53 protein-coding genes (1 of these 53 only partly in view) are annotated in these 55,302 nt (G+C 62.1%); 30 read left to right on the top strand and 23 right to left on the bottom strand.

What is annotated here, in order from left to right:
• The first annotated feature begins 476 nt into the window (after positions 1-476).
• From LJ737_RS15370 to LJ737_RS15360, 3 genes are all read left to right on the top strand, one after another.
• On the top strand, positions 477-1,643 hold the full coding sequence (locus LJ737_RS15370) for a zinc-dependent alcohol dehydrogenase (RefSeq protein WP_227767266.1): 1,167 nt from the start codon (positions 477-479) through the stop codon (positions 1,641-1,643).
• Positions 1,644-1,655: 12 nt separating this feature from the next.
• The gene (locus tag LJ737_RS15365) at positions 1,656-2,216 is read left to right on the top strand and encodes a hypothetical protein (RefSeq protein ID WP_227767264.1); all 561 of its coding nucleotides are present in this window, start codon (positions 1,656-1,658) and stop codon (positions 2,214-2,216) included.
• A 104-nt stretch (positions 2,217-2,320) separates the two neighbouring features.
• Complete coding sequence (locus LJ737_RS15360) at positions 2,321-2,935, top strand: TMEM175 family protein (RefSeq protein ID WP_227767262.1); 615 nt, start codon at positions 2,321-2,323, stop codon at positions 2,933-2,935.
• A 397-nt stretch (positions 2,936-3,332) separates the two neighbouring features.
• On the opposite strand, the gene LJ737_RS15355 is transcribed toward LJ737_RS15360, so the two are convergent.
• From LJ737_RS15355 to LJ737_RS15345, 3 genes are all read right to left on the bottom strand, one after another.
• Entirely contained in the window at positions 3,333-4,019 is a 687-nt protein-coding gene (locus LJ737_RS15355) for a recombinase zinc ribbon domain-containing protein (RefSeq protein WP_227767260.1), read from the bottom strand.
• A gap of 208 nt (positions 4,020-4,227) precedes the next feature.
• Entirely contained in the window at positions 4,228-4,542 is a 315-nt protein-coding gene (locus LJ737_RS27265; protein ID WP_227767258.1) for a recombinase family protein, read from the bottom strand.
• 196 nt (positions 4,543-4,738) lie between these two features.
• Positions 4,739-5,497 (bottom strand): DUF72 domain-containing protein, encoded by a 759-nt coding sequence (locus tag LJ737_RS15345; protein ID WP_227767255.1) that lies wholly within the window; start codon positions 5,495-5,497, stop codon positions 4,739-4,741.
• A gap of 126 nt (positions 5,498-5,623) precedes the next feature.
• On the opposite strand from LJ737_RS15345, the gene LJ737_RS15340 reads away from it, so the two are divergent.
• The 4 genes from LJ737_RS15340 (at position 5,624) to LJ737_RS15325 (ending at position 8,782) form a co-directional block, all read left to right on the top strand.
• Positions 5,624-5,860 carry a hypothetical protein gene (locus LJ737_RS15340; RefSeq protein ID WP_227767252.1) on the top strand — a complete coding sequence of 79 codons (237 nt, stop codon included), beginning with the start codon at positions 5,624-5,626 and terminating at the stop codon, positions 5,858-5,860.
• Between the two features lie 23 nt (positions 5,861-5,883).
• The gene (locus LJ737_RS15335) at positions 5,884-6,768 is read left to right on the top strand and encodes a helix-turn-helix domain-containing protein (RefSeq protein WP_227767249.1); all 885 of its coding nucleotides are present in this window, start codon (positions 5,884-5,886) and stop codon (positions 6,766-6,768) included.
• 132 nt (positions 6,769-6,900) lie between these two features.
• Complete coding sequence (locus tag LJ737_RS15330) at positions 6,901-7,638, top strand: SDR family oxidoreductase (RefSeq protein WP_227767247.1); 738 nt, start codon at positions 6,901-6,903, stop codon at positions 7,636-7,638.
• A 187-nt stretch (positions 7,639-7,825) separates the two neighbouring features.
• Entirely contained in the window at positions 7,826-8,782 is a 957-nt protein-coding gene (locus LJ737_RS15325; RefSeq protein WP_227767245.1) for an alpha/beta hydrolase family protein, read from the top strand.
• 398 nt (positions 8,783-9,180) lie between these two features.
• On the opposite strand, the gene LJ737_RS15320 is transcribed toward LJ737_RS15325, so the two are convergent.
• The 8 genes from LJ737_RS15320 to LJ737_RS15285 form a co-directional block, all read right to left on the bottom strand.
• Positions 9,181-10,572 (bottom strand): MFS transporter, encoded by a 1,392-nt coding sequence (locus tag LJ737_RS15320; protein ID WP_227767243.1) that lies wholly within the window; start codon positions 10,570-10,572, stop codon positions 9,181-9,183.
• Positions 10,573-10,622: 50 nt separating this feature from the next.
• Positions 10,623-12,056, bottom strand: a complete 1,434-nt coding sequence (locus LJ737_RS15315; RefSeq protein WP_227767241.1) for an OprD family outer membrane porin — start codon at positions 12,054-12,056, stop codon at positions 10,623-10,625.
• A gap of 39 nt (positions 12,057-12,095) precedes the next feature.
• Positions 12,096-12,506 carry a DUF6691 family protein gene (locus tag LJ737_RS15310; protein WP_227767239.1) on the bottom strand — a complete coding sequence of 137 codons (411 nt, stop codon included), beginning with the start codon at positions 12,504-12,506 and terminating at the stop codon, positions 12,096-12,098.
• A gap of 12 nt (positions 12,507-12,518) precedes the next feature.
• Complete coding sequence (locus LJ737_RS15305) at positions 12,519-13,079, bottom strand: YeeE/YedE family protein (protein WP_410779954.1); 561 nt, start codon at positions 13,077-13,079, stop codon at positions 12,519-12,521.
• A 105-nt stretch (positions 13,080-13,184) separates the two neighbouring features.
• Positions 13,185-13,523, bottom strand: a complete 339-nt coding sequence (locus LJ737_RS15300; RefSeq protein ID WP_227767237.1) for a rhodanese-like domain-containing protein — start codon at positions 13,521-13,523, stop codon at positions 13,185-13,187.
• Positions 13,524-13,622: 99 nt separating this feature from the next.
• The gene (locus LJ737_RS15295) at positions 13,623-14,978 is read right to left on the bottom strand and encodes an MBL fold metallo-hydrolase (protein ID WP_227767234.1); all 1,356 of its coding nucleotides are present in this window, start codon (positions 14,976-14,978) and stop codon (positions 13,623-13,625) included.
• A gap of 54 nt (positions 14,979-15,032) precedes the next feature.
• Positions 15,033-15,857: a sulfite exporter TauE/SafE family protein gene (locus LJ737_RS15290; protein WP_227767232.1), complete on the bottom strand. Its 825-nt coding sequence runs from the start codon at positions 15,855-15,857 to the stop codon at positions 15,033-15,035.
• A gap of 61 nt (positions 15,858-15,918) precedes the next feature.
• On the bottom strand, positions 15,919-16,239 hold the full coding sequence (locus LJ737_RS15285) for an ArsR/SmtB family transcription factor (protein ID WP_227767230.1): 321 nt from the start codon (positions 16,237-16,239) through the stop codon (positions 15,919-15,921).
• A gap of 246 nt (positions 16,240-16,485) precedes the next feature.
• On the opposite strand from LJ737_RS15285, the gene chrA reads away from it, so the two are divergent.
• The 3 genes from chrA to LJ737_RS15270 all read left to right on the top strand — a co-directional run bounded on the left by chrA (position 16,486) and on the right by LJ737_RS15270 (position 18,939).
• On the top strand, positions 16,486-17,679 hold the full coding sequence (gene chrA / locus LJ737_RS15280; RefSeq protein ID WP_227767228.1) for a chromate efflux transporter: 1,194 nt from the start codon (positions 16,486-16,488) through the stop codon (positions 17,677-17,679).
• A 98-nt stretch (positions 17,680-17,777) separates the two neighbouring features.
• Positions 17,778-18,149 (top strand): hypothetical protein, encoded by a 372-nt coding sequence (locus tag LJ737_RS15275; RefSeq protein ID WP_227767226.1) that lies wholly within the window; start codon positions 17,778-17,780, stop codon positions 18,147-18,149.
• A gap of 241 nt (positions 18,150-18,390) precedes the next feature.
• Positions 18,391-18,939, top strand: coding sequence for a TolC family protein (locus LJ737_RS15270; protein ID WP_227767224.1), 549 nt, complete (start codon positions 18,391-18,393; stop codon positions 18,937-18,939).
• Here the strand turns inward: LJ737_RS15270 and LJ737_RS15265 are convergent.
• The gene (locus LJ737_RS15265; RefSeq protein WP_227767222.1) at positions 18,936-19,919 is read right to left on the bottom strand and encodes a hypothetical protein; all 984 of its coding nucleotides are present in this window, start codon (positions 19,917-19,919) and stop codon (positions 18,936-18,938) included. The genes LJ737_RS15270 and LJ737_RS15265 overlap by 4 nt on opposite strands.
• A 280-nt stretch (positions 19,920-20,199) precedes the next feature.
• On the opposite strand from LJ737_RS15265, the gene LJ737_RS15260 reads away from it, so the two are divergent.
• Genes LJ737_RS15260 through LJ737_RS15250 form a run of 3 tightly spaced genes read left to right on the top strand, consistent with a single transcriptional unit; the run spans position 20,200 to position 23,177 of the window.
• Complete coding sequence (locus tag LJ737_RS15260; protein WP_227767220.1) at positions 20,200-20,967, top strand: TssN family type VI secretion system protein; 768 nt, start codon at positions 20,200-20,202, stop codon at positions 20,965-20,967.
• A gap of 50 nt (positions 20,968-21,017) precedes the next feature.
• A complete protein-coding gene (locus LJ737_RS15255) occupies positions 21,018-22,232 on the top strand; it encodes a hypothetical protein (protein WP_227767218.1) in 1,215 nt (404 codons plus the stop codon).
• A gap of 39 nt (positions 22,233-22,271) precedes the next feature.
• Entirely contained in the window at positions 22,272-23,177 is a 906-nt protein-coding gene (locus tag LJ737_RS15250) for a hypothetical protein (RefSeq protein WP_227767217.1), read from the top strand.
• A gap of 356 nt (positions 23,178-23,533) precedes the next feature.
• Here the strand turns inward: LJ737_RS15250 and LJ737_RS15245 are convergent, their stop codons facing one another.
• The 3 genes from LJ737_RS15245 to LJ737_RS15235 form a co-directional block, all read right to left on the bottom strand.
• Complete coding sequence (locus LJ737_RS15245; protein WP_227767215.1) at positions 23,534-23,986, bottom strand: hypothetical protein; 453 nt, start codon at positions 23,984-23,986, stop codon at positions 23,534-23,536.
• A 126-nt stretch (positions 23,987-24,112) separates the two neighbouring features.
• On the bottom strand, positions 24,113-24,412 hold the full coding sequence (locus LJ737_RS15240; protein ID WP_227767213.1) for a PAAR domain-containing protein: 300 nt from the start codon (positions 24,410-24,412) through the stop codon (positions 24,113-24,115).
• An 8-nt stretch (positions 24,413-24,420) separates the two neighbouring features.
• A complete protein-coding gene (locus tag LJ737_RS15235; protein WP_227767211.1) occupies positions 24,421-26,247 on the bottom strand; it encodes a type VI secretion system Vgr family protein in 1,827 nt (608 codons plus the stop codon).
• Between the two features lie 127 nt (positions 26,248-26,374).
• Between LJ737_RS15235 and LJ737_RS15230 the strand changes: the two genes are divergently transcribed.
• Positions 26,375-27,169 (top strand): hypothetical protein, encoded by a 795-nt coding sequence (locus LJ737_RS15230; RefSeq protein WP_227767209.1) that lies wholly within the window; start codon positions 26,375-26,377, stop codon positions 27,167-27,169.
• A 188-nt stretch (positions 27,170-27,357) separates the two neighbouring features.
• Here LJ737_RS15230 and tssD (LJ737_RS15225) read toward each other — a convergent pair whose 3' ends face one another.
• Positions 27,358-27,762, bottom strand: coding sequence for a type VI secretion system tube protein TssD (gene tssD / locus LJ737_RS15225; RefSeq protein ID WP_227767207.1), 405 nt, complete (start codon positions 27,760-27,762; stop codon positions 27,358-27,360).
• Positions 27,763-27,794: 32 nt separating this feature from the next.
• Positions 27,795-28,190, bottom strand: coding sequence for a type VI secretion system tube protein TssD (gene tssD, locus LJ737_RS15220; protein ID WP_227767204.1), 396 nt, complete (start codon positions 28,188-28,190; stop codon positions 27,795-27,797).
• 210 nt (positions 28,191-28,400) lie between these two features.
• Between tssD (LJ737_RS15220) and LJ737_RS15215 the strand changes: the two genes are divergently transcribed.
• Complete coding sequence (locus LJ737_RS15215) at positions 28,401-28,826, top strand: GPW/gp25 family protein (RefSeq protein ID WP_227767203.1); 426 nt, start codon at positions 28,401-28,403, stop codon at positions 28,824-28,826.
• Between the two features lie 37 nt (positions 28,827-28,863).
• Positions 28,864-30,726: a type VI secretion system baseplate subunit TssF gene (locus tag LJ737_RS15210; protein WP_227767200.1), complete on the top strand. Its 1,863-nt coding sequence runs from the start codon at positions 28,864-28,866 to the stop codon at positions 30,724-30,726.
• Between the two features lie 176 nt (positions 30,727-30,902).
• Here the strand turns inward: LJ737_RS15210 and LJ737_RS15205 are convergent, their stop codons facing one another.
• Positions 30,903-33,464 (bottom strand): ATP-dependent Clp protease ATP-binding subunit, encoded by a 2,562-nt coding sequence (locus tag LJ737_RS15205; protein ID WP_227767198.1) that lies wholly within the window; start codon positions 33,462-33,464, stop codon positions 30,903-30,905.
• A 246-nt stretch (positions 33,465-33,710) separates the two neighbouring features.
• Between LJ737_RS15205 and LJ737_RS15200 the strand changes: the two genes are divergently transcribed.
• The 14 genes from LJ737_RS15200 to LJ737_RS15135 all read left to right on the top strand — a co-directional run bounded on the left by LJ737_RS15200 (position 33,711) and on the right by LJ737_RS15135 (position 49,685).
• Positions 33,711-34,151 (top strand): hypothetical protein, encoded by a 441-nt coding sequence (locus LJ737_RS15200; protein ID WP_227767197.1) that lies wholly within the window; start codon positions 33,711-33,713, stop codon positions 34,149-34,151.
• A gap of 48 nt (positions 34,152-34,199) precedes the next feature.
• Positions 34,200-35,573: a DUF5458 family protein gene (locus LJ737_RS15195; protein WP_227767195.1), complete on the top strand. Its 1,374-nt coding sequence runs from the start codon at positions 34,200-34,202 to the stop codon at positions 35,571-35,573.
• 121 nt (positions 35,574-35,694) lie between these two features.
• The gene (gene tssD / locus LJ737_RS15190) at positions 35,695-36,096 is read left to right on the top strand and encodes a type VI secretion system tube protein TssD (protein ID WP_227767193.1); all 402 of its coding nucleotides are present in this window, start codon (positions 35,695-35,697) and stop codon (positions 36,094-36,096) included.
• A 738-nt stretch (positions 36,097-36,834) separates the two neighbouring features.
• Entirely contained in the window at positions 36,835-37,941 is a 1,107-nt protein-coding gene (locus LJ737_RS15185; RefSeq protein ID WP_227767190.1) for a hypothetical protein, read from the top strand.
• Positions 37,942-38,209: 268 nt separating this feature from the next.
• On the top strand, positions 38,210-39,031 hold the full coding sequence (locus tag LJ737_RS15180; RefSeq protein WP_227767188.1) for a hypothetical protein: 822 nt from the start codon (positions 38,210-38,212) through the stop codon (positions 39,029-39,031).
• Between the two features lie 562 nt (positions 39,032-39,593).
• Positions 39,594-42,023: a tetratricopeptide repeat protein gene (locus LJ737_RS27150; protein ID WP_227767186.1), complete on the top strand. Its 2,430-nt coding sequence runs from the start codon at positions 39,594-39,596 to the stop codon at positions 42,021-42,023.
• A gap of 68 nt (positions 42,024-42,091) precedes the next feature.
• On the top strand, positions 42,092-43,096 hold the full coding sequence (locus tag LJ737_RS15170; protein ID WP_227767184.1) for an AAA family ATPase: 1,005 nt from the start codon (positions 42,092-42,094) through the stop codon (positions 43,094-43,096).
• Between the two features lie 33 nt (positions 43,097-43,129).
• Positions 43,130-43,996, top strand: coding sequence for a DUF58 domain-containing protein (locus tag LJ737_RS15165; RefSeq protein WP_227767183.1), 867 nt, complete (start codon positions 43,130-43,132; stop codon positions 43,994-43,996).
• Positions 43,993-44,817 (top strand): hypothetical protein, encoded by an 825-nt coding sequence (locus tag LJ737_RS15160; RefSeq protein WP_227767181.1) that lies wholly within the window; start codon positions 43,993-43,995, stop codon positions 44,815-44,817. The genes LJ737_RS15165 and LJ737_RS15160 overlap by 4 nt, the downstream gene beginning before the upstream one ends.
• A complete protein-coding gene (locus LJ737_RS15155; protein ID WP_227767179.1) occupies positions 44,814-45,812 on the top strand; it encodes a vWA domain-containing protein in 999 nt (332 codons plus the stop codon). Before LJ737_RS15160 ends, LJ737_RS15155 begins: the two co-directional genes overlap by 4 nt.
• Complete coding sequence (locus LJ737_RS15150) at positions 45,812-46,801, top strand: VWA domain-containing protein (RefSeq protein WP_227767356.1); 990 nt, start codon at positions 45,812-45,814, stop codon at positions 46,799-46,801. Before LJ737_RS15155 ends, LJ737_RS15150 begins: the two co-directional genes overlap by 1 nt.
• Positions 46,785-47,486 (top strand): tetratricopeptide repeat protein, encoded by a 702-nt coding sequence (locus LJ737_RS15145; protein WP_227767177.1) that lies wholly within the window; start codon positions 46,785-46,787, stop codon positions 47,484-47,486. The genes LJ737_RS15150 and LJ737_RS15145 overlap by 17 nt, the downstream gene beginning before the upstream one ends.
• Before the next feature lie 83 nt (positions 47,487-47,569).
• A complete protein-coding gene (locus LJ737_RS15140; RefSeq protein WP_227767175.1) occupies positions 47,570-48,982 on the top strand; it encodes a hypothetical protein in 1,413 nt (470 codons plus the stop codon).
• Positions 48,942-49,685 (top strand): SH3 domain-containing protein, encoded by a 744-nt coding sequence (locus tag LJ737_RS15135; protein ID WP_227767173.1) that lies wholly within the window; start codon positions 48,942-48,944, stop codon positions 49,683-49,685. The genes LJ737_RS15140 and LJ737_RS15135 overlap by 41 nt, the downstream gene beginning before the upstream one ends.
• Before the next feature lie 235 nt (positions 49,686-49,920).
• Here the strand turns inward: LJ737_RS15135 and LJ737_RS15130 are convergent, their stop codons facing one another.
• The 5 genes from LJ737_RS15130 to LJ737_RS15110 all read right to left on the bottom strand — a co-directional run.
• Complete coding sequence (locus tag LJ737_RS15130) at positions 49,921-51,144, bottom strand: 5-(carboxyamino)imidazole ribonucleotide synthase (RefSeq protein ID WP_227767171.1); 1,224 nt, start codon at positions 51,142-51,144, stop codon at positions 49,921-49,923.
• Between the two features lie 23 nt (positions 51,145-51,167).
• The gene (purE, locus tag LJ737_RS15125) at positions 51,168-51,689 is read right to left on the bottom strand and encodes a 5-(carboxyamino)imidazole ribonucleotide mutase (RefSeq protein WP_227767169.1); all 522 of its coding nucleotides are present in this window, start codon (positions 51,687-51,689) and stop codon (positions 51,168-51,170) included.
• A 159-nt stretch (positions 51,690-51,848) separates the two neighbouring features.
• Positions 51,849-53,126, bottom strand: a complete 1,278-nt coding sequence (locus tag LJ737_RS15120; protein WP_227767167.1) for a dihydroorotase — start codon at positions 53,124-53,126, stop codon at positions 51,849-51,851.
• A gap of 111 nt (positions 53,127-53,237) precedes the next feature.
• Positions 53,238-54,218, bottom strand: a complete 981-nt coding sequence (locus tag LJ737_RS15115) for an aspartate carbamoyltransferase catalytic subunit (protein WP_227767164.1) — start codon at positions 54,216-54,218, stop codon at positions 53,238-53,240.
• Positions 54,219-54,856: 638 nt separating this feature from the next.
• Positions 54,857-55,302, bottom strand: the 3' end of a protein-coding gene (locus LJ737_RS15110) for a quinone-dependent dihydroorotate dehydrogenase (protein WP_227767160.1). 589 nt of this gene lie beyond the right edge of the window; the window shows 446 of its 1,035 coding nt (coding positions 590-1,035); its start codon lies beyond the right edge, outside the window; the stop codon is at positions 54,857-54,859.

Genomic DNA, 55,302 nt, shown 5'->3' with positions numbered 1-55,302 from the left:
TGGAAACGGGGACTTTTGATTTGTGCCAACAGTTTCGCTACTGATAGGGGCGGTATGGTCGTCCTCAACTGCATCGAGTCCACCACGACCACTATTGCTATTACTGAGTCTGCTTAGAAGGGCACGGTTCGGCCGATGCAGCATCGTTGCCTGCTTCGTCCTGATGCCGCGGCATCAAGGCTTTTTTATTCAAGCGGCGGTGGGTGACAAGCTTTTTAATTCCACCGTGTCCATCTAGCGTCAAGACGGCCGCAGGTGCGCATCAGTCCAGGCGGGACGGACACTAGTGCGGACGCCGGATTGCGGCTTACACCTAGCGCGCTGGCCAAGCGGCGCACGAGGCGAAATCTACGCAGCCCGAATTACGTGTTTGTCTGGACACAAATCAGTAGTAACTGGATAAGCGTTGGCTGGGGGTAGGCGTACGCTAATTGTTCAAGAATATCCTTGAATGGTCCACCTTAAACCTTGCGCCTATGTTAGCCATGAATTTTCGGGGGCCCTTTCAGATAAGGGCAGACCGTAACCGGCCCGAGCCGGAAATCAAGCATCCCATGGATGCCATTGTCAGGGTCACCCGCTCCTTGATTTGCGGCTCCGACCTGCACCTGTATCATGGCATGGTGCCCGATACCCGGGTGGGCATGACCTTCGGCCACGAGTTTACCGGCGTCGTGGAGGCCGTGGGCTCCGAGGTGCAAAAACTCAAGGTGGGCGACCATGTACTGGTGCCGTTTAACATTGCCTGCGGCACCTGTCCGCATTGCAAGCAGGAACTCTACGGCAACTGCCACGAGGCCAATCCGGAAGCTACGGCCGTGGGTGGCTTTTTCGGCTACGCCCACACCGGCGGGGGCTACGACGGCGGGCAGGCCGAATACGTGCGCGTGCCCTACGCCGACGTGAGCCCCACCATTCTCCCGGAAGGCATGGACCTGGAAAATGCCGTGCTGCTGACCGACGTGGTGCCCACCGGCTACCAGGCGGCCGAGCAGGCCGGTATCCAAAAAGGCGACACCGTGGTGGTGTTCGGCGCCGGTCCGATCGGGCTGATGGCGGCCCGCTTTGCCTGGTTTTTCGGCGCCGGCCGCGTCATCGTGATTGATGAACTGGATTACCGTCTGGAGTTTGCCCGCAAATTCTCGTTTGCCGAGGCGTACAACTTCCGGGAAATGAACGACCCGGTGGTCTTCCTGAAAAAGGCCACCGATTATTTTGGCGCCGACGTGTGCATCGACGCGGTGGGCTGCGAAGCGTCGGGCCATGCCTGGCAAACGATTAGCGGGAAAAGCCTGTTGATGCAGGCCGGCACGGCCACGGCCTTTCACTGGGCCGTCAATTCCGTGAAAAAAGGCGGTATCGTATCCATCATCGGGGTATATGGTCCGCCCTGGAACCTCGCTCCCCTCGGCAGTATCATGAACAAGGGCTTGACTATCAGGGGTAATCAGGCCTCGGTGAAACGGCTGCTACCCAAACTGATTGATCACGTCATGAGCGGCCGGATCAACCCCAAGGAAATCATTACCCACCGGTTTCCGCTGGAAGAAATACCGGATGCCTACCGTATGTTCTCCAAAAAGCTGGACAACATCATCAAGCCCCTGCTGATTCCGTCACGCGCCAACGCTTCGTTCGCTTAACCCCTCATGCTCATGAAAAACGCATTGGAAGACCGCATTGCGGCGGGGCAGGACCGCATCATCGCCCAGCGCAACATGGTTCGCGCCGCCGAGATACCCGGCTGGGGTATGGATGCCGACCCGGACAACGACCCCACCTACCCCATGAAGCATAGCAACGGGGCGGACCACGAGCGGCTCGATTACGAAAAGGCCCCCCAGCAGCCGCTGGACATGGAAATTCTGCATTCCATCGAGCGGCCTGGTGTGACGCGGGTGTTCGGCACCTCGACGCCGCCCATCGGCCTGAGCGGGGCCATCCGCCGCTTTGCCTACAAGTACAGCGAAGCCACCGCCACGCACTGGATGACGCTCATTCTGGCCGACCGCGTCGACACCATTCAAGGCAAGTTGGATGATTTAGTGCACGGCATTCTGCCCAATCCTTGGATTGAGCGGGGCTGGCGCGCCGAATGGAAGTATAACCGCGCGGGCTTTATCCGGAATACCGCGACGACGGCGTTGCTCCTAACGGCCGGTATCATGCTGCTCAAACGGAAAAACCGGCGTAAGCGCCAGTTGAACCAGGAGTAGCCTAAAACGTCGACCCCAACGGGGGCGCCGTCAGCGCCCCCGTTGGGGTCGACGTTTTACTGGTTGCTTTTGGTTTTCAGGCTATTGCATGTTGAACAACGCGTATGCACAACCATCGACCAACGGATCGGCTCGAATATTTCAGCGACGCCGTTCTGGCTATTGCGGCCACCTTGCTGGCCACCGAGCTGCCGAAGCCCGAAACGAACTTGCTGCCGGAGCTGGTAAAACTCTGGCCCCATTACGCGGCCTTCGCGGCATCTTTCCTGTTCATCTGCATTGCCTGGTCCAACCACCACAACATGTTTGGATACCTCAAGCAGACGGATCAGTACCTGCTGATCCTGAATATTCTGTTTTTGATGTTTGTTACCCTGCAGTCTTTCACCACCGGCCTGCTAGCCCGTCATATCGGCAAACCAGACGAACGGACGGCCGCCCTGATTTACCACGGGACCTTGCTGATGATGACCTTGCTGTATAACTGTACCTGGTGGTACGCCACCAGCAGGGACGAGCTGGTGGAAGACGATACCGATAAACGGCTCATTCGGCTGCTGACAAAAGAATATGCTATTGCGCCGGCGTTGCACCTGGCGGCCTTGCTCGTTTGTTTGTGGAGCGTACCGTTCAGCATCATCCCCGTGGTGTTGTTATACGTCTATTTTGCCTTTCCCCGGTTTAGCGAAAAAAAGATAAAACAGCAGGATCAATCCTGATTCCTGACAGCTCCGGTCTTTGATCGGAACTGTCGGGGCACGGGCCTTGACGGCCGCAGCAGGGGCAAAGTTGGCGGCTTCATTACGTCACGCCCTGCTGCCACTAAGTGGTAAAATCGTCGAGATTGACGAGGCGGCTAAAGGCCGCAATTGCTTCTAAATCCTGGCGCCAACAGTGCGATAATTCACTTGTTGGGCCCACCAAATCGGATTTAGCACGGGTAATCGTGTTAGATCCGATTTTTTGTTTGCTGTTACTTGCTGTGAATGAAGACGTTGTTCTAAAGATTGTGTTAGCTCGCCCGGGTCGATAAAGACCAATTTTCGGAGCAAAGGCGATGCCGTTTGGATGGATCATTTGTTGGAGTAATTGTCGAGTGGGTAAATCAGCTTTCTTTCACATAATCGGTAAGTTAGTCGTCATATCGACAGCGAAATAGACATATGATTCGAGGTTCGATAAGTCAGAACCTAAACGAGCGTATCGAACCGCCAGCGGTTGCAGGTCGGAGGTTATTATTTTGCGGCTGAACTTCTCGTTAGTGGTTCGACCTAATTCTCCAATGGCGTACCGCTCCTCCATTTTTTCCAGCTTCTGTTGCACCTGCTTCAGTGCCGCTTGAATGGCTTTCCGCTCCTGGACGCTTTCGTGGTAGAGTTGCTGAAATACACCGACAGTTATAGCTTTCAGTGGGGCCACTAACTGTGGAGATAGGTCGTAGCTGCCGAGCAACTCATGATAAGGACTGTGCAGTTGGCGGGCGCTTACGTTAAGCTTACAACCAATGGTGTTGCACTTGTAATACCAAAGCTGTTTCTTCTTGGCTTGGTAACCTGTAAGTGGTTTGCCACAGCGGTGACACGTCACGTGGTGCTTCAGCGGAACAGGCGGTACTTCTTTCGCATGGGCGTGACTGTGCTCTTGCTGTTGTTGCATATTGTTGAGCTGCATAAACCGCTCAGGGCTGATCATGGCTTCGTGGCGTCCTGCTACTACCTGACCATCCTGCAAACTTGATGTGATTAGGCCACAGTAGAACGGATTTTGAAAAGTTTGCGTCAGAAGCTTTTCTGATAGTTTCACGCCACGCTTGCGAAGCCGCGTAACGAGCTGAGTGTTGTCGAGCTTTAGTAGAAATGCTTTGCGTAGCAGCTAGCCCTGTTCATTAATGGTAATTCTTGGCTCGTTGCCTTCGATAATCTTGGTATAACCTAAGGGTGTGTTGAACGTCCAATATCCTCGGCGAAGCCGCTCAGTTATGCCCATAACTGCTCGCTCTTTGCGCACTTGGTTATCTGCGTGGCTTATTAAGGAGCCAAAATTTTGAACCAACCGTCCCATCGTCACTGGTATCTGTCTGTTGAGTAACGAACTCAACAGCGACGCCTAGACTGCGGAGCTTTTCGTTTAGGGCTATGGCCTCACCATCCGTACGGGAGAATCGATCAGGGCTTAGGACGATGATGCAACTAATGTGGTTCGCTTTCTGCTGAACACACTTCAGCATGCGAGAAATTTTCTTGCGACCATCGCTTTTGGCGCTTTCATAAGTGCCGCCAAAGTGTTCTAAAACGTGTATCCACGAGCTTGGGCATACACCAAGCATTTCTTCTTTTGAAGATCCAAGCTCTGGTTAGTATCAGCTTGTTCTTTAGTGGAGAAGCGGGTGTAAATAACCGCCGTATCCGTTAACGGACGATACCGGCAAAAGCAGGGTTTACCCAGACGGATCCGCGCCGTGGCTCAACACGACCTGGCCCTGGAAACTAGCGCCACCTTGCCCCAGACGCGCGTCGTACAGCTCATGCCCGCTCAGCCACCAGCCGGTACAGGTCTTGGGCATTGTCAAACGCGGCGCCCATGGTGTTGTTGAAGTAGGCATACACGTCTTTCCCCTCGTGGAGGTAGTCGTGTATCTGCTCGGCTTGGTCGTACAGAAAGCCGCGCTCGTAGGACTCCCGGTAGTTTCCCTGCGGGCCATGGAAGCGCATATACACAAAGTCTGCTCCCTCGTTGAGCTGGGCGTTTCGGGCGGGCCCTTTGTCGTGCAGCACGAGGCTGGCGCCGTGGTGGTCCAGCATCTCAAACGCATCATCGGCATACCAGCTGGGGTGGCGAAACTCCACCGCTTTGCGCCACTCGTGGGCGGGGTCTGCCGCGGCCAGCGCAGTCAAGAGGGCATTGACCGCGTGCAGCTGGCGAATGGTGTTGCTGGGCGGAAACTGAATGAGCAGGCATCCTTTTTTGGTGCCCAACGCACGTGCTGCCTCTAGAAAGCGGACCACGCCGGAGAGGTTCTCCGCAAGCGCGGTGGTGTGCGTAATATCGCGCCACAGCTTGAGGGTAAAGTCAAACGCAGGGCCGGTTTCAGCGGCCCAGGCCGCAAACGTTTTGGGCTGGGGGATGCGGTAGAAGGTGCTGTTAATCTCCACCGAGTTAAACAGGGTGGCGTAGTAGGTGAGGCGGCTCGTCGCCTGGTAGGCCTCCGGAAAGGTGGCCTTCGGGCCGGGCACGACGATGCCGCTGGTGCCCGTGCGCAGGGTGCCAAGGAGGGCAGGCATAGGAGGGAGGTATACGGGAGTTTCGGGGTATAACGTGCCACGCTGCCCCGGCGTTTTACCCCAGGTGCATCTTCACGGGGGGCCAACGTATCATCTGCCTGGCCCAGCCTCGGGCAACGCCGAGCATTGGGAACAAACCGCGCCCAACAGCAGGAAGAACTGCGCGCGTTCACCGCCCTGGTTCGCTTCCTCTTCACCCGCCAGGGCGGCCAGATTCCGGTGCCCGCCGAGCGGCTGGCCCAGGCGGAATGCCGCCTGCTCGACTTGCCGGCTGGGCTGGCCCCGCCGCTTGGTCCCTTTCTGAGGAAGCTCGTCAGGCCGGCCTTGTGCGCGGAGGACAGCCTTCGCTCGGCTGTCTTTTAGGTTTGATTTTATTACTTTTGGACATGGAAATCAACCCGCCCACGCAAGCCGTCGAACCGTACACCCTGGACCTGCCGGCCACGGGGTTCAAGGTGTACGAAATTGCCGGGACCGTGGCGCCCCGACCCGCCCAGAGCCGCCGCGACTTCTACAAGATGGTGCTGGTGCCCGGGGACCTAACCATCCGCTACGGCGAGCAAACCCTCGACGGCCGGGGTCCCTTCTTGTTCCTGGCCAATCCCCACGTGCCCCACGCTGTGGCGGAAGGCACGACGGGCGGCACTCGCTTCGCCTGCCTGTTTACCGAGGCGTTTTTTTCGGGCCGGCCGCGGACCGACCTGCTGCACCACTCCCCGTTGTTTCGGATCGACGGCGCCCCCATCGTGCCGCTGACCAGCGAGCAGGCCGGGTTCATGACCGGCTTGTTTCGGCAGATGCTGGCGGTGTACCAGGGCGAATACGCGCACAAAAACGAGCTGCTCGGCACCTGCCTGGAGCTGCTGCTGCACGAGGCCCTGCGCATCCAGCCGGCCTCGCCCGCGGGGCTGCCGGCTAAAAACGCGGCCCTGCGCCTGACGCAGCTGTTTCTGGACCTGCTGGAGCGGCAATTTCCCATTGAAACCACCGCCAAGCCCTTGCGCGCCCGCTCGGCGCAGGACTTCGCCGAGCAGCTGGCCGTGCACGTGAACTACCTCAACCGCGCGGTCAAAGCCGTCACCGGCAAGCCCACGTCGGTGCACATCGCCGAGCGCGTGGCCGCCGAGGCCAAGGCCCTGCTGCAGTACACCAATTGGAGCGTGGCCGACATTGCCTATGGCCTGGGGTTTGACTATCCCACCTACTTCAATAATTTCTTCAAGCGCCTAACCGGCCGGAATCCGAAGGCCTTTCGAACCAGCGAGGTTTGATAATCATACTTTTTGGTTTGATTCCCTTTAACGCAGGCCCCGGGTAGCGCCGGAACTTTGTGGTGTACAAAAAGCGGATGCAAACGGTCACCAGGACCCGTCGGCACGCGGCACTTTTAACCCACAAAGCGTATGAAAACCGCCTTAATTACCGGGGCCAACAAAAGCATTGGCTTCGAGGCCGCCCGCCAGCTGCTGCGCCAGGGCTTCCACGTGTACATCGGCAGCCGCAGCTTGGCCAAGGGGCAGCAAGCCGTCGAACAACTCCGGGCCGAAGGGCTATCTGAGGCCGAAGCCGTGCAGCTTGATGTCACGGACGAGGAATCCGTCAACGCCGCCCGCGCCACCATCGGCCAGCGAACCGGCGTGCTCGACGTGCTCATCAACAACGCCGGCATCAACGGCGGGGCGCCGCAGTCGGCCACCGGCACCGCGGTCGGCGTGTTCGAGGACGTGTACGCCACCAACGTGTTCGGCGTGGTGCGCGTCACCCAAGCATTTCTGGACTTGCTGCAACAGTCGGCGCAGCCGCGCATCGTCAACGTCAGCTCGGGCATGGCCTCGCTCACGCGGCACAACGACCCGACCTGGAAGTACTACCCCAACAAAGCCGCGGTGTATCACACGTCCAAGGCGGCGCTGAACATGTACACCATCGTGCTGGCCTACGAACTGCGCGAGACGAAGGTGAAAGTCAATGCGGTGGACCCCGGCTTCACGGCCACCGACTTCAACCACCACCGCGGCACGGGCACCGTGGAAGAAGCCGCCGCCCGCCTGGTCAAGTACGCCCTGCTGGGCGAAGACGGCCCCACGGGCCGGTTTGTCAGCGAGGAAAACACGCCGGTAACGGGCGACATCCCCTGGTAGGGGCATGGGCGGGCTGCCTATAGCAAGCTACCGCCTAGCCCCGCCTCCCAACCGGCTTTTCCCTGGTTTTCCAGCTCAGGCAACGGCGGTCCGGCCGCGAAAAAGCCGCCGGAAACTTCGCTGTCAGTGGGGTGCAGCCGGTTATTTCTTTCATCAAATACCTGTCAATCAACCAACACCAAACGTCATGTCAACTCAATCCTCCATTGCCAATATCAACATCGCGCCCACTCCGGTGCTTACGTTTAGCCCGGTGGTATTGCCGGTGCCCGGCCGGCAAGTACCCCTGCAGCTGAAGGTGTCGGTGCCCGCCACGGGGAGCAACCTGCCGGTTCTCCTGTTTTCGCACGGGCACGGGCAATCCACGTTTCTGTCTTCGCTGCGGGGCTATGGCCCGCTCGTCGACTACTTTGCCGCGGAAGGCTTTGTTGTCGTGCAGCCAACCCACCAGGACTCCAAGGCCCTGGGCCTCGACCCGAACGGTCCGGAGGGTGCTCTGTTTTGGAGTTCCCGCGCCGACGATATGCGCGTCATCCTCGACCACCTCGACCAGGTAGAGGCCGCCGTCCCCGGCTTGGCCGGCCGCCTGGACCGCACCCGGATAGCCGCCATGGGGCACTCGATGGGTGGGCACACGGTGGGCCAATTGGCCGGGATGCGCGTCACCGACCCTGTGACTGGCACCACTACCGGCGGCCAAGTAGATTCCCGGCTCCGGGCCTGGGTGATGCTGGGCGCGCCCGGCAACGGCGCCGACCTGGCCCCGTTTGCCACCGCGCACTACCCGGTGCTGGGCGGCACCACCTTTGACTCGATGACGGCCCCGGTGCTGGTGGTGGCCGGCGACCAGGACCGGAGCGACCGGTTTTCGGCCCGGGCCGACTGGCGCACCGATGCCTACCACCGCAGCCCCGGCCCCAAGTGCTTGTTTACGGTGCTGGGCAGCGGCCACATGCTGGGCGGCATTTCGGGCTACGACGTAGCCGAAACCGACGACGAAAACCCGGCTCGCGTGGCCTTTGTGCGGGAAACCATTCTGGCCTACCTGCGCACGGCGCTCGACCCGGCCGATGCCAGCTGGGACCACACCCAAAAGTCACTGCAAGCCCAGGACCAGCCGCAAGGCCGCATCGAGTGCAAATAAAGCGGCGGGCCGTTGCGGGTCATTAGCCCGCCACGAGAGGAGGGAGGGCTAATGCGGGCGGGGTACGCTTACGGGTGGGTTCGCGGACAGACCAGCCATAAACGCACTCCACCCGTTAGGCACAAGCAGAACATAAATAGGCTAAGAGCGGAGAAAGGTTAAGTATGGCTGACGTTTAGGCTTGCGGCATGGCCTGCTACGGCGGGGGCGGAGTCAATGCCGGTAACTAGGGAGAGCATGCGCGGGTAGCGAAACGAGAACCGCACCAAGAGCATGGCCGTTACCATAACCGTCGTGATGTACACCCAAGTGGTAGGGTCGTGACGAAGCACGTGGGTGGCTGGACCTGTGGCTACTACAATCGACACGAAAAAGGCGTAGCTGATGTACATAGCACCTCAGCAGGAGCAGGGGTATGGCTCGTAGTACTGCTGGCACACTGAGGTAAGTGAAAAAGTTGAGTCAACTGGCGACGGCAGGGCCGTGACTCGGGCTGCCATCCTGCGTGAACGGGTTAACAAGTGGGTGGATGGCAGGAGTGGATCGGTGCGGCGTCCTGCTGTTCCATCCGAGCTTTCCACGGTCGACACGCAGTACATGCGCTGTTGAATAATTAGGGCCGACAGCAGCGTTAGCCCACCAATGGCAGCTACGGCCGCTTCCAGGCCTAGGGCGTCGGCCAGCACGCCGGTCAGCAGGGCGCCGACGGCGTAGCCCGCGTCGCGCCAGAGGCGGAAGATGCCCACGCTGCGGGCGCGTTGAGTTGCCGGGGCATCTTCCGCAATGGCAGCCAGGAAGGTGGGATACACCAGCGCCGTACCCGCCCCGAGCAGCGCGGCCAGCCCCAGAAACGCCGGGTACGAAGCCGCCCCCAGCATGGCCAGCAATACTGCGCCCTGCAGCAGCATACCGCCGAACAGCAGGTGCTTTTTGCAGACGTGGTCGGCCAGCGGACCGGTCACGAGTTGGCCCAGGCCCCACACGGCCGGGTATACCGCCGCCACCGTCCCGATCTGGGTCAGTGAAAAGCCCTTGCCGGCCAGCAGCAGCGGCAGCAGGCCCCACACCATGCCGTCGTTGAGGTTGTTGACCAGCCCGGCCTGCGTGACGGCACCCAGGTTGGGGCGGCGCCACGTCACGTCCCACAACGTCAGCCGCGTCCCGCCCGCCGATTCAGTGGGCATCTGGGCGGCTTCCAGCGCCACGTGGTGGCGGGTGTCGCGCACGAAGAAGGAGCTCAGTAGACCCATAATGGCCAGCCCGAGGCCGAGGTAAAACGGGGTAGGCCGCAGCCCGTACTCGGTGGCTAGCCAACCCGAGCCGAAGGCTGTGGCCGCTACGGCCAGGTAGCCGGCCGATTCGTTCAGGCCCATGGCCAGGCCGCGCTGCTTCGGGCCGACCAAGTCAATCTTCATCACCACCGTGCTCGACCAGGCCAGCCCCTGATTCAGGCCCAGCAGCACGTTGGCCGCAATAACCCAGCCCCAGCTCGGCGCCCAAAGCAGCAGCAGCGGCACGGGTAGCCCCAGCAGCCAGCCCAGCAGCAGCACGTTGCGGCGGCCCACGCGGCCGGCCCAAGCCCCGGCGTAATAGTTGGCGGCGGCCTTCGTCAGCCCGAAGACCACAATGAAGGACAGAATAGCCGAGCGGGCGGCCAGATGAAATTCCTGCTCGGCCAGCCGGGGCAGAATGGTGCGCTCCAGCCCCACCATACCACCCACGAAGGCGTTAACCACTACCAGCAGGCCGAACTGCCGCCAGTTAGCGCGTAATCCGAGCCGGGGAGTCATAGTGGGCTAGTTATTATGGCACGGCGTAGGACTCCGTGAGCCGGCTCGGGCTAGAAGCCATATTCCAATGCCACGGTCAGGTGGTGCAAGTCTACTTTATTAACCGCACGAGCCGGCAGGTAAGTGGCCCGGTTGGCGCCCCACTTGGCCGTGTATAGGGTGCGCAGCTGCAGCCCCTCGGCCGCGCCGGCGAAGCGGTGACTCATGCTGAGGTTGAGCTGGTGAAAGTCCGGCAGGCTGTATTTGTTGAGCCAGGCCGCCGGGGGCAGGTTGTAGTACCCATAACCCGCTTCCAGCCGGGGCGCGTGGGGGCGCAGCCAAGCCACAGTAGCCCCGAGGGCATGTACGTCGCCAGCTCCTTCGATACGCTCCCGGGGCAGGGTGGTGTAAAACGGCTCCCGGCCCCACTCCCGGGGAAACAGGTAGCGGCCGTGGGCCGTGAGGCGCGTGTAGTGCCCAGCCAGCTGCCAGGCCCGGCGCTGGTAGGCCAGCCGCAAGCTCAGGGCGCGGGCTTGCTCACCCGGATCCAGGTAGCGTTGAGCGGCCGGCAACCCGCGCCCGGTGGCCAGCGCGTGCTGCCAGAGCAGCAGGCCGCTGGCCGTCCAGGTGCCGGCCGGGCGAGGCCGCGTTACCGTGCCTTCCAGCAGGCTGGTGGCCAGCAGGTGGTCGGCCCAGTACTGCCAGAGCTGCATCGTAGCCCGCGGGCCCAGCGTGCGGCGCACGCCCAGCACCGCCAGGCCGGGCGTCGGCACGTGGCCCTGGTAGTCGGCGCGGGCGCTGTCGGTGGCCACGCCCATGCCGTAGCGGCCCACCGCCGCGCCGAGGCGGTACCACCGGCCGACGGACCGCGGGGCCACGTGGGTCAACCAGCCACCCTGCACGGTGGTAGCGGCGTCCGGTTTGGCCGCCAGCCACAGGCCTTGCACCACGTTAGGCCGCAGCCGGGAATCCTGGGCGTTGAGCAATGGCGTGTCCAGGCGCTGCCGGCCGTAGGTGAGCTGCAGCTTCCCCGAACGCTGCTGCCAGCGCAGCCACAGCTCTTCGACCTGGGGCCGCAGGGCTTGCCGGCGCGGGTGCTCCAGGTCGAACAGGCTCAGCTCGTAGCGGCTTTCCGGCCGGCCGGGCACGGCGGCTAGCTCGTTGGCGTAAAGCCGTTGCTGAAAGGAGCTTTTCAGCCCTGCCTGCAGCCCGTGCCAGGGCTGGGTTTCGTAACCCAGGGCCGCTCCGACGCCCTGCGCAACGTAATCAGCCGCCGCGCCCTGGTTCAGCGTGGCCATAAATACCGTGCGGACCCGTACCCCCACTAGGCCCCGACGCAGGGCGTTGCCCAAGGTACGGCCGGCCGTGGAATCCGCCGGGGCTGCCTGCTCGGCAACGGGTGGCGTGCCAAGCCCGCGGCGCAGCGTGTCGGGCGCGGTGGATTGGGCAATACCGGGCCGGGCGCCGGCCAGCAGCGCGGCGCCCAGCAGAAACCAGCGGATCATCGAAAACGGGGACGGAAACCGGCAGTCAAGCAAAACAGCTTAGTGCGGCAGCTTTTCGCGCAGGGCGCTGTAGGTCCAGGTGCCGGCCAAGGCAGCCAGAATGAGCACCGCCGCCCCGGCTACGCCGCTGCCCAGCTGGGCAAACATGGGCCCCGGGCAGGCCCCCGTCAGGGCCCAGCCTAGGCCGAAGACGGTGCCGCCAATCCAGGTGCCGTGGTTGTATTTCTTGTCGGCTAGGGTGATGGTTTCGCCGTTGAGGCTTTTGAGGCGGTTGCGCTTGATGAGCTGAACGGACACCAAGCCCACCAGAATGGCCGAGCCGATGACGCCGTACATGTGGAAGCTTTGGAAGCGGAACATTTCCTGAATGCGCCACCAACTCACCACTTCGCTTTTCGTGAGGATGAGGCCGAACAGCCCGCCCAGCACCAGGTATGTGAGGTTTTTCATGGCAGGTACAGCTTAAAACAGCAGCGGGTAAAAGACCCAGGTCATCAGCAAGCCGCCCGCGAAGAAGCCCACGACGGCCACCAGCGACACCCATTGCAGGTTGGACAGGCCCGAAATGGCGTGGCCCGAAGTGCAGCCGCCGGCGTAGCGCGTGCCGAAGCCCACCAGAAAGCCGCCGAGCACCAGAAACACCCAGCCTTTCCAGTTCATCAGGTTTTCCGGGGCAAACAGTTCCCGGGGCAGCAGGCCCGAGAAGTCGGTCAGACCCATCTGGGCTTGCAGGTCGCGCACCGTCTCGGCCGATATGGCCACGGTATCGGGGTGGCCCAGCACCTGGTAGCCCAGGAAACCGCCCAGGCCGATGCCGAGCACGAAGAACAGGTTCCAGGCCTCGGAGCGCCAGTTGTAAGTCAGGAAGGGAATATTGGCCGGCACGCAGGCGGCGCACACGTGGCGCAGCGAGGAGCTGATGCCCAGGGCCTTGTTGCCGACGAGTAGCAGCGCGGGCACGGTCAGCCCAATCAGCGGCCCGGCCACGTACCAGGGCCAGGGCTGACGCAGTATTTCAAGCATGAGAGCGGTCAGAAACGAATGGGGAAGGGACAGAGGAGCCCGGCCCGCCCGCAGCAGCTGCCGGCCGGTACTCGTGAAAGGAGCAATTGGGAGGAAGAAAGAGGCCTACCGCACCAGCTTATCGGGCCAGTCGAGCACGCCGCCGAGCAGGTTGCTGACCTGGCCGAAGCCGGCTTTGGTGAGCTGGGTGGCGGCGTTGGCCGAGCGGGCCCCGCTGCGGCAGTACACGTAGGTGGGCCGGGTCTTGTCCAGCGCCGCCACGCGCCGGGCAAAGTCGGGGCTGGTCACGTCGATGTTCACGGCGCCGGGCAGATGGCCGGCGGCAAACTCGTCGGGGCGGCGCACGTCAAGCAGCACCGCGCCGGGCTGGCGCAGGGCCATGGCGAACTGGGCGGGGGTGAGGTTTTTATAGGCCGGGGCGGCGCTTTGAAACAAACCAAACATGGCAACAAGAGAAAGCAGCAGGGTGAAGGGATTTATAAAGCCGCTGGTGCCGGGCAGGCTGCCCCGCGCGTCGGCGCGGCCTGCCCGGCACCAGCGGCGTTAGTGGGCAGCCGGGGCCGACTGGAAGGTTTTCACGGCCTCGCTCAAGTCGAGCACCTCGGTGCCGGGCAGGGCGTCGGCCACGATGCTGCTGCCCGCCGCCGAGCGGTAGCCGCCGGCGCAGTGCACCACCACGGGCTTGCCGGTGGGAATTTCCTGGGCCCGCTCCCGCAGCTCGGGCAACGGAATGTTGAGCGAACCGGCAAACAGCGGCTCGTCGCGGTGCTCCGAGGCATTGCGGATGTCCACGATAGTGTACTGCGCCGGGTGCTGGCGGAACTGCGCCACGTCGAGCTGGGGCAGCGTTTCAGCCACGTTGGGCGTGCCCACCAGCGCGCCTTTGATCAGCGCCTCGTAGCCAATTTTGGCCGTTTTTCGGATCAGGTCTTCCAGCGTCGCCTCGTCGGCGGCCACCAGGTAGAACCGCTCCTCCGGCCCCACGATGGAGCCCAGCCAGGTTTCGAACTTGCCGCCCTGCTGGATGTTCAGCGCCCCGGCTACGTGCCCTTGTTTGAAGTCGGCTTCGGGGCGGGTGTCCACCACCAGCACGCCGGCTTCCAGCGCCGCGCCCGCGGCCAGGCGCGGCACCTGCTGCACGCTGGGAGCGTAGGCCGGGGCCCCGGCTTTGTTCAGGGCCACGTCGTAGCTGAAGTATTTGGGGATGAAGGGCTGATCCTGGAGCAACTCCTGCACGAAGTCCGCCTCGCTCAGGTGCCGCAGCATCGGGTTGCCGAATTTCTCGTCGGCGATGGTGCTGCTGTTGGCCCCGCTTAGGGCCTTGCCGCACAGGCTGCCCGCGCCGTGGGCCGGGTACACCAGCACCGTGCCAGCCAGGGGCATCAGCTTGTCGCGCAAGGAGTGGTACATCTGCCGGGCCAGCTCCTCGCGCTTGGCCGTCAGGTTGCCCGCGTTTTCGCGCAGGTCGGGCCGGCCCACGTCACCGATGAACAAGGTGTCGCCGGTGAATACGGCCTCGTCTTTATCCTCGCGGCTGAGCACGATGCTGATGGAGTCGGGCGAGTGGCCGGGCGTGTTCAGGGCGCGGAAAGTGAGCTTGCCCACCGCAAAGGATTGGCCCTCGTCGAAGGCTTCGTGGGCATAATCTGCGCCGAGCAGCTTGCTCACCCGAATGGTGGCCCCGGTGGTCTGGGCAATTTCCAGGTGCGAGGAGACGAAGTCGGCGTGCGGGTGCGTCTCGATGACAGCCACGATCTGGGCGTCGTGGGCCTGGGCGAAGTCGTAGTAGGGCTGCGGGTCGCGGGCCGGGTCGATGAGCACAATCTGGCGGGCGCACTCGCTGAGGATGGCGTAGGAGAAGTGGGCCAGGCCCTTGTCTTCAAACTGTTCGATTTTCATGATGGGAGGTCGTTGGGAAGTGAGGAAAGCAACAGGAGGGAGCCGGCGCGGGGCTTAGGGCGTAAAGACCAACTCACGCAGCAGGATGAAGGCGCCCATGGCCAGGGTAAACCAGCCGAAGGCCGGCTTGAGCTTGGCGCCGGGAATGAAACGGGCCAGATAGGTGCCCAGCACGATGCCCCCCAGGGCAAAGGCCAGGAAGCCAAGTAAAAAGCGCCAGGCAATGGGCGTGCCCGCGCTCAGGTCGCCGGTGAAGCCGATGAGCGAGTTCAGGGCGATGATAGCCAGCGAGGTGCCCACGGCCAGCTTCATAGGCAGGCGCGCCCCCAACACCAGGGCCGGAATGATCAGAAAACCGCCGCCCGCGCCCACAAAGCCCGTAAGCGTGCCAACTACCAGGCCAATGCCCAGAATCAGCGGGTAGTTGAACGCGTGCGAGTGGTGCAGCTCGTCGTCCAGCACCGCCTCGGCCTGCTTCACGCGAATCATTGATGCGGCGGCCCCGACCATCAGCACCGCGAAGGCCACCAGCACCAGCAGGTCTTTGGTCACAACCAGGCTGCCCACGGTAAACAGCTCGTGCGGAATGGCCGGCATGAGCAGCTTGCGCACCGCAAACACGGCCAGCAGCGAAGGCAGCAGAAACACCACGGCCGTGCGCAGCGACACCAGCCCCTTGCGGAAGTAGCCCGAGGCGCCTACTACCGAGGTGGAGCCCACCACGAACAGCGAGTAGGCCGTGCTCAGTACCGGGCTCACGCCCATCAGGTACACCAGCACCGGCACCGTCAGGATAGATCCGCCCCCGCCCATGATGCCCAGCGAGAGGCCAATAAAGATGGCCGCGAAGTAGCCAAAGACGGAAAACGTGGAAAACATCTGAACGTATGAATTTATGAAAAGTTGTTCATGTGTTAGGCCAAAAAAAAGGCCACGGTTCCTATAGGAAAGTGCAGGCGGCCAGGCACTGAATCACGTCGACTACCTCGCGCATTTTCAGGGCGTAGAAGATGTTCTTGCCGTCCCGGTGGGAGCTGAGGATACCCTTGAGCTTCATGCCCGACAGGTGGTGGGAAAGCAGGCTCTGCTCTACCCCCAGCTTCTCGCTGATATCCGTTACCGACAGGCTCTCATGATTGGACAGCAACTGCACGATTGCAATGCGGGTAGGGTGAGCCGTGGTCTTGAGGATAAACGCCACCTTCTCCATCTTCTCGGTGGTGAGGTTTAGTTCGGTGTCGGGGGCGTGGGTCGGGCTCATATGCTGATGCAAATGTATGATCATTTGTTCATGTATACAAATCGGCTCCTGGTTTTGGTTCCACCAGGTTGCCACCGCATAGGAGGGAAGTCTGAATCGGACGTTTATAGCGTCATTTAAGCCAGTTTCGCTGCCATGCGCAAGGCGGCCCCTACGAGACAGGTTATAGACCTGCCGGGGGCGTTGTGCCGCGGACCGGGATATTGGCTCCTGCCTTGTACTTCTCCTTACCACGCTAATCATCGGATGTCGCTGCCCTCCACGTCGCTGCCAGAGCTGGCGCTGCTGTTTCTGCGCCTGGGTTCCACGGCCTTTGGCGGACCCGCCGCCCACGTTGCCTTGATGGAAGAGGAAGTGGTGCGCCGGCGGGGTTGGCTTACCCAGCAGCAGTTTCTGGACTTGCTCAGCGCCGCCAATCTGGTGCCCGGCCCCAACTCCACCGAGTTGGCCATCCATATCGGCTACGCACGGCGCGGCTGGGCGGGGCTGCTGGTGGCCGGCACCTGCTTTATTCTGCCAGCCATGCTCATCGTCATGGCCTTTGCCTGGGCCTACGTGCGTTTCGGTACGCTGCCGGCCCTCACGGGCGTGCTCTACGGCGTGAAGCCCGTCATCGTGGCGGTGGTGGCGCAGGCGCTCTGGAGCCTGGGCCGCTCGGCGCTGACCACCTGGCCCCTGCGGGCTATGGCCGGGGCGGCACTGGGGCTGGGCCTGCTGGGCGTAAACGAGCTGGTGCTGCTCTTCGCGGCGGGCCTCGCAGCCGGGGCGCTGCGCTGGCCCACGCTGGCCCATAAGCAAGTGCCGCCAGCCCTGCTCAAGCTGGTGGGCGCGGTAGCGGCCCTGGCGCTGCTGCCGGTGGCGCTGGGCCTGGGGCCGGGCCCGGCCGCTACGCCGGGGGGAGCCGCGCCGCTGGGGCTGCTGCCACTGGGGCTGGCCTTCGTCAAGATTGGCTCGGTGCTCTACGGCAGCGGCTACGTGCTGCTGGCGTTTCTCGATGCCGACCTGGTGCAGCGTTTCCATTGGCTGACGCAGGCGCAGCTGCTGGATGCGGTGGTGGTGGGGCAGGTGACGCCGGGGCCGGTGTTTACCACGGCTACCTTCGTGGGCTTCGTGCTGCAAGGCTGGCGCGGGGCGCTAGTGGCCACGGTGGGCATTTTCCTGCCGGCCTTTGTCTTCGTGGGCATGAGCACCAAGCTCGTTGCCCAGCTGCGGCAGTCGCCGCTGGCCGGGGCCTTTCTCGACGGGCTCAACGCCGCCTCCTGGGCCCTGATGGCGGCCGTCTCGCTCACGCTGGCCCGTACGGCCCTTCTCGATCTACCGACGGTGGCGTTGGCCCTCGTCAGCGCCGGTCTGCTGCTGCGCTACAAGGTCAACTCGGCCTGGCTGGTGCTGGGCGGGGCCTTGCTGGGCTACGGTTTGCAGCAGGCGGGCTGGCTGTAAATCACCCGGTTTTCAGGCTCGCCACTCGGGCCAGCGGGCTTGGGGCCCGCGAGCGTTACGGCAGAAGTGTGCACATTTGTATTTCCAGCTCTACTGCCATGCCCCGTCTGTTGTCCCATTTGCTATTGCTGCTCTATGCGGGTATCTACCTGCATTGCCAGCCCCTGGCTATGCGGACGCCGGGAGCGGAGCCGGGCGCCGGGACGCGCCAGGAGCAGCCCCGCGCCGGCCTGTGCAAGAAGAAGCTGCAGACCGTGCAGGCCGATCCGCAGGCCGACCACGCCCCGGTCGTCAAGGCCAAGCTACCGCCGCTGGATTTGAGCCTCGGCGCCGACTTCGCGGTCGTGTACCGGGTCCTGCTGTTCCCGGCCGACGAGCCCACGCTCACCCCCGCCCGCGGCCCGAATGCCGGCCCCGAGCAGTCGTTTGCCAATCACCCCAACAAAGCTCCGCCCATCCGCTTTTCTTAGGAAAACGCGCAGCGAAGCCGGGTGTGTGCCCGGCGTATCGTACCCTTTCTTCGGGTCGATAGCCGGTTTTTTTGTGCCCTGACCGGCGACTAGCCCGGAGGATAAGTTCCGCTTTGCTTCCGGTCCTGGCAGGCCGACGAGCCCCGCTTTTTCCTGAGAGTTACCCCCAATCAGCTTATCAGCCGGCTGGCCATACTCCCGCGTGCCCGGCCCGGATTTCCGATCCTGATTCCTCTCAGTCATGCTTTCTTCTTGTCATCTGACCCGGCGCTTGACGGTGCCGGGCCGCTGGGTGCTGGCCGCCGCGCTGCTGTTTGCCGCGCGTGCCTCACAAGCCCAGCAACTGGCCGCACCGCCACCGGCCGGCCGCTCCCTTTCCCTGCCCGCCGCCCTGGAGCTGGCTTGTAACCAGGTGCCGCACCTACAGGCCAAAGCCCATCAAGTACAGGCCGCCGAAGCCGAAATTACCCAGACCAAAACCCAGCGCCTGCCTTCGGTGCGGCTCAGCGGGCAGGTGAGCTACGGCTCCACCAACGCCGTGGCCGGCACCATGCTGCCCGTGGGCACCATCATTCCCAGCAGCGGTTCGCTCAGCGGGGTCAATTCTTACAACGCCGTGTTCGGCAGCATGGGCACGGCCCTGGCCGAGTGGAGTCCGGTGACCTTCGGGCAGTACCCGGCTCAGCGGGCCCGCGCCGAAGCCGCCCGCAGCTACGTCCAGGCCGAAAACCTGCGCACGCAAGGTCTGCAAGAGGAATACCGCCAGCCGCAGTCGGTAGCTGTGCATTAGATGCCGCCAGTGGTAAACCCCAGCAACGCCGTCGTTTCGCCTTCGCCCAGGCGAAACTCCAGCTCCGCAACTGCCATTTCGTAGCGGATAGTTACGTCGGTTTCGAAAGCGACGAAATACTCGCAGAGCAAAGCCAGTACTTTGGCAGGCCAATCCTGATTCAGGTAGCCTTCCAGCTCGGCTACGGACAAGCCCTTCAAGCTGATTTCGAGGGCCGGCAGGGTTTCGCGGTAGTCGCCGCTGAGGACCATATCCTGGCCCAGCGCGGAAGCTCCCAGGGTGGGGTGCGCCGCCGTGGAGCGCTGCGACGAGGCGGCTTCGAAAAGCTGGTGACGCAGCGGAGCCACTACGCGCAGCTGCACCGGGTGGCCCAGCACGCTCTCGAAGCACAGTTGCGTGAGGGATAGGTTGCCCACTAGGCCGTGGGCCAGCGGCAACAGATACAACAGGTTGGTGAGTGGGCCGGGCGGCAGGCCGGTATCGGGAATGCCCCAGAAGCGCGCCAACGTTTGGTTGTATGAGCGGGCCGACTGATGGGCGAAGTAACGCCGTTCTTCTTGCTCGATGCACAGGCGGCTGCGAAAAAACTCCTGCTCGAAGGGCAGAAAAAACAGCCGGGTGGACTGTTCTTGCTGCCGCTGGCGGTGGATACCCTCCACCATGCCTGATACGCCCTGGGGGGCGCCCTCTCCGCCCGGAGGGTGAAATAGGTGCGGTGGGAGGGCATCGTACAGGCCTTCGCGGTTCACGTCGAGCACCGTGCGCTTGACGGGCCGGCCGGTACGCTCAAATTCCTCTTCGCGGACAGTGCCTAAGTCGCGCCGGTAGCGCCGGGCAAACATCCCAACCGGCCGAACCAATAGGCTATCGAAAGGGCAACCGGCGTCCAGAAGCTCGGCCATGACCACCTCCAGGCGCAAGTCGTAAGGCTGGCGCAGTAGGTAAGCCAGGGTAGCGAGCGGGTTTGGGGCAGCAGACATAAGAGGAGATTTAAAGGTTCGGGAATAGCGGCTCCAGCTAGAAGCTAGGGCTGCCGGGTTAGGTCGAATCAGGACTTTTCAAATTTATTCTAGACAAACATCGCAAAATATCAATAGAAATAATTACTTTAATCCCACATTTGGCGACGATATATTTCCTGCCATTTCGTCCCGTCTTGTCATTAGCACCATGTTGTCTTCACCCACATCCCAAGCCCAAGGGGCTGCTTCTGGCGCATTCACCAAACTCACCGCCCGCGCTGCGGGCAGCAAAGTCGTAATGCGGATTGGGCTCTACGTGCTGGGCACCGTAGCCGCTTTTGGGCTACTTGGGCTGGCCGCCGTGCTCAGTCCTTTGCCCTTCCCGCTGACGCTAATGTTGCTGCAGTGCGTGCTGCTGCTGCTGGGCTGGCTGTACGCGGCCCAGCTACCGGCTTGGCTGGGCTGGCCGGCGGCCGGGCAGCGCTGGCAGGGAGCAGGCATCCTCGCCCTAAGCGCCGGGTTGGGTGTGGCCGCCATGTTGGCCCTGCACTGGGTACCGCGGGTCGAGCCCCGGTTTCCGCCCAGCAGTTTTGTGCCCGCTGTCCTGCTGTTTCTGCTGCCGCACTTTTTTCTGGCGGCCTGGCAAGCCTGGCAGACCATCCCGCCCAAGCAGTACAAACTCTGGCAGGTGCAGCAGCTGGCGCCCGCGCCCAACCTGGGCGGCATCGACCTCAGCCACTTCATGGTAGTGCACTTCTGGATGGCGCGGCACCACCAAGACCCCGCCTACCACGATTTTACCTCGAAGGCACCCTACCAGATGCGCTTAGGTGACCTTTTCTCGATTTTCCTGACCGATTACAACCGCCTGAAGCCCGACCAGGCGCTGCAGTATGTGGATGCGCAAGGCACGCCCTACGGCTGGCTGTTTTACGCCAAGCGGGCCTGGTGGCGCCGCCGGCAGTATTACGACCCGGAAGTGACCTTTCAAAACAACCTGCTGCGTCAGGGCGACATCATCGTTGCCGAACGGGTCCCGCTGATCCGGCAGGCGGTGCCGGCCTAGTCCGCCGCCCCGACTGAAGCTCCATCTGCTTTCCGCTCATCCGTAGTTCTATGCTTCCGACCATTAGCCATTACCCGGTGAACTGGGTCGACGGGATGAAGATTTCCCGGCGGCATTTTGCCCAGGCCGACCAGTGCGTCACCGACCACCTGCGCGACGCCACCGCGCTGCACCTGCGCTCCTACAACTACGGCCTGCTGCCCACGGCCGATGAGCTGGGCAGCCCCACTTTCGAGCTGCTGCTGCACGTGGACGCCCAGAACGAAGTGCAGGCCCGGCTAACGCATTGCCGGGCCGTCACGGCCGGGGGCGCCCGCATCGAAATTACGCCCTCCAGCGCCCCCCTCACGGCCCGCACCAACCTGGTGCAGCTGCTCAATACCTACAACCTGCCGGCAACGGAAGGCATGCGCTTCGCCGTGCTGGTCACGGTGAATCCGTTCGAGCGGGTTCCCGTCGGCATCCCCGCTGCCGACGAGCTGCCGCCCCGGCACCCGCATACCATCCCGCAGTACGGCTTGAGCGTGGTGCCGGTGCAGCACCTGAACACGGCCGTTAGCGAAGCCTTTGCCCTCTCCGTCGGTGAATTGCAGCTCTCCAACGGGGAGCTGCGGGCGGTGAGCCATTTCGTGCCGCCCTGCGCGGCCCTGGCCAGCCACCCCGTCCTGCTACAGGCCCTGCACCAACTGGAGCTGCAGCTGAGCGAGCTGGAAGCGGATGCGTTCAAGATCATCCAGAAAGTGAAGCTGCGCACCGACAAAAGCAACGCCCTGGCCGACCTGGTGCGCGGCCTGGCTGAGCACACCGTGCTGGCCGTGGCCCAGCAGCTCACCACCCTGCGGCTGATGGCCGCCGAGCAGCCCCCCATTTACCTGCTCGACGCGCTGCTGCGGGTGGCCAAGCAAGTCAAGTCTTCCCTGGAAAGCCTCACCGAAGCCGAGCGTGAAGAGCTGCTCAAATACTTCGAGCAGTGGTCGGAAATTCTGCCGGCTACGCTGCTCGGGGCCCTGAATACGGCCGTCACGCTAACCTACAACCACCAGCAAGTGCACGAGCACCTGCGCCAGCAGCACTACTTGTGGGCCATGCTCGGGGCCATTTTCCGGCAGCTCCGTCAGCTGGAATACATCGGCAAGAACAAGGAAGGCTGGCAGAGCTTCATCAACGAAAACCCCCTCGCCGCTGAGGCGCCATCCCGGGCATCCGGGCTGGATGCCCGGGCGGTGGCCAGCCCCGTCACGGCCTGGTCGCCCTTTGCCCAATAATACGTCACTTCCACCGCTTGTTGCCCCACGCTTACCCCCATGTTAGCCCTCAATCAAACCGAACGACGCAGCCACATCTGGCAGTTTGCATTGCTGTATCTGCTGGCGCTGGCCTTGCCCTTAGGCGCCTCTTATTTCCTGTTCTCCAACTCCGGTCTGGTGGATGAAAATGCCCGCCTCCGGGCGCAGCTCAGCCAGGCCCAGCAGGAGCAAGGTCAGCTGGCGGTGGTCTTCGATACCCTCTCGCACCGACTGCAGCGCGTCGATGCCCTCGACCAACGGCTGCGCGTGGAGAGCAACGACATGGTGCAGGGCCAGCTAGTCACCGCCAACCAGGACAACCTGAACGCCATTGTGACCGGGCTGAACGAACTGCGCCGCGACTCGGCCGGCATGCAAGTGGCGGCCCACCGGCAGATTGCCCGCAACATACTGCGCGACTTTGATTTGTTCCGCGCCAACCGCGGCACCATCGACCTGCTGCGTCAGGAGTTGGGCAAAACCGGCGACGCGGCCAAGGGCAGCGAAAAACTGGCCATGGAGTTGAGCCAAGCCAAACAGCAGATTATCCTGCTGCAGACGGCGCTGCAGGCAGCTAGCCAGAGCCACGCGGCGGCGCCCGCCCCGGTAGTGGCCGCTGCGCCCGCGCCCAAGCCCAAGGCCGGCGGGGGAGCCGCGCCCATGCCCAGCGTGTCGGCGCTGATGGAAAACGCCATGCTGCGCGACCAGCTGGCCTTTGCCGAAGCCGACTGCTTGCGCCAGCGCGGCCTCGATTACAAGCCCAGCAGCCGGGAGCGGAAGCAACTGCTGGAACAGTCGCGCACGGCTTTCGTCAAGCTGCTGGAAAACCCGGCCACGGCCGATATGAAGCAGGACGTCGAGAAGACGCTCGAATCCATCAACACGGAGCTGGGCCGGCCGGCGCGGTTCTTCGGGTTGTTGTGAACGTGGCCTAAGCCGGCGCGGCTACTTACCTACCAGGAGCATGAGAAGTTATGGCAGATTGCCAAGCCAAGCGCTGCGCCCGTACCGCGGGCGTGCTAATGGCCCGGAGCCGGAGCAATGGTGGGGGCAATATGGGCACTGTTGCATTGCCAGGCCTTGGAACGGTGACCGGGCCAGTGGCCGTCGCGCTGGCGGGCCTTTTTGCCGGCACGGTTTCCTGCACGCTGTTGAATGTTTCCATGGGTCAGCAACTGCGCATGCCAGCGGATGGGCAGTAAGCAACCTACTAGATGGCGGCTCTGCTTAAGCCATTTAATATATAGTAATTATGAAAAATCAGGTATAGGGTCATGGCATTACCAAAACGGATAACACTCGCCTTCATCTACTATTGCTATAACTTCAGCATCCATTTTGCTAATTAACTTCCATTGCGGGACACCGCTACCAGGAGGGTATTGTTCGTCATTGCTCATGTATTCAGAGTGAGGAGTATTAGGTTTTATTTTAACGAGCCTGTCATTGCCTACTGTAGTGAATACATTCTGCCGAACCATTGCTTTGAGCTTGTTGATATCTAACCCATTCAGGGCATTAGCGCTGAAATTGTGCTCCGCTACCTGTGTGTACCCGAGCAATTCGAACTGGTCTATATCAGGCAACTGCAGCAAAGCAGCTACGATAATTCCTTTTTCTAATCTGCCTGCATGAAATCCTAACAGCCGTTCTAGTTCAGAAAGGGTCCGGCCCTTTATGAATTTTTCCTGGGTAATACACCCGCTGACGGAGATTGTTTGATTCAGAAACATTTTTGCCAATTTTTAAGAATTTACTTTAGAAGCAATTGTCCTGCATATATCCCCCAACTCTATTTAAAGTCATGAGTTGGAATAAGCTTAGTAAGCAGGGGTGTCTTCTTTGTTTTATCAGCATTTCTACCCAATAAGTACCGTCGGGCATCCGAGAGTAACGGCTCCGCCGTGCGCGCACTGGTCGCCCATACGCGCAGCAGGTTTTCCACCGATAAATACCCCAGTGGAGCCCAGCACAATCGTATCAGGCGGCCCCACGCAAGTGCACATATCACCCATGACGGCGGCGGGCATGCCCCCGATGAGCACGGTGGGGCAGCCGGGGCCGGTGATAGGGCCGCCCACGTGCGGGATGGGGGGCAGGCCCGGCGTCACCATCGGGCAGGTATGCATGTCGCCCACGCGGGCAGCTGGCTTTCCCATTGATTGGGCTAATTGATTTTCACCATAGCGCCTTTCACCGTCGTCATGGAGGAGCCGCTTAGCTCGGCGGTGAGACCTTCTACTTTAACGCCGGTTTGTCCGGCCAGCTTGGCGGTGGTCTGCGCACTCAGCTCCAATTTTTGCCCGCTGGCTTTCAGTGCGTTTATGGCCTGTACATCCACGGTGCCGGAGCTGTCGAGGACGATTTTCTTGGTGGCCTGCAGGGTGATTTTATCCTCGGCCTTCAGGCTGATTTCCTTAGAGGTGAGCGAAATTTTCGTCTTCGCGTCTAGGGTAATGTTGCCTTTGGTCTTCAGCAGGATATTGCCATCCTGGGCAAAGGACACTTCTAACAGGGTTTCGCGCTTGCCCGATTTGCCGTTGGAAATCAGGATGCGCTCCTTGCCGGCTTCGTCGTGAAACACCAGCTTATTGCCGCCCGCCGTCTGCAGGCTCTTGACCTTGTTCTTGTCGAAGGTGTAGGCCGCGTCCTGCTTGTTTTTGGGGTGGAAGAGGTTGCCAAGAACCACCGGGAAGTCGGCGCGGCCGTGCTCGTAGCTTACCAGCACCTGCGAGCCGATTTCGGGTGTGAATAGCTGCCCCTTCCCGTCGCCGCTGTAGGGCGTAGTGACGCGCAGCCAGCCCGATTCGGCATCCTTTTTCTTGGCCACGTCCCACTGAAAGCGCACCCGAACGCGGCCCAGCTTGCGCGGGTCTTCCAGGTCGATGACCTCGGCCAGTTCGGGGTGCGCGGCCGGCGCAGTGTAGTAGTCGTTGGCGGGCGGACTGTCTAGGGCGCCCGACATGGCCTTGAAGCGGTTCTGGTAATTTCCGTCGCCGTCGAGCTCGTGCTCCACGGCCAGCACCCGGAACCGCCCGTAGTCGGCCCCGGCAGCGTCGTGCACGTCGAGCAAGTGGCCGGGCCGGATGTCGAATACTTCGCCGTGGCCTTCCAGCGCCACTAGGCCGCTGGTTTGCTTGGCTACCAGCGCGTCGATGGTTTGCTGCAACTGGCTGCGGTCGGTTAGTACCGCATCCGCTAGCAGGCGGTGGGGCTGCTGGAATAATTCGTTGGAGCGCTGCACCGCGAACTTGCTGAAGGCGTCGCCACCCGGGGCCTTGGCCGTAGCTTGTAGAGGCTGGTGGTTACGGTAGTTGTAGTGGCTGCTCCGAAACTGACCGGGTTGCAGGTTCATCGAGAGCGTGAAGTTCTGCACCCCGCTGCTCTGAAACACGCAGGCTTTAGCGCTGGGCAAGCCGAGCTGCAGGGTGGTGCCGTCGTAGTACAGCCACTCGCCGTACTGGGCCGCCAGCCGGCTCAGGAAGTTGAAGTTGGTTTCGTCGTACTGCGCCACGTAGGGGAGCACAGCCTTGTTTTTGGGTTTGAGCTGCCGGGCAAACGCGTTGCTGGGGTAGTCGCCCAGCACCGCCGAAAAAATCTGCTGCACGGTCTGCTTCACGAACGCGCGGCTCTGGCTGCCGTCTTCCAGCAAGAAGGTGGGGCTGGTGCCACTGATGTGGTAGTAGTTGGTCAGGTCGGCGCTGGTCTGAATGCTGGTTTCGGTAATGAGGCCCTTGAACTCGAACTGGCGGCCCCGGTCAGCGTCTAGGGTACTGCTCCAGCTGATGGTTAGGTTCTTGCCGCTCAGCTTTTCGTGGCCCTGCTTGAAGAGCATGTCCGGCCGGATGCCCAAGGCCTTGCCCAGGGCTTCAAATGAAAAGTCAAGGCTGAAGGAATGGTGCGTGAACAGCTCCTGCGTGATGGACAGGCTCTTGAAGTCGGTCAGGGCCGGTCCGCCTTCCACTTGTACGGTCACTCGAACGGGGTACGACATATGATGAGCAATGTAATTATTACCATCTTTATTTTTACTATACTTATAAGAAATAAGTCTCTGCCTTCTGCTAGATTAGAAGTCGCACTGCTGACCTAACCAAACTTCGACCTAAGCTTGATTCTGCATGGCCCCTCCTGTTAATCGCCCAGGGCGCTACTCGTTTACCGCCAAAAGCAAGCCTCAGGTCCAGCCCCGTGGCCAACTCAAGCGCACTGCCTCACGCAGTGTGCATGACGCCGTGGTACGCTCTAAGGGTAGCAGTAGCAACCCGATTTTAAGTACTTTATCAAAACTGCCCAGAACGGGGGCAGATTTCGTGAAGTCAAAATTTGCCTTCAGCCAGCATGTAACTGAAGATTTGACAAGGTATTTTAAAGATATGTGGAGGAGCTTTGGGCAGCCTCACCGCGAGTTTAAAGTACGCATCAATTTCGCGCACAACGCCAAGCGCGGGGCACTTACGGCATATTCACAGAAAGTACTTACAGAAATAATGGCGGCCTCAGGCAATAGAAGTATAATGATAACTCGAACTCAGAGCTCTTTTATGGAGCAAGCCAGAATTATGTATGACAACCTCATTAGGCGTGGCATAGCTCATGAACTCAGAATGTACAGTTCGATAGGAGACCAAGTGGTAGAAGTAGCGGCATCAGGAATAAAGGACGGCCTATCTAAAAATGAAATAATTCAAAATATGGCAAGCAAAATCAGCGAGCTGGAAGACCAAGGTACCACCGTATCCAAGCATTTAGGTGACTACAACACGTTGAATGTAATTGACATTGACCCTATCTCGGTGGAATACCCTAGTGCATTTATTAGAGAAGTAAAGAGACGTGGCATTAAGCTTATACAGCCACCGATTGACCCTGCTTACCATCTGGAAATAAAGCAGACTCCCGTTAATTATGTATAACAGCACTCAGAATATGTTGAGAGGAATGGAATGCAATTAATACCGCTTTCCAGGTTCTCAGTCCAGATATTCAGAAAGTTGAATGGCCGAAACGTAGACTTAATTGCCCGGCACGAGCCCATTTCAAGAGCACCCATGTATTATAGACCAGCGGTCTGGTACTGCGGGGCAGGGAGTACGCCAACGGGTCAGCGCGTCCGCGTCCAGAGGCTGTCATTCTCCACGGTGCCCAGGGTCAGTTTGGCCGCCGAAATGCGCACCATGCACTGGTAGGCCCCGTTGCCGCCGTTGCCCGAGACGAACTGCTCCTCGTAGGCCACGCAGAACCCGTCCTCGAAAGCCAGCTTTTCGCGGGCGACAGGCCGGTTCGTTTCCTGAAACACCAGGTGGCCGCTGAGCTTCCGGTTCGAGTCCACCGCCCAGGCCACCAGCTCGTCGCTTTCCGGCACGTCGAGGTGCAGGGTAATCAGGCCGCTGCGTACCCGCGCGGCCACGCGGCCCCGCTCGTTGGTGGGCTGGCTGAATTCGTAGGTGCAGTGCGTGACCGGGTAGTCCTGGTCGTCGAGCGTGAGGGTGCAAGCAAAGGAAGCCATAAGAGAAGCCGGCTAGCCCGGCCGGTTAAGGGTTATAGTGGCCACTCGTTGTCCAGCTCGACTTCCCCGATGCTGAGCCGGTTGGCCGACAAGGTCAGGGTCATGGTCATGGCGTGGTCGGCGGCGGAGCCGTCGAAGCGCTTGCTCAGGCCCACGCAGTAGGCGTCTTCGAACTGAATGGTTTTGCGGCGCGAAAAGGCGTTGTCGGCCGAAAACACCACCACCTCGCCGTTCATGGTTTTGGCGTCGTCCAGGGCCCAGTGGTGCAGGGCGTCGTCGGGCTCCGAGTCCAGCTCCACCTGCAAATGGCCCCCCTGCACCCGGGCGTCGGGGCGGCCCACGGCGTCGGTGTTCTGCTGCACGCCCCAGACGAAACGGCGAATCGGGTACTGCTTGCTGTTGACGATGAGGGCGGCGCTAAACGACATAGTCAGGGCTAGGTGAGGATGAAAAAATGACGCGCTTCCAGGCAGAGCCCAGGACGCCGGTACCGTACGGCGCTTCGTCGCAGCGGCCGAAGACGTTTGGGAGGCCGAGCTGTGCGACTGCACCTGAATGTTGAAATTACTAGATAATTTTAAGCAAAAATAATAATTATTTTATATAATTCGCTGCCCTGGCTTACACTCACAGTTGTTATGAGCGAATCGTTTTACCGTCTGCCGCTGGATATGGCGGCGTTGCTGGAGCGGCAGCAGCTGCCGCGCTGCTCCGTGCAGGAGTCCATTGCCCAGCATTTGTACCTGATCCTGACCACGCAATTTGGGGAGTCGCGCTACGACCCGGGGTATGGCTGCCAGGTGTGGGAGCAAGACTTCGAGGCGCTGACCACCATGCGCTGGAAAGACAACGTGCAGCGCTCCGTGGAGCAGGCCATCCGGACGTACGAGCCGCGGCTGGTGCGCGCCCGGGCCCACGTTTCGGTTACCGATTTTGAAGTGCGCCACGTGGGGCAGCGCGTGCGCAAGCGGCTGGAAGTGAAAGTGAATGCCGTGCTGCACCGCACCAACGAGCCGTTCGCGTTTCAGGCCAGCCTGTTCGTGGCCCCGCTAGCGGTAGACTAGCCCGCAATTTCCGTTCATCCCGTTTTCCTGCTTCGCCATGTCGTCCCTGCTCCCCACTGATTTCAGCCGTGCCACCATCAAAAGCCGCCTCACGCGTCAGGCCGCCGAGCTGTGGGGCTACAGCGAAGCCGACCTCGACGGCTTCGACCCGCTGGTGCAGCTCCTGTTTGAAGCCTGCGCCGTGGAGCTGGAGAAAATAGGGCAGGAGCTACACCAGACCCAAAGCCGACTGGTGGAGCGCCTGACCGCCCTGCTTAATCCCGACGTGGTGGACGCACCGCAGCCGGCCCACGCCGTGGCGCAGGCGCAGATTCATGAATCGGTGGTAATGCTGCCGCCCGACGCGCAGTTTGGCTACGAGCTGCCCAGCGTGGGCCGGCAGGCGGCCGGGCAGGAGGTGTTTTTCTCGCCCCTGCAGGCCGCGCGACTAGTGCGCGGCGGTGTGCGTTGCCTGGCCACCGACGCGGCCGTGTGGCTGGTGGAGGCCGGTAGCCAGAAGCGCCTGGTGGCCCAGGCGGCGCACCGGGCCCCCGCCGAGCACCGGCGCCTCTGGATTGGGCTAGAACTGCCGGCCGAGGGCGTCGATTTCGCGGACTTGACGTTTTACTTCGACTGGCTCAACGAACCGCGCCGGGCCGAGTACACGGCTTTTTTGCCCGGTGAGCAGTGGCTGCTCGGCGGCGCCGAGGTGCACCCGCGCCAGGGCCTGCCCACTCCCCAGCCGGCAGCCGAGGCAGCCGGCGGCGCGCTGCAGCGGGAATACGACTTTTTGCCCCGGCTAGAACAGCGCATTCGGGAACTGTACACGCCGTATTTCGTGCAGCTCAGCGGGCCGGCCGGGGCTCTAAGCACCTACGCCCAGCGGCCGTACCCGGCCGAGTTGGCCGCTATTTTCGACCCCGCCACCGAGCTGCAAGCCCTTACCCAGCCACTGACCTGGCTGGAAGTGCGTTTTGCCCACGCCTTGCCCCCGGAGGCCTTCGACCAGCTGGTCTGCGCCCTGAACTGCTTTCCCGTGCTTAACCGGCGCCTGCACAAGGTGTTGTTTCGCCTGCAACCGGCCCTGAACTTGTTTCCTTTGGCCAGCGAGGAGCCCTTCCTGGCCATGCGCGACGTGTACAGCCTCGGCAACGTGGCCTACCGGCCCACCACCCTCGGCGACCTGAACGACGGCGCCACCGATACCTACACGCTCCGCACGCAAGGGGCTGGCCGCTTCGATACCCGCTCGGGCCGGGAAGCGCTGCGCGAATTGCTGGATTTACTGCGCGACGAAAGCCGGGCCTTCACCGCCGCCGGCACCGATTTCATCGGCTCTATTCTGCTGGAGCTGGAGCAAAACCTGGCCCGACTGGAGGAGCGCCTCGACCGCACCCGCACCCCCGAGCAGCCCGTGCCCTACTTGCTGCTGCGCCCCCAGGACGTGACCGATAGCGTGTTTCTGGAGTACTGGTCGTGCAACGGGGAAGGGGCCAACCGCCTGCCCGCCGGCAGCCCCTTGCGCATCCACGACGGCAACGACTTGGACAGCGTGCGGCTGCTGAGCAACACCAGCGGCGGCCGGGCCCGGCCCGGGGCCGAGGAACGGCTGCACGCGCTGCGCCGCAACCTGCTGGCCCGCAACCGGCTCGTCACCCTGGCCGATATCAAAGCCGCGTGCTGGGCCGAAATGGGGCCGCACTTGGCCGCGGTGCAGGTGAGCAAGGGGTTTCAAAGCGGAGCTACCGCATCGGTGGGCTTTGTGCGCTGCATTCAGGTGCAGCTGACCCCCGCCGAGCCCAGCCGCCTCACGGCCTGGGAGTGGCAGCGCGCCGCCCAGGAGCTGCAAACCGTGCTGGCCGGGCAGTCGGCCATGCATCTGCCCTACGAAGTGCTGGTGAAGCCTGGCAAAGTCTCGTAGCGCCGGCGGCCTGGCAATAGCATGTCGTGCCCCCGCGCCGGCGTACCAAGTGGCGGGCCGATAATTGGCTTGTGCGCAGCCGCCGCGGACTGCGCAGACCGAGCGTAAAGCAAGTACCAAAACGCGGCCGCCCCGGGCCAGCAGCTGGCCCGGGGCGGACGTGCTTATTAGGGAAATCAGGCCGGCTCCGACGCGGCAACGGCCGCCGGGGCTTCTTGCAGCGCCGCTTCGGGTTCCGGTGCGGCGTCCTCCGCGTGGGTGGTCGTCCACACGAGGGTGTCGCTGTCCGCGGGCTTGTCCAGCGCCAGGGTGGTGCCGGGCCGGGCCTCGCCGCTGATAATCAGGCGCGAGATGGGGCGGCGCAACTGCTGCCTGATAACCCCGGTGATGGGGCGGGCGCCGTACTTGGGCGTGAAGCCCGCCAGAGCCAGGTGTTGCCGGGCCGCCGGGCTGAGCTCCAGCGTGATGCCCTGCCGCCGCAGCTGCTCCACCAGCGGCCGCAGGTGAATGTCGAAGATGCGCGCCACGTTGGCTTCGGAAATGGGCGCAAACGGCACGATTTCCGTCAGGCGGGCCAGAAACTCGGGCCGGAAGTAGCGCGTCATGGTTTCCAGCAAGTCGGCGGACGCGGGCGGCTGTCCCTCGGCGAAGGCGGCGGCAATCTGCTCGGCCCCGATGTTGGAGGTGAACAGGATGACGGCGTTGCTGAAGTCACCTTCGCGGCCCAGCCGGTCGCTCAGGTGGCCTTCGTCCAGAATCTGCAGGAAGATGTCGAACACCGACGGGTGGGCCTTCTCGATTTCGTCGAAGAGGACCACGGAGTAGGGTTTCTCGCGAATTTTATTCACCAGTAGGCCGCCCTCCTCGTAGCCCACGTAGCCGGGAGGCGCCCCGTAGAGCAGCGCCGCTGAATGTTCTTCCTTGAACTCCGACATATCGAAGCGGATGAGGAAGGACTCGTCGTTGAACAGAAAGTCGGCCAGGGCCTTGGCCAGTTCGGTTTTGCCGGTGCCGGTGGGGCCCAGCAGGAAAAACGAGCCGATGGGCTGCCCGGCCTTGGTCAGGCCCGAGCGCGACTCCAGAATGGCCGCGCAGATGGCCGCCACGGCGTGGTTCTGGCCCACCACGCGCTTCTGCAGCACTTGGTCCATGCGCAGCAGTTTCTCCCGCTCGTTGCTTTGCAGCTTGCCCAGCGGGATGCCCGTTTTGCCCGATACGATGGCGGCCACGTCCTGCTTTTCCACCCGGTCCTTGCGGGTTTCGGCCAGGGCCAGCACGGTGCGCAGCACCTCGTGCAGGTAGCGCTGCAGCTCGGCGCTGGTTTCCAGGGCGTCGGGCTGCTGCTCGTTTTCCACCTGGTTCAGCCACAGCTGGCTGACCTGGTTCTGCAATTGGTAGAGAAACCAACGCAGCTCGCGCAGGTAGTCGGCCTCCTCCAGCTCGTCGCGCCGCGCCGTCAGGGCTTCAAAGTCGGCCTGCAACTGCCCCAGGCCCGCCACGGCCTGCTCGTCGAGCATGCGGATGGCCGCCATCGTGCGGTCGACCAAGTCAATGGCTGAATCCGGGAGCTGCCGGTCCTTCACGTAGCGCTTGGCCAGCCGCACCGCTTCCCCGATGGTGCCCTCGCCGATGACCAAGTTGTGGTGCACCGCGTACAGGGGCAGCACCCGCTCCAGCATGCGCTCGGCCACGGTGATGGTGGGCTCCTCCACGCGCACGACGTCGAAGCGGCGGTTGAAGGCCTCGTCCTTTTCGATGTACTGCCGGTACTCGTCCTGGGTGGTGGCGCCGATGACGGTCAGCTCGCCCCGGGCCAGCTCAGGCTTGAGCAGCTGGGCAATGCCACTGCCGGCGCTGCCTTTGGGGTCAACCAGCACGTGAATCTCGTCGATAAAGAGGATGGCGCGGGTGTACTGCTTGATTTCGCCCAGCACTTTCTTGATGCGGTCCTCCACCTCGCCTTTGTAGGAGGCGCCGGCCACCAGCGTGCCCATATCCAACTCAAACAGCGTCACCTCGCGCAGGTGCACCGGCACGAGCCCTTGCACAATCTGCTGCGCAAAGCCCTCCACCAGCGCCGACTTGCCCACGCCCGGCTCGCCCAGCAGCAGCACGTTGGGCTTGGTGCGCCGCCCCAGCACTTCGGCCATCAGCCGGATTTCCCGGTCGCGCCCCACGATGGGGTCCAGCTTGCCCGCCCGCGCCTGCGCCGTCTTATCGGTGCAGTACGTGGCCAACGCTCCGCCTTTAGGGGCCGGACTGCTGGGTGCGGCAGAGCCCGCATCGGCTGCAGGAGCTGCGGCCAACGCGGGCGTTTCCTGCAGGGCCGCGTCGAGCACTTCTTTTTGGCTAAGGGACAGTGACTTCAGCTGTTCGGTCGTGAAAGCCAGCTCCGGTTTCAGCAGGGCGGCCAGGGTGCTCAGCGGGTCCGTATTGTCTCTCGACAGCTGCAGAGCCACCAGTTCGGCCATTTCCAAGGCCTGCTGCACGCGCGCGTCGGGGCTGGGGGATTCGGCGGGGCGCGCGGCTTTGGGCTGCTCTTCGAGGCGCACTTCGGCCCACTCCCGCAGGTAATGGATGTCTTTGTCGAGCACGGCCACCAGCCAGGAGGCCAGCCCCACCTCGTTGTGGAGCAGGGCCAGCAGCAGATGCGGGGCCGAGTAATGCGGGTGGCGGTGTTCGTGGGCCACGGCCTGCGCAATGTGCAGGGCACGCTTCAGCGAGTCAGAGTATGACATGGAAACGGGAAGAAGATGAAATAGGATACAACAAAGCCATCGGTGAGGGCTGCTGGGTGAAGCTAGGAGAATAATTTTTCTTTGCAATCATTGCATAGTTAAAATAAATAGTACATTAACACAAATTTACTGCCTGCCGGGCCTGCGTGCTGCCTGCAGAGGTTAACAATGAGCACCTTTTCATTCATTGGTTGGCTACGGCGCCTGTTTGCGCCCTCTGCTACCGTTTCCCCTCCCATACCTACTATGTACTCCTACGGAATAGGCGGCCAGGAGCGCAAGCTCGACAATGCGTCCGAAGCCATTGCAGAAATCCCCCTCAACCGCACGCTGCTGGTGCAGAAGCTAACTACACATACGCCGGTTAAACCGGTGGTGGTGATGGGGTTGAAAACTCCGGAAGCTGTATTTGAGCACTTTAAGCCCGAAGTAGCCGTCGACTTTGAAAACGCGCAGGGCGTGACGGTGCCGGAGAAGCTGCACTTCGCCTCCCTTGGGGATTTTGGCACTAAAGGCATTATCAGTCAAAGCAGCTTTCTGCAGGGTTTAGCTTCCGAGACAGATGATTTGCAGAAGTTGCTGCGTCAGCTAAAATCCAATAAAATCCTTAAATCGGCCCTGGAAAAACCCGAAACCAAGGCAGCTTTTTTGGATGCCATCAAGGCCATGATGGACGAGCTGTCCTGATGGGAGTTGACTTGGTAATGAATTGTAATTTTTTAGGGATTCTGTATTATGTCCGCTGAACAGCAAATTGACCCCGTTGCCGATGTGATGGTCCGTGAAAGTGTGGCTGCTCCTTCGTTGGAGCAGGCTACGCAGGGCCTGCTCAAAGTCGGTGGTTTCGACCTGCTCGAAACCACCATCGACGGCACTTCCAACCTCAACCCCGAAAAGAAAGCCCGGAAGAAGATTTTCTTGTCCGAAGAAAACAAAAAGGCCGACCGGGACCAGCTCAAGCGGCGCCTGGCGCTGTGGCACTCCCTGCTCAGCGAAGTCGATACCGTGGGCGAAGCCATAGAACAGGGCAGCCAGCGCGTAGCGGCCAACGAGCAGCTGCTCACCACCAACCTGAAAACGGCGGTGGACGCGACCCTGGAGCTGGAGCAGGCGTACCGCTCCGTGACCTTGTTTTTCCGCAACACGGACCAGAACGAAGTCAAGAACATTTCCATCCTGAACGCCGACAAAGACCAGCTCAAGGACCTGGCCAACACCACGTTCATCGATGCTGTGTCCGACGAGCTGGAGCAGAACTACGACCGCCTCGACTTGCGCGACAACTACTCCCTGCTGGTAGTGCCGGGCTACCTCGGCTCCAATGCCGTGGTCGACAAATGGGCCAAAATTGCCTACAAGAATAAGGTGATGCTCGTCACCGATTTCGAGCATTTCGATGCCCCGGAAGACGTTATTGAACTGTTTGAGAAGGCCAATCTGACCGGGGCCGATGCTTACAAGTCCAACGTGGTAATGACGGCCAACTGGCTGGTCGGGCGCGGCAAAATCGAGGAAATCGGGGAGGAGGAAGACATGTTCGTGCCGCCTTCCTCGGCCCTGGCCGGGCGCATTTACGCCACGCTGGCCTCGCAGGTGACGGCCGGGCGCAAACACGGCACGCTCAACGAAGTGGAAGGCGTGAAGTTTCCGCTGCGCAAGAGCGAAATTTCCAACATGGAAAAGCTCGGCCTGGTGCCGATGGTCAACGAATACGGCCGGGTTATGGCGTTTTCGGCCAAGACCCTCTTCAACGGCGACAACGCGGGCCTGCAGACCTACTCCGTGGTGCGCGTGTTCGATTACGTGACCAAAGTGCTGATTGACTTTTTGAACCGGCGCGCCTTCGAAAACTGGGACCACAACATGCGCATGGACATCCAGAACCAGATTGTGCGCTTCCTCGATGGCATTGCCGGCCCGGGCAAATTGATTGAGAAGTTCACCATCAAGAAGTTCGAGCGCGACCCGGATCAGAAAGACCGGATCAACCTGGACATTCACATGGTGCCCTACTTCCCGGCCAAAACCTTCCTGGTTTCGCTCGACGGCACCAAGGGCGACGACCCGGACAACCCGCGCGACTGGAGTTCCCAGTACGCCCAGCAGTAACGCGCCGCCGCACCAGCGCCGCCAGCGACGCGGCTATAGCGCAAGTCGCCGCGGCCGCCAAGGTGCCCGGCCCCTGATTCAGTACCCTTTTCTTTCTTTTTCAACTAACACCAATTACACAATGGCCTCATTTAGTGCTGTTTTTGACGCTGCTGGCAGCGAGGAATGCGAAGTTGTAAGCTGCGGCTACTCCTTCAATCAAACCACCGACGACAAGGGCCGGCCTTCCTCGGTGGTGCAGGGTGGTACCATCAAAGTGACGGTCGTATCGACGGACAGCGTCAAGCTCATCAGCTGGATGCTGGATCCTTACAAGCGCGCCGACGGTAAAATCGTGTTTAAGCGCGGCGACCAGGATTCCAAAATGAAGGAAATTGCCTTCAAAGAAGCCTATTGTGTGGGGTACACGGAAAGCTTTGATGCCCGCGGCGGCGGTGCTCAGGCTTCCATGGTGCTGAGCATGGTTATTTCAGCCAACAAGATTGACGTCAACGGCGCCTCCCTGGACAACAAGTGGGTGTAAAACGACAGCCGGGCCCGAACCTCCTGCCGGTTGCCGCGGGAGGTCCGGGTCCGGTTTGCGTTTGAACCACAGGCCGGTTAGGCTCCGAATGTGGCCGACGCAACCAAACCAAGTGAGGCCCAGTGGTAGGTGTACGACGATAACAGACTGATCCACAAAGAAAGGCATAAGCCGCAGGTGGACGGCTTGTAATCCTGGCGCGTACTGGCTGCGCACATTTTACAAGATGATTGAGGCTATCTGCAGCAATCCGCTGGATTGGAACGCAGCGGCGTGTGGAACACCCGCTAACCGCCGCCGGCAGGGTGGTTTCCCCGGCTCGACATTACAGTGGCTACTCTTTCGGAGTAGCCTTTTTTTATGGGCGTTAGGCGCCGGTATGTCAGTGGAGGCGGCCCGGATTAACCGGCCAATTTCAGCTGACGAGTAGCCGGCAATTGCTGGTCAGTCGCCGACGATGGGCCATTGCCCCAACAGGTGACCGACAATGAAAAAGGCATTATTTTACTTGATTATTTTAATAAAAATCTGCACTTTAGTAGTGCGGCGCTTCGATTGTACTTGTCCTACTCGCTAGAACAGAAACCGGAGGCCTTTCATCGGGCAGGACGCCCTGGATGAGCTACAGCACACTCTCATAAGCGCCAACGGCCGCCCGACGCGGCCGCCGAAAGGGCGTGTTCACATCCCTACCAAAGTAGAACAAGCAAGATGAGATATTGGGGGCTACTATTACTGATGCTCGTCGTGCATCCGCTGGCCGGGCAATACCTAGTATACCTGGTGGATGGGACGAAGATGCCCGAGCGGATTACGGAAATCTCCGACCGCCAAAGCGTGGTGATGGACGTGAGTGACTTCAGTAAGCCTGTGGCGGTTCGCAGCAACAGCGACATCAGTTTCGCTTTCAATCAGAGCGGCAGCTACCTGGTTCTTGCCAACAACAAGTCGCTGACCAAAAGGCAACGAGAAGAGTTCATGAACCCGGACGTCAAGGCCAAGCAGTACGATGTCTTGGTGGATGCCAGCGGCAAAGCAATGGCCACCACCATCCTGAGCGAAACGGAAACGCAGGTGGTTTGCAATGCCCAGGGCAACAAACTGACGGTGCCCAAGGCAGGCCTGTGCTTTCTGATTCGGCGCAACGGCACCCATCAGGTGTTCATGGCCCCGGTCCAAGCGCAACCGGTGCTCCTGGCCAGCCAACGGTTCATCCAGGATTTGTTGACCGGCTCCAATTTATCGGCCAGTTCGTTGCTGTCGGCCGGGACAGACGCGGCCGCGCCGGCCGCCGCCAGAACCGCCAAAGAGACGAAGCCAGGGGCGGGGGTGGATAACCCGATGAATACCGAGGAGTTTCAGCGCAAGGGATTAGATAAAATTAAGGAATTCACGAATTATATTCAGACCATAACCGCCGTAAATTATGACCGTGAAAATGCAAATAAAGCAATTAATATGGCCTGTGACTTATTTGCGGATCAAAATTCAAGAGTAGAGGTTTCTGTTGCTAGTGGAATTGAAAATAAGAAATACAAAGTTCGTGATTATCTGACGCGATTAAAGCTCCGAAGCACGCAATTTGATAAGGTTAAAGTTGAATACGCAAACCTTAGTTACGTGTCTAATTTTGTTAAGGGTACAGACGGTAGTTATCATGGTGTCGTGACGTTTGTGCAAACGTTCAAGGGCACCGTTGATGGAAAAATTATTTATGGTGATATAACGAAACGTACCGTTGAGGTCGTGATAAGGCCTTATCAAAAAGCCCTGAACGGCGAGTCAATGCTGTCGTGGGAAGTGTACTTAGGAGATATCGGCGTGGTAGAAACCAAAAAAATATGATGTTGTCGGTAGCGCGGTTTGATTAACGCGTTTCCATTTCAATAGTTCAGGATGATGACTTGGTGCCAATGCCTAATAGGCGAGGTGGCACGCGATTTTATTCCTGGTAACTAGCAAACGTCAGGTTTGCTAAGTCCCTAGTGGGCTTCTGCACATACTACACTTGGCGTGACTGACAGGCACACCTATTCGGTAGGCTGGTAAACGAAGGAATTGCCTAATGGGATAAGGTTCTTAATGCGCTCAACACCCACAGCGAAATACTCTTATGAAGCTCAAAGCCACTCTTTTGCTGTTGCTCACGCTCGTGCCGATGTTGCTGTCAGCGCAGAGCTACGAGAAGGAATACGAAGTGTATTTTGCTTGGGAAGTAAAACAAGTTGATGAATTTATTGAACGATTCAACAACGAGGAGTCGGCTTTCATCAACGAATACTTAAAGAAAAAATATCCATCCTCTTCTCTAAGTAGGGAAAAGATGATAAAAAGTCTTTTTAATACGAAGAGCAGCAATTGGAATTTTGGGGACATAAATTCCTTTATCAAGCAAGTGTCCAGCGTTGACAACCCCCAATACCTGGATTTTAATTCCGGCAATTGGTTTGCGCGGGTCAACTGTCGAATCAGTTACTGCGGGAAGCCTTATTCGGCCATGCTGATTATGCAACGGAAGGCATACGCCGATGGCAGCGCCAAATGGGTGATTGTAGATGTAAAGTATGCTGACAGTAATATGCGGCAAACTATGGCTGTTGCAGCTCAGAATGGTATTATGGAATGCCCGCAGCCAGTTGACTCATTGACGTCGTTGAATCCGATGAGTCACGCTATCGGGTTTATGAATCTGGATTTGGCTACCCAGAAACCTGAAAATATCGGCAATTTTGTAATTGCTTCTGCTGGTCGTAGCCGCAATTTAAACTTGTTCATTGATGCTTGTTTGCGTAATAAATTAAAAATTATTCAGGCAACATCAACTACGTATAGCTTTTTGCAAATAAAAGGCTGGCGTATTGAAATCAAGCAGTTTAACCGACAGTCGCAGAACTCGGGTTGGCTAATAAGTAAACTCGTCAAAATACCTTCTTAAGTCATTGGCCATGTTTGGGTTTACGTTATCAATAGCCAGTACGGCAACAGCTCGCGGACTGTTCATTGCCCTGGTGGCACTTTGGGCTTGGCCGGCGCAACCTGGTTTTGCGCAGGAGAAGATTTCCTTGCGTGATGCCAAGGAAATGACTTACCAGGCCAAAACAATTGTGGGCGAGTACCGGGATTTACTGAACACGGTGGCATTCAACGATAACGTGCCAAGTGAGCTGGAAGGATATATTCAGAATAGTTATAAAGCCTCAAAGTTTCAATTGTTTCTTGACGGAGAAGCTATAATCGAGGACGACCTCGACCCGCAGCAGAGCCCGGTTAATGCTAGTGATACGCCGATTCGGAAATACTTAAATAATTTCGATCTGCAATACGAGAAAACTGCGGATTATAATATATCGATTGATAATGTCGTGGTTTCTAATATCAAGAAGAAGGATTATTTCTATGCAAAAGTAAAGTTTGATCAGAAATTTGGTGGTGTACACAAGCTAAGCGGCAAACCTTATCCGGTCAGGCAGCGCGTGGCGCTGGTGCGGTTCCTGAGTGTGAGCAGCAGCTGGAAGGCCTTTATTATCGGCATTAGCTACTACGACCCGGCCGCGCCCATTGAGTCGACGGAAAATAACGTGCAAATACTGTCTGCCAGTAACTCTTCGGAAGCAGAAAGCCTGGTGAGCCGGGAAGACTTTGAGCGGGAGCAGCAGGAATTTCAACTGGCCCGACAACTGGAGGAACGGCAGAAGCAGGAAGCCTTCGACGAGTACTTGGTGGAGGCCAACAAGTACCGTCTCAACAAGCAATACCAAGAGGCCTTGGAGTTCTACGGCAAAGCCAAGGAGCTGAAGCCGCTGACGCCGGCGCTTGATAAAAAAATACTGGATACCAAACGATTGGTGTCGGGGCACAACTTTGAAACGCTGAAGTCGCAGGCGGACCAGGCCCGCAACGAGCGGCGCTACAGCGACGCCCTGCAGTACTACAAAGAAGCGCTGACGATTAGGCCGGAGGCGCACACCGGGATTGATGCAGAAATTACCACTATTTCTAAAAAGCTAGAGGAAATCGAACTGCCCAAAAATCGATTAGAGGCCGGTAATTATGCGGCAGTGATTGAGGCCTGTGATAATATTTTGAAAAAGAATAAAAAAGACGAAAAAAGCTTTCCCGAGCTTTATTATTATAAAGGGAGGGCCAATCAGCTGGCGGCCGAAAAAAGAATGACGGGCTCATGGTCGCTCGACCACGCGCTGGAATTTTATAACAAGGCTATTGTGGCCTTTCCCAACTACGTGGATGCACGGCTGGCCCGGGCGAGCTTTTACGCCACGCACAAGCGGGACTACGCGCGGGCCATTACCGACTACGAAGTGGTGGCCAACAACACGCTGGACTCGGCCCCCGAAAAGCCCAGTTACCTGCTGGCCATGGCCCGGTGGCGGGATTTGTCGGATGTGGCCAACGGGCTGGACAACCACGACCGGGCGCTCAGCTATTACCAGCAGGCCATTACCCTGCTGCCCGACGCCGGAGCGGCGCGCATGGAAATGGGGACGGTGCTCTACCGCCTCAAACGCTACGCCGATGCGCTGAACACCTTCAACACGGTGGCAAAGCAGGACGCCAAGAACAGCGCGGCCTACTACATGCGGGGCAAGTGCTACCTGGCGCTCAAAGACGTAACCAACGCCGGCGTGGACTTCGCCATGGCCGAGGCCATTGGCATCACGCCCGCTCAGCTGCTGGAGGTCGAAAATGCCAGCAAGGAGTACGTTGACCAGGCGCTTAAGCTTTTCGCGGCCAAGCAGCTGGCCAAGGCCGACAGCGCGTACGACTGCGCTATTTCCATCCGGCGCTGCAATCAACTGGCTTGGTACGGCAAAGGCGAAATCAAATTGGCCCAGGCGCCGGCCGCGGGGGCATACGAGCAGGCGCTGGAGCGGTACCAGAAGGCGCTCGACTGCAATCCGAAGTACTCGGCGGCGCACCTGCGCCGCGGGGAAATCTACCAGCAGACGGGGCAGTACCCGCTGGCGCTGAGCAGCTACACGGCGGCCCTGGAATCGGATGCGAGCAACGTAAAGGCGCTGCTGGAGCGCGGCTCCACCAAGGTGGAAATGGCCCAGTACGCCGAAGCCAGCAAGGATTTGTCGCTGGCGGCGAAAGTGCTGGAACAGGTCATCGAGACGGCTAAGAAGAAAAACCAAGAGGCGCTGGTGGCGAGCAGTACCCAGGATTTGTCGCTGGCCTACCAGCTGCTGAGCCAGTCTTACTACCAGCAGAAGCAGTACGTCAACGCTAGCATGACGGCCGATAAGGCCCTGCAAAGCAACAAGAAGAACGCGGAAGCGCTGTACTGGCTGGGCCTGACCAGCGCCGCCCAAAATGACGCGCCCAAGGCCATTCGCAGCTACGAGCAGGCCATCAAGCTCGCCCCGCTCTTCAAGTACTACCACGCCAACGGAAAGGTATTGCTCAACAGCAAGAACTACGAGCAGGCCATCGGCAACTTCAGCGCGGCCCTGAAGGCGGACAGCGGCCGCGCAGCCCGCGAAACGTACTATCTGCGGGGCCTGAGCTATATGCGCAACAAGAACTACACCGCCGCCGCCAAGGACTTCCGGGTGTGCGCCCGGGCCACCGAGGGCCTCGACAGCCTGTTCTACCTGAATTACGGCGTGCTCGATCTGTACCTGAACAACAACGCGGACGCCATCGGGCACTTCAACCAGGTGCTGAGCCACCGGCCCGACAACCCGCAGGCCGTGTTCGGCTTGGGCTGCGCCTACGCCCGCGACAAACAGTACGACAAAGCCCTGCAGCAATTCGAAAAGGCCTACCAGCTGCAGCGGCTGCGGCTGCGCAAGGAGGACGTGGAAACCCAGGAAGATGCCTTTTTGATGGAATTCAACAAGATCAAGAACTACCGCACGCAGTACACGCAGCTGAAAAAGAACTACGCCTTCGCCCCGAACTAGCAAGGCCCGGACCGGGCGCGGCAGCCGCGGGCTCCGGGAAGCACAAGCGGATAAACGACAACTATCGGATGGAACAGGTATTGGAAACGCGGGTGTGGCACGAGCTGGAGCGGGACATCGAGCAGGCGGGCTCCTTCGTGGACGACCTGCGGGCCTGTCTGCGCCAAACCATCGTCGGCCAAGAGGATTTGCTGGAGAAACTGCTGGTGGGGCTGTTGGGCAACGGGCACATTCTGCTGGAGGGCGTGCCGGGGCTGGCCAAAACGCTGGCCGTCAAGGCTCTGTCGCAGGCCGTTGGGGCTGAGTTTGCCCGTATCCAGTTTACGCCCGACCTGCTGCCGGCCGACATCCTGGGCACGATGATTTTCAACCTGCACACCAACGAGTTCAGTGTGAAAAAGGGGCCGGTCTTCGCCAACCTGGTGCTGGCCGACGAAATCAACCGGGCGCCCGAAAAAGTGCAGAGCGCCCTGCTGGAAGTGATGCAGGAACAGCAGGTTAGCATCGGGGGCAGCAGTTACGCGCTGGAGTCGCCCTTCCTGGTGCTGGCCACCCAAAACCCCATCGAGCAGGGCGGCACCTACGAGCTGCCGGAAGCCCAGCTCGACCGGTTTATGCTCAAGGTGCTGATTTCGTATCCCTCGCTGGAGGAGGAGCGCACCATCGTGCGCCACCACCTGGAGCCCCGCCCCCAAGACCGACTGCCCGCGCTGCCGCTGGCCGAGGTGCTGCGGGCCCAGGAACTGGTGCGGCGCGTGTACGTGGACGAGAAAGTGGAAAGCTACATCCTGGATCTGGTGTTTTGCACCCGCTACCCGCAGCAGTACGGCTTGGCCCAGCTCCAGCCCCTGATTCGGTTCGGCTCCTCGCCGCGGGGCAGCATCAACCTGGCCCTGGCGGCCCGGGCTCAGGCCTTTTTGCAGAAGCGCTCCTTCGTGCTGCCCGAGGATGTGCGCCGGGTGTACTTCGACGTGCTGCGCCACCGCATTGGGCTGACCTACGCGGCCCGCGCCGAAAGCATGACGGCCGACGCCCTGCTGGCCACCATCTTGGCCACCATTCCCATGCCCTGACCCCGGCCGGCGGCCCCGATTTTTTCTCCACCCATGGAACTGCAGGAACTCATCCAAGCCGTCCGCCGCGCCCAGGTGCTGAGCCAGACGCTGACCCAGCAACAGCTGGCCGGGCTGTTTCAGAGCGCCAGCAAGGGCGCTGGGTGGCAGCTGGACCACTTGCGCAAGTACGAGGCCGGCGACAACGTGAAGGACATCGACTGGAACGTGACGGCCCGCTACCGCGACGCCTATGTGAAGACGTACGCGCAGGAGCGGGAGCGGCTGATCTGGCTGCTGGTGGACGTGAGCCGCTCGGTGACGCACACCAGCGCCGGGCGCAGCCGCTACCACGCCGCCCTGGTAGTGGCCGCCACGCTGGCCAGCAGCGGCCTCGACAACCAGGATAGGGTAGGGGTGCTGTGCTTCAGCGACAAAATCGAACGGCTGATTCCGCCGGGGCGGGGCAGCGTGCACTTCTGGCGCATTGCCCAGGAGCTGGTGGCGCTGCGGCCCATCAGCCGGGCTACCGATATGGCCGGGGCACTGTCGTATCTGGTGAACAGCCACGGCAAAAACGCCCTGGTTTTCCTGATTTCCGACTTTCTGACCCCCGACTACGCCCCGGCCCTGCGCCTGCTGGCCCAGCAGCACGAACTGGTGGCCATCCGCCTGACCGACGAGCGGCAGCACGCGGTGCCCGCCGTGGGCTGGCTGCAGCTGCAGGACACCGAAAGCGGCCGGAGCCGCTGGGTCAACACCTCGGGCGCCGCGTTTCGGGCCGGCTGCCAGCAAGAGCACGCGCAGCTGGAAGCCCGCTTTCAGGCCGCATTTGCCCAGTCGGGCGCCCGCCGCGTGAGCCTCGATGCCGCCGGCGACTACCTGCCCGACCTCATCCGCTTTTTGCAGCTGCGCCCATGAGCCGTCTGGTCGCCTTCGCGGGGGCAGTGCTGCTGGCCGCCGCCGGTTCCGGGGCCGAAGCGGCCGGGCCCGTGCACGTGCAGCTGGCGCCGCGGCCGGGCCGGGTGGGCCAGCCCGTCACGGCCACGTTTTGGCTGAGCCACCCCGGGCAGGTGCAGTGGCAGGTGCTCGACCAGCACCTGGCCCGGCTGCCTGGCGTGGTGCTGCTGCAGGCCGGGCCGGGGGCTGCCACGGGGCAGCACGCTGTGGTGTTTACGCTGGTGGAGGCCGGCCGGCACCGGCTAGGGCCGCTGCCGGTGGTGCTCAGCGGCGCCGTCGGCCCCGATACCCTCTACGCGCCACTTATCGACGTACAGTATGCCGCCGAGCCGCTGCGCACCGCCCTGCATCCTCTCCGGCCCGGCCCGACCGTCGGGCAAAGCCTGGCCGCCGGGCCCTGGGGCTGGGTGGCCGTGGGGGCCTTGCTGGTGGCAGGCGGGTTCGTGCTGGGGCGGTATTACCGGTCGCGGCCCGCGGCTACGCGGCACCGGCAGCTGCTGGCGCAGCTCACGCGGCTGGAGCAGCGCCTGGCCGCCGGGCAGGCGCTGGACGAGCCCGTGGCCGAGCAACTCACCGACCTGCTGCGCGCCCATTTGGGGACCGGGGCACCGGTGGCCGAACACGCCCGGCTGAGCGCGGCGCTCGGTGCCCTGAGCCAGGTACGTTTCGCGCCCCTACGCCCCGATGCGGCGGCGCAACGGCAACTGGTGGCCAGCGTCCGGCAGGCGGTGGCGGAGTTGCCGGATGATTCCCACGTTCTACTACAACAGCCCCAGTCATGATGCCACACGCCGCATTTCACGAGCCCGGGTGGCTGCTACTGCTGGCCGCGCTGCCGCTGCTGCTGGGGCTGCACCTGCGCTACTGGCGCCACCGGCAGCCGGCGTTTCTGCTGGCCGCGCTGCCCGAGCGCCTACAAGCGCGCCGGCAGCGGCTGACGCCGCCGGACGTGCTGTTTGCCCTGCGGCTGCTGGCCCTGGCCGCCCTCATCCTGGCCCTAGCCGACTTCCGGACGGCCGTGGTGCGGCGGCAGCCGCTGCCCGCCACCGGCATCGACATCGTGCTGGCGCTGGACATTTCAGCCAGCATGCTCATCGAAGACATCAAGCCCAACCGGCTGGAGGGCATCAAAACCGTTATTTCCCGCTTCGTGGCCGGGCGCGACGGGGACCGGGTGGGCTTGGTGGTGTACGCCGGGGAAAGCCTGAACTGGTGTCCGCTCACCCAGGACTACGCCTTTCTGCAAACCAAGCTCAACCAGCTCAACGAGCCGGTTTTGGCCGACGGCACGGCCATTGGGCTGGGGCTGGCGTCGGCAGTGAATGCCCTGCGCCTGAGCAAGGGCAAAAGCAAGGTGGTCATCCTGCTCACCGACGGAGAAAACAACGCCGGATTCGTGGCGCCGGCCACGGCGGCCCGGCTGGCCCGGCAACACGGCATCCGGGTGTACACCATCGGCATCGGCAGCACGGGCCTGGCGCCCATGCCGCGCTACACCCTAGCCGGCGAGAAAATCTACCACTACGTGCGCGTAAGCCTCGACGAGCCGGCGCTGCGGCGCGTGGCCGAGGGCACCGGCGGGCGGTTTTTTCGGGCCACCGACGCGGCCGCGCTCGGGCAGATTTACGCCGCCATCAGTGCCCTGGAGCAGGCGCCCACCGGCTACCGCAGCCGTTTGCAGTACCAGCACCACTACCGCTGGTTTGTGTGGGCGGCGCTGGGCTTCTTCCTCGGCGCCGAAGCGCTGCGGCTCACCCTGTTTCGCTCCCTGTCGTGATGATGACGTTTGAAGCGCCCCACTACCTGCGCTACGCCGGGCTGCTGCCGCTGCTGCTGGCGGCCTACGCCCTGAGCCGCTACTACACCGCCCGGACCGCCTGGCCCCCGGCCCCCGGGCGGCGGTGGCTGACGTACGCCCGCTGGGCCCTGCCGCTGCTGGTCGTGCTGGCTTTGGTGCTGGCCTTGGCCAATCCGCTGGGGGCGGGACGGGGCGGCTGGGTGCGCCGCGCCACGCAGCTGGTGCTGGTGGTCGACGTGTCGAATAGCATGCTGACCCGGGACGTGGTGCCCGACCGGCTGACGCAGGCCCGCTTGACGCTGGGCAGCATCGTGCGGCAGCTGCGCAGCGAGCAGGTGGGCGTGGTGGTATTTGCCGGCAACGCCCAGCGTTACCTGCCCCTGACCACCGACTACGCCACCGTGGGGCAAGCCTGCAGCAGCATCACGCCGGCGCTGCTTTCCCGGCAGGGCTCTTCCCTGGCCGAAGCGCTGACGCTGGCCGCGCTGGTCTTCAGCCCCGACCCGCCCGGCAACCGCGTCGTGTGCATCCTCTCCGACGGGGAAAGCCACGCCCGGCGCGACCAGCAGGTGGCGGATTCGCTGCTCCGGGCGGGCATTCACGTCTTTGCTATTGGGGTGGGCACGGCGCAGGGCGGGCCCGTCTGGGAAGGGGTGCCGGGCAGCGCGCGCCTGCGCCCCAAGCTCGACCCGCAGGGGCAACCCATTCGTTCCGCGCTGGACGCGGCCCGGCTGCGCCGCCTCGTGCACGAGCAGCCCGCCGGCTACCAGCAGCTGGATGATTACGAAGTGGTGGCTACCCGCTTCGTGCAGGCGGCGCAGCAACTGCCCCCACCGGCCGGCGCCCGGCGGTTGGCCGCGGGCCAGCCGCAGTTTCGGGTATGCCTGCTGGTAGCGCTGGTGCTGCTGCTCGTGGAGCTGGCCCTGCCTTCCATCCTCTATGCTCGCCCGTATGCGCAGCCTGATTAACACCAGCGCCCTGGCAGCCGGACTAGCTGTGGCGCTGCTACTCGGGGCGCGGCCGCTGCTGCGGGCCGGGCAGTACTGGCTGCAGTTCGGGCGCGGCCAGCGCGCCTATTATGCCGAGGCCCCCGGCGACGCCGAGGTGGCCTACCGCGCCGCCCTGCGCGCCGCGCCGGGCAGCCCGGCCATCAGCTTCAACCTGGCTAACGCCCTGTACCAGCAGGGCCGCTACGCCGAGGCCATCCGGCTGTACCGGCAGCTGCTGGCCACCGGCCCCGCGGCGCAACGGCCGCAGGTGTGGGCCAACTTGGGCAACGCCTACTACCAGCTCCACGATTTGCAGCGCAGCGAAGCCGCGTACCGGCAGGCGCTTCTCAGCGCCCGCACCGATGCCCGCATCCGCCAGGATTTTCTGCTGGTACACCACCAGGCCGCCGCGGCCGCTCGGCCCACCCCGCCGCCCCAGGCCCCCTCGGCTGACCGTCGGCGGGCCGAGCCAGAGCAGAACGCCTCCAGCAAATCCCCGCAAACGACCGGGCAGGACGGGGCCAGCGAGGAAATGGCGCTGTCGCATGAGCAGATGCGCGGCCTGCTGGGCATGGTGGCGGATAACGAAAGTGCCGTCAGGGCGAAAACCCTGGCCAAAAAGCAGCGCGAGGTGCGGGCCGTGTCGGATGAAAAAGCTTATTGAGCGGTCGGGCTATGATACCAAGAGCTAGTGTTCGGGCAATGATGAATTTCGGGTGGCTGGTAAGGCGCGCGCTGCTGAGCGGCTTGCTTCTGCTAGTAACCGCCGCGTCCGCCTGCGTGGCCGCTGCGCCGGACTCGGCCGCCGCGTTTTTCATCCGGCCGCAGGTCAGCCCCCAGCGCGTGTACGCCGGCCAGACCATCGTCATTCGTTACTTGCTCTACTACCGCACGGCGCTGATTGACCCGGAAAACGAGCTGGAAGTAACCTTTCCCAATTGCTTGGTGGAGGCTTATCCGCGCTCCGAGGTGGAAACCACCGAGCGGTGGCAGGGGGCCACATACCGGGTGCGCCAGCTCGGCAAATACGCCGTGACGCCCCAGGTGGCCGGTCCGCTGCCCCTACCCGTCGTCACGCTGCGCTACAAAATCAGCGCGCCACCCGACCCCGAGGACTTTTTCGGGGAGCCGCGCATTCTCACCCGCACGCTCCGCTCCCCGGCCCAGACGCTGCCGGTGCTGGCCCTGCCTCCGGTACCCGATTCCATTCCGTTTGCCCGGGCCGTGGGGCAGTTTCAGTTTGAGCCCCGGTTTGGGCCGGCCGTATCCGACGGCCGCCGCCTGGCCCTGCAGCTGAAAATTCGGGGTACGGGCAGTCTGCAGCTGTTTGCGCTGCCCGCACCCGCCTTGCCCGCCCACGTAGAGCTGTTCGGCGGGGCGGAGCAGCGCGGGCAGCGCTTGACGGAGGCGGGCCTGCGGGCGGAATACACGTATACCGGCGAGCTGTACGCCAAGTACCGCGGCACCTACACCGTGGCGGGGCTGCGCATCGGCTATTTCGACCCGGCTGCGGGCCAGTACCGCCTATACGTGGCGCCCGCCTACACGTGGCGGGTTACGTCGGGGCCGCCGGCCCCGGCGCCAGCGCGGGTTTCAGCCAAACGCCGGGCCGCCCAGCCCCGGCTGTTCGTGCAGGCCAGCTTGTACCAGGCCCACGACTACTACCGGTTCTACGGCTCCGGCCGCTTTTACCTGCTGCTGGGGCTGACGGGGCTGTTGCTAGGGCTGGGCGCCGGCCTCCACTATTACCGGCAGCTGCCGCCGCACACCCTGCCCGGGCGTGGCAAGGTGGCCCGGTACCGGGCGCTGTGGGCCCTGCGGCGTGTGGCCGCGCGCCCCGATGTATCCGCTGCCGAGGCGCGCTGCCTGGCGGCAGACGAAATCCTGATTACCTACCTGTGCCGCAAGCTAGCCTGGCCCCGGTCCGCCTTCACGCTCATCGATTTTGCCACTCACCCCGCGGTGCAGGCCCTGCCGGCACCGGTGCGGGCGCAAACTCTGCACGAACTGCAGCGGCATTACAAGCTCCGGTTTGCCGGCGCCGGCGCCGAGCAGTGCGCGTGGCCGCAGCAGCAAACGAAGCTGGCCGGCCTGATCCACCAACTAGATACCTACCTCCATGATCAAGCTCCTGACCAGCGGCTGGCTACTGCTCGTTAGCCTGGTGGCTCTGGCCGGTGGGCCCCGCGCTGCCGAGGTGGCGCGGGACTTCGAGCACGGCAACGCCTTGCTGGCGCGGCGCGAGTACGCCGGCGCCGTACGGGCGTACGAACAGCTGCGCCGGCGCGGGGTGGAGCGGGCGGAGCTGCACTGCAACGCCGGCATTGCCCGCTACCGGCTCGGCCAGCTGGGCTGGGCCTGGTACCACGCCGAAAAAGCCCTGCAACTAGCCCCCTGGGACGCGCAGCTCGTGCAAAACCGAAACCTGGTGCAGCAGGCCCTGCTTCGGCGGGGCCTGCTGCCTATCCCAGTCAGCTACCAGCGCGCCCGGGCAGCCGATGTGGCCGGGCAACTCGGGCTGTTCGGGCTGGTGGGAACCGGTGCGCTGCTACTGGCGGCCCTCAGCCTAGCTGCCCCCCGCCGGGCCCGGCTGCTGCAATGGAGCCGGTACGGGCTGCTGACCTGCGCAGCGCTACTGGCACTCGGAGCGACGATGCTGCTCCACCGGGCGCCGGCCGTGGTAGTCGATGCCCGCGTGGCCGGCCGGATCGGGCCCGGGCCCGCGGCGCGGCAACTATTCACCCTGCAGGAGGGAGAGACGGTGCGCCTACAAGCCTCCTATGCGGAATGGGTGAAGGTGCAGCGGACAAACGGGGAAGAAGGCTGGGTAATGAGCCGTGGCGTAGCGAGCCTGCAGCCCTAACCGGCACTTTGGCAGTTAGGATGTAGTCACAAGCCCGTTGCCTACGCCGGTGTTCGGTTGCGCGTGGTGCTCAATGCGCCGGTACGGTCCTGCACCCCATCCGCCCGCTCAGCGCGCATACTTTGGAAGCGCGCCAAGTCAAAATTCAACCATGGCGAGCAGCGCGGCCGCAATGAAAAAGAATGAAGGGACGGTCGTCGAGGGTGACGCACCGTCCCACTCCTTCACATGGTTTCTAAATGGCCTCCAGGCCCGGCAAGCCGAGCAGACCGGCGGCGCGGCGCGCCACAGTCTTGACGCTGGCCACGTCCGGGCCGGTGACGGTCAGGTGGCCCATCTTGCGGCCTGCGCGCGCGTGTTCCTTGCCGTACAGGTGCAGGTGCGTGCCCGCCAGGCTTAGCACGGCGTGCCAGTCCGGGGCCCGCCGTTGGCCGCCGGCATCGAACCACACCTCGCCCAGCAGGTTGAGCATGATGGCCGGGGAGTGCTGCCGCGGCTGGGGCAGGGGCAAGCCTGCCATGGCGTGGACCTGCAGGTCAAACTGCGACGCGTCGCAGGCGTCCAGGGTGTAGTGGCCGCTGTTGTGCGGGCGCGGGGCCATTTCGTTGACCACCAAGCCGCCGTGCTCACTGCCGTCGTCCACCACGAAGAACTCAACGCACAGCACCCCGACGTAGCTCAGATGCTGCGCGATGGAAACGGCCGCCTCGCGGGCCCTGTCGGCCAGGGCAGGCGGCAGATTGCCTTCGTAGGCGTGGGTCACGGCCAGAATGCCATCCACGTGTACGTTGCGCTGCGGGGCGAAACTGACCACCTGCCCGTCCCAACCACGCGCCACCAGCACCGAACACTCGGCGGTGAGCGGCAGCATCTTTTCCAGCACGCAGGCGACACCGCCTAGCTCCGTCCAGGCGGTGGCCAGTTCGGCGGCGGTTTTGACGCGAATCTGGCCTTTGCCATCGTAGCCCAGGCGCGCGGTTTTCAGGATGCCGGGCAGCAAATCCGTCCGGTCGGTCTGCGCGGCCTGCAGCTGAGCCGGCGTTTCAATCACCGCGTAGGGCCCGCAGCTCACCCCCGACACGGCCGCGCAGGCCGCAAAGTGGGCTTTTTCCTCGATGCGGTTTTGGGCAATGCCCACCACGGCCGCACCCGGCGCCACGGGGCGGGTCTGCGCCAGCGTCTGCAGGGCCTGGGCCGGCACGTTCTCAAACTCGGTGGTAATGGCCTGGCACAACTGGGCCAGTTGCGCCAGCCCGGCCGGGTCGTCGTAGCCGGTCCGGATGTGGTGGTGACTCACCAGCCCGGCCGGGCTTTGCGCGTCCGGGTCCAGCACGGCGGTGAAGTAGCCCAGGCGCTGGGCGGCGTGCACAAACATCCGGCCCAGCTGGCCGCCGCCCAGCACCCCCAGGGTGGCCCGCTGGCCCGCAGCGTCCACACTACCGGGGTAAATCGGGCTCATGGATGCAACGTGAAGGTGGTCGTTCATACCGGCAGCTTCATGGCGCGGGCGGCTTCGGTCTGTTCGGCGCGAAACACCAGCAGCTTGGCCGCTAGGTCCGCGTCGTGCAGGGCCAGCAGGCTGACGGCAAACAGCGCGGCATTGGCCGCGCCGGCGTTGCCAATAGCAAACGTGGCCACCGGCACCCCCTTGGGCATTTGCACGATGCTGTGCAGCGAATCCACGCCCTGCAAATGGCGGCTGGCCACCGGCACGCCCAGCACGGGCACCGTCGTTTTGGCGGCCATCATGCCCGGCAAGTGGGCGGCACCGCCCGCGCCGGCAATAATGGCTTGCAAGCCGCGCGGGCCGGCTTGTTCGGCGTAGGCAAACAAGTCGTCGGGCATGCGGTGGGCCGATACTACGCGCGCTTCGTGGGCTACGCCAAAGTCGGTGAGAATCTGCACGGCATACTGCATGGTGTCCCAGTCGCTGCTGGAACCCATGACCACGCCGACCAGGGGTTTATCCGGGGATGAGGCGTTGGGTAAGGAAGGGGTACTCATGGTGAGCCTGGTAAACGGGGCTGGGCATTGCCCTCTGATGAAACGGACATTCCGCTGGAATGCCCTTGGCCGATGCCGCAAAACTAATGCGGCAGCACTAGCGGCGGCCCGCAAGCGCAGAAGGAGCCTGAACAATACAGCTCCCAGCGCAACTATATGTTAGCGCTCCAGCAGGATTTCCGTGCCCAAAATCACCAGGTCTACCCGGCCTTTCAACGTCTGGTTGATAAAGGGCGTGTTCTGGGATTTGGACTTCATAAATTCCTTCGTGAAAGTCGTTTCCGCTTCGGTATCGAACAGCAGGCACTCGGCTTGCTGGCCGACTTCGATGGTGGGCACCGGCAGGCCCATCAGGCGGCGGGGCTCGGCCGAATAGCGCTTCACCACCAGGTCCCAGCCGAATTTCTCGGGCCGCACGAAGTAGTGGTAGAGCGACACCAGGGCCGTTTCCAGGCCGGTGATGCCGTTGGGCGCGCTGATGAAGTCCTGGGCTTTTTCGAACGGCGTGTGGGGGGCGTGGTCGGTGGCAATGAGGTCGAACACGCCTTCTTTGAGCCCCTCAAGCAGCGCGTCGCAGTCGGCCTGCGTGCGCAGCGGCGGGTTCATCTTGTAGTTCGTGTCGTAGTCGCCGATGTGCTCGTCGGTGAAGAGCAGGTGGTGCGGGGCCACTTCCGCCGTCACCTTCACGTCACCGCGGGATTTCCACCAGCGGATGGTTTCCATGCCCATCTTGCTGGACACGTGCTGGATGTGAATGTGCGCGCCCGCCGCCCGGGCCAGGCGAATGTCGCGGTCGATGATGATTTCCTCCGCGCAGGCCGGCGAGCCTTTGATGCCGAGCCGGTAGCTCATCACGCCTTCGTTGAGGGCGCGCGGCCCGGCCAGCTCCGGCACTTCGCAGTGGCTGGCAAAGAACATCCCGAACTCGGTGGCGTACTGCATGGCCCGCAGCAGCACCGCCGGGTCGTTGGTGGTGTCGCCGTCGTCGGTGAGCATTTTCACCCCGAGCATGCGCATGCCGTCGATTTCGGCCAGCTCCTTGCCCTCGCGGTTCTTGGTGACGCAGCCGGAGGTGTACACCGGAATGCGGGCCTTGCGCTGGGCGCTTTCCAGCACCGTCGACACCACCGCCGCCGAGTCGATGGCCGGGCGGGTGTTGGGCATCATCACCACGCCGGTGACGCCGCCGTTGATGGCCGCTTCGCTGCCGGTGGTGATGGTTTCCTTGTTTTCAAAGCCCGGGGCGCGGAAATGCACGTGGGCATCGAACATGGCCGGCATGAGCAGCCGGCCGCGCGCGTCGATGACGCGGGCGCCTTCGGGAACGGCGAGGTTGGGGCCGATTTCCCGGATTTTTCCTTCGACAATCAGGACGTCGCCCTCGAGAAGTGCAGGTGAATGTTCGGAGGCGATGCGGGCGTTTTGAAGAAGAAGCATGGAGGGTTGATTGCGGTAAACGGGCAAGAGAGGGTGGGAGGTCCGGGCTATCAGAGGGACAAATAAAGGGCGGAAGCCGCCGCTTGCGGCGTGCACGGCCGGGGCCGAGGGCTAGGCCGTCAGGTGCGGAAGCGGGGCAAACGACCGCTCAAACGTCGGCTCCGACTTCGGCGCTTCCCCGCCCGGCGTGAGCCAGTCGAGCACGGCCATGCGCACGGCAATGCCGTTTTCGACCTGGTTGTTGATCAGGCTGCGCTCGTAGTCCATCACGGCGTCGCACAGCTCGACGCCCCGGTTGACGGGGCCGGGGTGCATGAGGTAGAGGCCGCGCTGGCGGATTTCCTCCAGGCGCGTGTTGGTGATGCCGTAGAGGCGGTGGTATTCGCGCAGGCTGGGGAAAAACTGCACGTCCTGGCGTTCCATCTGCACGCGCAGCAGGTACACGAAGTCGGGTGCCCAGGCCATGGCCTCCTCGTAGTTGGTGAAGCGGCGGATGTTTTCCGGGCCGTACTTGGGCACCAAGGAGCCCGGGCCGAGGTAGGCCACGTCGATGCCCAGCTTTTTCAGCAGGGTGCTGGTGGAGCGTGCGACGCGGGAGTGGAGAATGTCCCCGATGATGAGGACTTTCTTGCCCACCGGGTTGGGGAATTTCTCCTTGATGGTGAAGGCGTCCAGCAGGGCCTGGGTCGGGTGCGCGTGCGCCCCGTCGCCGGCGTTGATGACCGAAGCCTTGGTGAGGCGGGCAATCATGCCGGGCAGGCCCGACCGCCCGTGGCGCACGACGATGTAGTCGGTGCGCATGGCCTGCAGCGTTTCCACCGTTTCGCGCACCGATTCGCCTTTGGTGATGGACGACTGGGCGATGTCGAAGTTCGTCACCTCGGCGGAGAGGCGCTTGGCCGCGACTTCAAAGGACGTGTGCGTGCGGGTGCTGGGCTCGTAGAACAGCATGAGCACGGACTTGCCCTCGAGGGCGGGGACTTTTTTCACCGATTGGGTGAACAGCTGCTTGAAAGACGTGGATTGGTCGAGCAGGAACTCGATTTCCTCACGGTGAAGGGATGCAATGTCGAGCAGGTCTTTACGTGCCATACCGAAGGCGAGGAAAAGTGAGGTCGTCTAGCTAAAACGGACGGTGTGAAGGCTGTTCTGCCGCTCCCCACGACGGCGCAACGAGCGGCCGGGGCGGGCCGAGGCGCTGGGGGCGCTGCCGCGGGTAGGAGCAAGGGTGACGGTGCCCAGAGGCGAGTTGCGTTTCGCGCTGTTGGTGCTGCGAATAGGCCGCAGGGCCGCCGCCGCCGAACCCATTGGGCACAAAAAAACCGTTTCGAAATCCGAAACGGCAGCGGGGCAACAACCAGAAAAAACAACGGAAACGCCGGAGGCAAAAGCGGGAAAACCGGCGGGGGCGAAGACCTTTTGGTCCTCTCGCGGTTCCTTGCCGAGCAAGGCCCCGCGCTTCATCAACGAGTCTTTTGGTTGAAGCACGGTGCAAAACTACGGCATTGTTACGCCCGGCACTTCATCGGTAACAGTAATTTTTTCGGGCGCCGAATTTTCAACCGTTCGGTTCGGGCATGCGGGCTAACTGGTGCTTGGCCGGCACAAACCATGCTAACACCAGCTCTTTATTCCGCCTAATTGGCAGACCGCCACGCGCTAGCGGCAAGCCGTCAAGCCCGTGAAGCACTTAGTACTTACGGGCTGTTTTGTCTTTGGCCGGCACCATGCTACCCCCGAATCAGCGCCTTGTTGATCCGACTCACCAGCGCCGGGCCTTCGTAGATAAAGCCCGTGTACAGCTGTACCAGCGAGGCGCCGGCGGCTAGTTTTTCCTGCGCATCGGCTGCTGAGTGAATGCCGCCGGCGCCGATAATCGGCAACTCGCCCCGGCTGCGCTGGTGCAGGTAGCGGATGACCTCGGTGGCCCGCGCCCGGAGCGGCCGCCCGCTCAGGCCGCCCGCCCCCAACGCGGCCACCTGCCCGGCATCCGTGACCAAGCCCTCCCGGCTGATGGTGGTGTTGGTCGAAACCAGCCCGCTGAGCTTGGTTTCGCGGGCAATGTCGAGAATGTCGTCCAGCTGCGAATCCGTCAAATCCGGGGCTATTTTCAGCAGCAGGGGGCGCGGCTGGGCGCGGCTCAGGTTGCGTTCCTGCACGCGTTGCAGCAAGTCTA

The sequence above is a fragment of the Hymenobacter sp. 15J16-1T3B genome, from assembly GCF_020711235.1.
GTDB lineage: Bacteria > Bacteroidota > Bacteroidia > Cytophagales > Hymenobacteraceae > Solirubrum.
The sequence above is the reverse complement of the archived record's forward strand: the minus strand, read 5'-3'. Positions and strand labels throughout refer to the sequence as shown.

What these genes read in the sequence shown, in the direction of transcription:
- LJ737_RS15360 (WP_227767262.1), top strand. Translation starts at nt 2,321, where the DNA reads ATGCACAACCATCGACCAACGGATCGGCTCGAATATTTCAGCGACGCC.
- LJ737_RS15365 (WP_227767264.1), top strand. Translation starts at nt 1,656, where the DNA reads ATGAAAAACGCATTGGAAGACCGCATTGCGGCGGGGCAGGACCGCATC.
- LJ737_RS15115 (WP_227767164.1), bottom strand. Translation starts at nt 54,218, where the DNA reads ATGGCACGTAAAGACCTGCTCGACATTGCATCCCTTCACCGTGAGGAA.
- LJ737_RS15160 (WP_227767181.1), top strand. Translation starts at nt 43,993, where the DNA reads ATGAGCCGTCTGGTCGCCTTCGCGGGGGCAGTGCTGCTGGCCGCCGCC.
- LJ737_RS15130 (WP_227767171.1), bottom strand. Translation starts at nt 51,144, where the DNA reads ATGAGCCCGATTTACCCCGGTAGTGTGGACGCTGCGGGCCAGCGGGCC.
- LJ737_RS15200 (WP_227767197.1), top strand. Translation starts at nt 33,711, where the DNA reads ATGTACTCCTACGGAATAGGCGGCCAGGAGCGCAAGCTCGACAATGCG.
- LJ737_RS15195 (WP_227767195.1), top strand. Translation starts at nt 34,200, where the DNA reads ATGTCCGCTGAACAGCAAATTGACCCCGTTGCCGATGTGATGGTCCGT.
- LJ737_RS15185 (WP_227767190.1), top strand. Translation starts at nt 36,835, where the DNA reads ATGCTCGTCGTGCATCCGCTGGCCGGGCAATACCTAGTATACCTGGTG.
- LJ737_RS15230 (WP_227767209.1), top strand. Translation starts at nt 26,375, where the DNA reads ATGGCCCCTCCTGTTAATCGCCCAGGGCGCTACTCGTTTACCGCCAAA.
- LJ737_RS15345 (WP_227767255.1), bottom strand. Translation starts at nt 5,497, where the DNA reads ATGCCTGCCCTCCTTGGCACCCTGCGCACGGGCACCAGCGGCATCGTC.
- chrA (WP_227767228.1), top strand. Translation starts at nt 16,486, where the DNA reads ATGTCGCTGCCCTCCACGTCGCTGCCAGAGCTGGCGCTGCTGTTTCTG.
- LJ737_RS15155 (WP_227767179.1), top strand. Translation starts at nt 44,814, where the DNA reads ATGATGCCACACGCCGCATTTCACGAGCCCGGGTGGCTGCTACTGCTG.
- LJ737_RS15165 (WP_227767183.1), top strand. Translation starts at nt 43,130, where the DNA reads ATGGAACTGCAGGAACTCATCCAAGCCGTCCGCCGCGCCCAGGTGCTG.
- LJ737_RS15320 (WP_227767243.1), bottom strand. Translation starts at nt 10,572, where the DNA reads ATGACTCCCCGGCTCGGATTACGCGCTAACTGGCGGCAGTTCGGCCTG.
- LJ737_RS15335 (WP_227767249.1), top strand. Translation starts at nt 5,884, where the DNA reads ATGGAAATCAACCCGCCCACGCAAGCCGTCGAACCGTACACCCTGGAC.
- LJ737_RS15210 (WP_227767200.1), top strand. Translation starts at nt 28,864, where the DNA reads ATGTCGTCCCTGCTCCCCACTGATTTCAGCCGTGCCACCATCAAAAGC.
- LJ737_RS15215 (WP_227767203.1), top strand. Translation starts at nt 28,401, where the DNA reads ATGAGCGAATCGTTTTACCGTCTGCCGCTGGATATGGCGGCGTTGCTG.
- LJ737_RS15145 (WP_227767177.1), top strand. Translation starts at nt 46,785, where the DNA reads ATGCGCAGCCTGATTAACACCAGCGCCCTGGCAGCCGGACTAGCTGTG.
- tssD (WP_227767204.1), bottom strand. Translation starts at nt 28,190, where the DNA reads ATGTCGTTTAGCGCCGCCCTCATCGTCAACAGCAAGCAGTACCCGATT.
- LJ737_RS15315 (WP_227767241.1), bottom strand. Translation starts at nt 12,056, where the DNA reads ATGATCCGCTGGTTTCTGCTGGGCGCCGCGCTGCTGGCCGGCGCCCGG.
- LJ737_RS15135 (WP_227767173.1), top strand. Translation starts at nt 48,942, where the DNA reads ATGATCAAGCTCCTGACCAGCGGCTGGCTACTGCTCGTTAGCCTGGTG.
- purE (WP_227767169.1), bottom strand. Translation starts at nt 51,689, where the DNA reads ATGAGTACCCCTTCCTTACCCAACGCCTCATCCCCGGATAAACCCCTG.
- LJ737_RS15370 (WP_227767266.1), top strand. Translation starts at nt 477, where the DNA reads ATGTTAGCCATGAATTTTCGGGGGCCCTTTCAGATAAGGGCAGACCGT.
- LJ737_RS15260 (WP_227767220.1), top strand. Translation starts at nt 20,200, where the DNA reads ATGCGGATTGGGCTCTACGTGCTGGGCACCGTAGCCGCTTTTGGGCTA.
- LJ737_RS15245 (WP_227767215.1), bottom strand. Translation starts at nt 23,986, where the DNA reads ATGTTTCTGAATCAAACAATCTCCGTCAGCGGGTGTATTACCCAGGAA.
- LJ737_RS15285 (WP_227767230.1), bottom strand. Translation starts at nt 16,239, where the DNA reads ATGAGCCCGACCCACGCCCCCGACACCGAACTAAACCTCACCACCGAG.
- LJ737_RS15305 (WP_410779954.1), bottom strand. Translation starts at nt 13,079, where the DNA reads ATGCTTGAAATACTGCGTCAGCCCTGGCCCTGGTACGTGGCCGGGCCG.
- LJ737_RS15240 (WP_227767213.1), bottom strand. Translation starts at nt 24,412, where the DNA reads ATGGGAAAGCCAGCTGCCCGCGTGGGCGACATGCATACCTGCCCGATG.
- LJ737_RS15270 (WP_227767224.1), top strand. Translation starts at nt 18,391, where the DNA reads ATGCTTTCTTCTTGTCATCTGACCCGGCGCTTGACGGTGCCGGGCCGC.
- LJ737_RS15290 (WP_227767232.1), bottom strand. Translation starts at nt 15,857, where the DNA reads ATGTTTTCCACGTTTTCCGTCTTTGGCTACTTCGCGGCCATCTTTATT.
- LJ737_RS15310 (WP_227767239.1), bottom strand. Translation starts at nt 12,506, where the DNA reads ATGAAAAACCTCACATACCTGGTGCTGGGCGGGCTGTTCGGCCTCATC.
- LJ737_RS15330 (WP_227767247.1), top strand. Translation starts at nt 6,901, where the DNA reads ATGAAAACCGCCTTAATTACCGGGGCCAACAAAAGCATTGGCTTCGAG.
- LJ737_RS15265 (WP_227767222.1), bottom strand. Translation starts at nt 19,919, where the DNA reads ATGTCTGCTGCCCCAAACCCGCTCGCTACCCTGGCTTACCTACTGCGC.
- LJ737_RS15235 (WP_227767211.1), bottom strand. Translation starts at nt 26,247, where the DNA reads ATGTCGTACCCCGTTCGAGTGACCGTACAAGTGGAAGGCGGACCGGCC.
- tssD (WP_227767193.1), top strand. Translation starts at nt 35,695, where the DNA reads ATGGCCTCATTTAGTGCTGTTTTTGACGCTGCTGGCAGCGAGGAATGC.
- LJ737_RS15300 (WP_227767237.1), bottom strand. Translation starts at nt 13,523, where the DNA reads ATGTTTGGTTTGTTTCAAAGCGCCGCCCCGGCCTATAAAAACCTCACC.
- LJ737_RS15255 (WP_227767218.1), top strand. Translation starts at nt 21,018, where the DNA reads ATGCTTCCGACCATTAGCCATTACCCGGTGAACTGGGTCGACGGGATG.
- tssD (WP_227767207.1), bottom strand. Translation starts at nt 27,762, where the DNA reads ATGGCTTCCTTTGCTTGCACCCTCACGCTCGACGACCAGGACTACCCG.
- LJ737_RS15325 (WP_227767245.1), top strand. Translation starts at nt 7,826, where the DNA reads ATGTCAACTCAATCCTCCATTGCCAATATCAACATCGCGCCCACTCCG.
- LJ737_RS15120 (WP_227767167.1), bottom strand. Translation starts at nt 53,126, where the DNA reads ATGCTTCTTCTTCAAAACGCCCGCATCGCCTCCGAACATTCACCTGCA.
- LJ737_RS15205 (WP_227767198.1), bottom strand. Translation starts at nt 33,464, where the DNA reads ATGTCATACTCTGACTCGCTGAAGCGTGCCCTGCACATTGCGCAGGCC.
- LJ737_RS27265 (WP_227767258.1), bottom strand. Translation starts at nt 4,542, where the DNA reads ATGCTTGGTGTATGCCCAAGCTCGTGGATACACGTTTTAGAACACTTT.
- LJ737_RS15180 (WP_227767188.1), top strand. Translation starts at nt 38,210, where the DNA reads ATGAAGCTCAAAGCCACTCTTTTGCTGTTGCTCACGCTCGTGCCGATG.
- LJ737_RS15295 (WP_227767234.1), bottom strand. Translation starts at nt 14,978, where the DNA reads ATGAAAATCGAACAGTTTGAAGACAAGGGCCTGGCCCACTTCTCCTAC.
- LJ737_RS15170 (WP_227767184.1), top strand. Translation starts at nt 42,092, where the DNA reads ATGGAACAGGTATTGGAAACGCGGGTGTGGCACGAGCTGGAGCGGGAC.
- LJ737_RS15250 (WP_227767217.1), top strand. Translation starts at nt 22,272, where the DNA reads ATGTTAGCCCTCAATCAAACCGAACGACGCAGCCACATCTGGCAGTTT.
- LJ737_RS15150 (WP_227767356.1), top strand. Translation starts at nt 45,812, where the DNA reads ATGATGACGTTTGAAGCGCCCCACTACCTGCGCTACGCCGGGCTGCTG.
- LJ737_RS15275 (WP_227767226.1), top strand. Translation starts at nt 17,778, where the DNA reads ATGCCCCGTCTGTTGTCCCATTTGCTATTGCTGCTCTATGCGGGTATC.